Source organism: Streptomyces sp. BB1-1-1, assembly GCF_031597775.1.
Classification (GTDB): domain Bacteria; phylum Actinomycetota; class Actinomycetes; order Streptomycetales; family Streptomycetaceae; genus Streptomyces; species Streptomyces thinghirensis.
This window is the reverse complement of the sequence record NZ_CP134203.1, coordinates 4,476,733-4,532,906: the sequence shown is the minus strand read 5'-3', so window position 1 is coordinate 4,532,906 and position 56,174 is coordinate 4,476,733. Positions and strand designations below refer to the sequence as shown.

56 protein-coding genes and 1 tRNA gene (2 of these 57 only partly in view) are annotated in these 56,174 nt (G+C 70.4%); 24 read left to right on the top strand and 33 right to left on the bottom strand.

What is annotated here, in order from left to right; translation table 11 throughout:
* On the top strand, nt 1-790 hold the 3' portion of the coding sequence (locus RI578_RS20865; RefSeq protein ID WP_310872476.1) for a bifunctional DNA primase/polymerase. Its footprint begins 77 nt before the window's first position; the window shows 790 of its 867 coding nt (coding positions 78-867); its start codon lies beyond the left edge, outside the window; the stop codon is at nt 788-790.
* 31 nt (nt 791-821) lie between these two features.
* On the opposite strand, the gene RI578_RS20860 is transcribed toward RI578_RS20865, so the two are convergent.
* The 12 genes from RI578_RS20860 to RI578_RS20805 all read right to left on the bottom strand — a co-directional run bounded on the left by RI578_RS20860 (nt 822) and on the right by RI578_RS20805 (nt 9,787).
* Nucleotides 822-1,205: a hypothetical protein gene (locus tag RI578_RS20860; RefSeq protein WP_310872475.1), complete on the bottom strand. Its 384-nt coding sequence runs from the start codon at nt 1,203-1,205 to the stop codon at nt 822-824.
* A gap of 416 nt (nt 1,206-1,621) precedes the next feature.
* Nucleotides 1,622-2,011, bottom strand: a complete 390-nt coding sequence (locus RI578_RS20855) for a hypothetical protein (RefSeq protein ID WP_310872474.1) — start codon at nt 2,009-2,011, stop codon at nt 1,622-1,624.
* 827 nt (nt 2,012-2,838) lie between these two features.
* On the bottom strand, nt 2,839-3,981 hold the full coding sequence (locus RI578_RS20850) for a tyrosine-type recombinase/integrase (protein WP_310872473.1): 1,143 nt from the start codon (nt 3,979-3,981) through the stop codon (nt 2,839-2,841).
* A complete protein-coding gene (locus tag RI578_RS20845; RefSeq protein ID WP_234956343.1) occupies nt 3,981-4,199 on the bottom strand; it encodes a helix-turn-helix domain-containing protein in 219 nt (72 codons plus the stop codon). The genes RI578_RS20850 and RI578_RS20845 overlap by 1 nt, the downstream gene beginning before the upstream one ends.
* Entirely contained in the window at nt 4,193-5,590 is a 1,398-nt protein-coding gene (gene repSA, locus RI578_RS20840; RefSeq protein ID WP_310872472.1) for a replication initiator protein RepSA, read from the bottom strand. Before repSA ends, RI578_RS20845 begins: the two co-directional genes overlap by 7 nt.
* Before the next feature lie 89 nt (nt 5,591-5,679).
* Nucleotides 5,680-5,997, bottom strand: a complete 318-nt coding sequence (locus tag RI578_RS20835; protein ID WP_310872471.1) for a SpdD-like protein — start codon at nt 5,995-5,997, stop codon at nt 5,680-5,682.
* A 23-nt stretch (nt 5,998-6,020) separates the two neighbouring features.
* Nucleotides 6,021-6,176 (bottom strand): hypothetical protein, encoded by a 156-nt coding sequence (locus RI578_RS20830; protein WP_003950175.1) that lies wholly within the window; start codon nt 6,174-6,176, stop codon nt 6,021-6,023.
* Nucleotides 6,177-6,187: 11 nt separating this feature from the next.
* The gene (locus tag RI578_RS20825) at nt 6,188-6,379 is read right to left on the bottom strand and encodes a mobile element transfer protein (RefSeq protein ID WP_310872470.1); all 192 of its coding nucleotides are present in this window, start codon (nt 6,377-6,379) and stop codon (nt 6,188-6,190) included.
* Between the two features lie 32 nt (nt 6,380-6,411).
* Nucleotides 6,412-7,065 carry a DUF2637 domain-containing protein gene (locus RI578_RS20820; RefSeq protein WP_310872469.1) on the bottom strand — a complete coding sequence of 218 codons (654 nt, stop codon included), beginning with the start codon at nt 7,063-7,065 and terminating at the stop codon, nt 6,412-6,414.
* Nucleotides 7,066-7,149: 84 nt separating this feature from the next.
* Nucleotides 7,150-8,508, bottom strand: a complete 1,359-nt coding sequence (locus tag RI578_RS20815) for an FtsK/SpoIIIE domain-containing protein (protein WP_310872468.1) — start codon at nt 8,506-8,508, stop codon at nt 7,150-7,152.
* Nucleotides 8,509-8,511: 3 nt separating this feature from the next.
* Nucleotides 8,512-8,868 carry a hypothetical protein gene (locus RI578_RS20810; protein WP_121710537.1) on the bottom strand — a complete coding sequence of 119 codons (357 nt, stop codon included), beginning with the start codon at nt 8,866-8,868 and terminating at the stop codon, nt 8,512-8,514.
* Nucleotides 8,869-9,007: 139 nt separating this feature from the next.
* On the bottom strand, nt 9,008-9,787 hold the full coding sequence (locus RI578_RS20805; RefSeq protein ID WP_310872467.1) for a GntR family transcriptional regulator: 780 nt from the start codon (nt 9,785-9,787) through the stop codon (nt 9,008-9,010).
* Nucleotides 9,788-9,805: 18 nt separating this feature from the next.
* Here RI578_RS20805 and RI578_RS20800 point away from each other — a divergent pair, with 18 nt between their 5' ends.
* On the top strand, nt 9,806-10,270 hold the full coding sequence (locus RI578_RS20800; protein ID WP_310872466.1) for an NUDIX domain-containing protein: 465 nt from the start codon (nt 9,806-9,808) through the stop codon (nt 10,268-10,270).
* Nucleotides 10,271-11,025: 755 nt separating this feature from the next.
* Entirely contained in the window at nt 11,026-11,487 is a 462-nt protein-coding gene (locus RI578_RS20795) for a DUF4145 domain-containing protein (protein ID WP_310872465.1), read from the top strand.
* Between the two features lie 18 nt (nt 11,488-11,505).
* Here RI578_RS20795 and RI578_RS20790 read toward each other — a convergent pair whose 3' ends face one another.
* From RI578_RS20790 to RI578_RS20765, 6 genes are all read right to left on the bottom strand, one after another.
* Nucleotides 11,506-11,979, bottom strand: a complete 474-nt coding sequence (locus RI578_RS20790) for a type II toxin-antitoxin system VapC family toxin (RefSeq protein ID WP_310872464.1) — start codon at nt 11,977-11,979, stop codon at nt 11,506-11,508.
* A gap of 1,190 nt (nt 11,980-13,169) precedes the next feature.
* Nucleotides 13,170-13,523: a hypothetical protein gene (locus RI578_RS20785; protein ID WP_310872463.1), complete on the bottom strand. Its 354-nt coding sequence runs from the start codon at nt 13,521-13,523 to the stop codon at nt 13,170-13,172.
* A complete protein-coding gene (locus RI578_RS20780; protein ID WP_310872462.1) occupies nt 13,520-14,251 on the bottom strand; it encodes a GntR family transcriptional regulator in 732 nt (243 codons plus the stop codon). The genes RI578_RS20785 and RI578_RS20780 overlap by 4 nt, the downstream gene beginning before the upstream one ends.
* A gap of 5 nt (nt 14,252-14,256) precedes the next feature.
* Nucleotides 14,257-14,481, bottom strand: a complete 225-nt coding sequence (locus RI578_RS20775; RefSeq protein ID WP_310872461.1) for a hypothetical protein — start codon at nt 14,479-14,481, stop codon at nt 14,257-14,259.
* Between the two features lie 199 nt (nt 14,482-14,680).
* Complete coding sequence (locus tag RI578_RS20770; RefSeq protein ID WP_310872460.1) at nt 14,681-14,896, bottom strand: hypothetical protein; 216 nt, start codon at nt 14,894-14,896, stop codon at nt 14,681-14,683.
* Between the two features lie 108 nt (nt 14,897-15,004).
* Nucleotides 15,005-15,283, bottom strand: coding sequence for a hypothetical protein (locus RI578_RS20765; RefSeq protein ID WP_310872459.1), 279 nt, complete (start codon nt 15,281-15,283; stop codon nt 15,005-15,007).
* 79 nt (nt 15,284-15,362) lie between these two features.
* Here RI578_RS20765 and RI578_RS20760 point away from each other — a divergent pair, with 79 nt between their 5' ends.
* Together RI578_RS20760 and RI578_RS20755 are read left to right on the top strand one after the other, a co-directional pair.
* Complete coding sequence (locus tag RI578_RS20760; protein WP_310872458.1) at nt 15,363-16,118, top strand: GntR family transcriptional regulator; 756 nt, start codon at nt 15,363-15,365, stop codon at nt 16,116-16,118.
* A gap of 150 nt (nt 16,119-16,268) precedes the next feature.
* The gene (locus RI578_RS20755; RefSeq protein ID WP_310872457.1) at nt 16,269-16,844 is read left to right on the top strand and encodes a hypothetical protein; all 576 of its coding nucleotides are present in this window, start codon (nt 16,269-16,271) and stop codon (nt 16,842-16,844) included.
* A gap of 126 nt (nt 16,845-16,970) precedes the next feature.
* Here RI578_RS20755 and RI578_RS20750 read toward each other — a convergent pair.
* Both RI578_RS20750 and RI578_RS20745 read right to left on the bottom strand, forming a co-directional pair.
* A tRNA-Ser gene (locus tag RI578_RS20750) sits at nt 16,971-17,055 on the bottom strand.
* A 62-nt stretch (nt 17,056-17,117) separates the two neighbouring features.
* The gene (locus RI578_RS20745) at nt 17,118-18,623 is read right to left on the bottom strand and encodes a trypsin-like peptidase domain-containing protein (protein WP_310872456.1); all 1,506 of its coding nucleotides are present in this window, start codon (nt 18,621-18,623) and stop codon (nt 17,118-17,120) included.
* A gap of 270 nt (nt 18,624-18,893) precedes the next feature.
* On the opposite strand from RI578_RS20745, the gene RI578_RS20740 reads away from it, so the two are divergent.
* The 3 genes from RI578_RS20740 to RI578_RS20730 all read left to right on the top strand — a co-directional run bounded on the left by RI578_RS20740 (nt 18,894) and on the right by RI578_RS20730 (nt 21,759).
* Nucleotides 18,894-19,739: a glycerophosphodiester phosphodiesterase gene (locus tag RI578_RS20740; protein ID WP_310872455.1), complete on the top strand. Its 846-nt coding sequence runs from the start codon at nt 18,894-18,896 to the stop codon at nt 19,737-19,739.
* Between the two features lie 260 nt (nt 19,740-19,999).
* Nucleotides 20,000-20,551, top strand: a complete 552-nt coding sequence (locus RI578_RS20735; protein ID WP_310872454.1) for an ATP-binding protein — start codon at nt 20,000-20,002, stop codon at nt 20,549-20,551.
* Nucleotides 20,552-20,787: 236 nt separating this feature from the next.
* Nucleotides 20,788-21,759, top strand: coding sequence for a DUF5926 family protein (locus RI578_RS20730; protein ID WP_310872453.1), 972 nt, complete (start codon nt 20,788-20,790; stop codon nt 21,757-21,759).
* Between the two features lie 244 nt (nt 21,760-22,003).
* On the opposite strand, the gene RI578_RS20725 is transcribed toward RI578_RS20730, so the two are convergent.
* Nucleotides 22,004-22,792 carry a hypothetical protein gene (locus RI578_RS20725; RefSeq protein WP_399060864.1) on the bottom strand — a complete coding sequence of 263 codons (789 nt, stop codon included), beginning with the start codon at nt 22,790-22,792 and terminating at the stop codon, nt 22,004-22,006.
* Between the two features lie 56 nt (nt 22,793-22,848).
* Nucleotides 22,849-23,514, bottom strand: a complete 666-nt coding sequence (locus tag RI578_RS20720; protein ID WP_310872452.1) for a bifunctional DNA primase/polymerase — start codon at nt 23,512-23,514, stop codon at nt 22,849-22,851.
* Nucleotides 23,515-24,146: 632 nt separating this feature from the next.
* On the opposite strand from RI578_RS20720, the gene RI578_RS20715 reads away from it, so the two are divergent.
* Both RI578_RS20715 and RI578_RS20710 read left to right on the top strand, forming a co-directional pair.
* A complete protein-coding gene (locus RI578_RS20715; RefSeq protein WP_310872451.1) occupies nt 24,147-25,628 on the top strand; it encodes a PP2C family protein-serine/threonine phosphatase in 1,482 nt (493 codons plus the stop codon).
* A 134-nt stretch (nt 25,629-25,762) separates the two neighbouring features.
* Nucleotides 25,763-27,250, top strand: coding sequence for an aminopeptidase P family protein (locus RI578_RS20710; RefSeq protein WP_310872450.1), 1,488 nt, complete (start codon nt 25,763-25,765; stop codon nt 27,248-27,250).
* Between the two features lie 57 nt (nt 27,251-27,307).
* Here RI578_RS20710 and RI578_RS20705 read toward each other — a convergent pair whose 3' ends face one another.
* Nucleotides 27,308-27,772: an ATP-binding protein gene (locus RI578_RS20705; RefSeq protein ID WP_310872449.1), complete on the bottom strand. Its 465-nt coding sequence runs from the start codon at nt 27,770-27,772 to the stop codon at nt 27,308-27,310.
* A 233-nt stretch (nt 27,773-28,005) separates the two neighbouring features.
* Here RI578_RS20705 and RI578_RS20700 point away from each other — a divergent pair, with 233 nt between their 5' ends.
* The 9 genes from RI578_RS20700 to RI578_RS20660 all read left to right on the top strand — a co-directional run bounded on the left by RI578_RS20700 (nt 28,006) and on the right by RI578_RS20660 (nt 38,083).
* Entirely contained in the window at nt 28,006-28,854 is an 849-nt protein-coding gene (locus RI578_RS20700; RefSeq protein WP_310872448.1) for a hypothetical protein, read from the top strand.
* 147 nt (nt 28,855-29,001) lie between these two features.
* A complete protein-coding gene (locus RI578_RS20695; protein WP_310872447.1) occupies nt 29,002-29,754 on the top strand; it encodes a YcnI family protein in 753 nt (250 codons plus the stop codon).
* A 130-nt stretch (nt 29,755-29,884) separates the two neighbouring features.
* Complete coding sequence (locus RI578_RS20690; RefSeq protein WP_310872446.1) at nt 29,885-30,535, top strand: SCO family protein; 651 nt, start codon at nt 29,885-29,887, stop codon at nt 30,533-30,535.
* A 29-nt stretch (nt 30,536-30,564) separates the two neighbouring features.
* The gene (locus tag RI578_RS20685; RefSeq protein ID WP_310875820.1) at nt 30,565-31,011 is read left to right on the top strand and encodes a copper chaperone PCu(A)C; all 447 of its coding nucleotides are present in this window, start codon (nt 30,565-30,567) and stop codon (nt 31,009-31,011) included.
* 13 nt (nt 31,012-31,024) lie between these two features.
* On the top strand, nt 31,025-33,043 hold the full coding sequence (locus RI578_RS20680; RefSeq protein ID WP_310872445.1) for a copper resistance protein CopC: 2,019 nt from the start codon (nt 31,025-31,027) through the stop codon (nt 33,041-33,043).
* Between the two features lie 8 nt (nt 33,044-33,051).
* Nucleotides 33,052-34,371 (top strand): iron uptake transporter deferrochelatase/peroxidase subunit, encoded by a 1,320-nt coding sequence (gene efeB, locus RI578_RS20675; protein WP_310872444.1) that lies wholly within the window; start codon nt 33,052-33,054, stop codon nt 34,369-34,371.
* Nucleotides 34,372-34,451: 80 nt separating this feature from the next.
* The gene (gene pheA, locus RI578_RS20670; protein WP_121747937.1) at nt 34,452-35,384 is read left to right on the top strand and encodes a prephenate dehydratase; all 933 of its coding nucleotides are present in this window, start codon (nt 34,452-34,454) and stop codon (nt 35,382-35,384) included.
* Nucleotides 35,385-35,966: 582 nt separating this feature from the next.
* The gene (gene serS / locus RI578_RS20665; protein ID WP_121747938.1) at nt 35,967-37,244 is read left to right on the top strand and encodes a serine--tRNA ligase; all 1,278 of its coding nucleotides are present in this window, start codon (nt 35,967-35,969) and stop codon (nt 37,242-37,244) included.
* A complete protein-coding gene (locus tag RI578_RS20660; RefSeq protein WP_310872443.1) occupies nt 37,241-38,083 on the top strand; it encodes an HAD family hydrolase in 843 nt (280 codons plus the stop codon). The genes serS and RI578_RS20660 overlap by 4 nt, the downstream gene beginning before the upstream one ends.
* Before the next feature lie 250 nt (nt 38,084-38,333).
* On the opposite strand, the gene RI578_RS20655 is transcribed toward RI578_RS20660, so the two are convergent.
* The 5 genes from RI578_RS20655 to RI578_RS20635 all read right to left on the bottom strand — a co-directional run bounded on the left by RI578_RS20655 (nt 38,334) and on the right by RI578_RS20635 (nt 42,273).
* On the bottom strand, nt 38,334-38,549 hold the full coding sequence (locus tag RI578_RS20655) for a hypothetical protein (protein ID WP_310875819.1): 216 nt from the start codon (nt 38,547-38,549) through the stop codon (nt 38,334-38,336).
* Between the two features lie 224 nt (nt 38,550-38,773).
* Nucleotides 38,774-39,493, bottom strand: coding sequence for an ABC transporter permease (locus tag RI578_RS20650; RefSeq protein ID WP_310872442.1), 720 nt, complete (start codon nt 39,491-39,493; stop codon nt 38,774-38,776).
* A gap of 11 nt (nt 39,494-39,504) precedes the next feature.
* Nucleotides 39,505-40,416, bottom strand: coding sequence for an ABC transporter ATP-binding protein (locus RI578_RS20645; protein WP_121747942.1), 912 nt, complete (start codon nt 40,414-40,416; stop codon nt 39,505-39,507).
* Nucleotides 40,413-41,321 carry an ABC transporter permease gene (locus tag RI578_RS20640; protein ID WP_310872441.1) on the bottom strand — a complete coding sequence of 303 codons (909 nt, stop codon included), beginning with the start codon at nt 41,319-41,321 and terminating at the stop codon, nt 40,413-40,415. The genes RI578_RS20645 and RI578_RS20640 overlap by 4 nt, the downstream gene beginning before the upstream one ends.
* Nucleotides 41,311-42,273, bottom strand: a complete 963-nt coding sequence (locus tag RI578_RS20635; protein WP_310875818.1) for an ABC transporter ATP-binding protein — start codon at nt 42,271-42,273, stop codon at nt 41,311-41,313. Before RI578_RS20635 ends, RI578_RS20640 begins: the two co-directional genes overlap by 11 nt.
* 282 nt (nt 42,274-42,555) lie before the next feature.
* Here RI578_RS20635 and RI578_RS20630 point away from each other — a divergent pair, with 282 nt between their 5' ends.
* The 5 genes from RI578_RS20630 (at nt 42,556) to RI578_RS20610 (ending at nt 47,728) form a co-directional block, all read left to right on the top strand.
* The gene (locus tag RI578_RS20630; RefSeq protein ID WP_310872440.1) at nt 42,556-43,410 is read left to right on the top strand and encodes a M24 family metallopeptidase; all 855 of its coding nucleotides are present in this window, start codon (nt 42,556-42,558) and stop codon (nt 43,408-43,410) included.
* Nucleotides 43,407-45,164: an SDR family oxidoreductase gene (locus RI578_RS20625; RefSeq protein WP_310872439.1), complete on the top strand. Its 1,758-nt coding sequence runs from the start codon at nt 43,407-43,409 to the stop codon at nt 45,162-45,164. Before RI578_RS20630 ends, RI578_RS20625 begins: the two co-directional genes overlap by 4 nt.
* Nucleotides 45,165-45,274: 110 nt before the next feature.
* Nucleotides 45,275-45,856 (top strand): RNA 2'-phosphotransferase, encoded by a 582-nt coding sequence (locus RI578_RS20620; RefSeq protein ID WP_310872438.1) that lies wholly within the window; start codon nt 45,275-45,277, stop codon nt 45,854-45,856.
* A 30-nt stretch (nt 45,857-45,886) separates the two neighbouring features.
* A complete protein-coding gene (locus RI578_RS20615) occupies nt 45,887-46,792 on the top strand; it encodes an LLM class flavin-dependent oxidoreductase (protein ID WP_310872437.1) in 906 nt (301 codons plus the stop codon).
* 48 nt (nt 46,793-46,840) lie between these two features.
* Entirely contained in the window at nt 46,841-47,728 is an 888-nt protein-coding gene (locus RI578_RS20610; RefSeq protein ID WP_310872436.1) for an HAD family hydrolase, read from the top strand.
* Between the two features lie 12 nt (nt 47,729-47,740).
* Here RI578_RS20610 and RI578_RS20605 read toward each other — a convergent pair whose 3' ends face one another.
* The 5 genes from RI578_RS20605 to RI578_RS20585 all read right to left on the bottom strand — a co-directional run.
* Nucleotides 47,741-48,790 carry a peptidoglycan DD-metalloendopeptidase family protein gene (locus tag RI578_RS20605; RefSeq protein ID WP_310872435.1) on the bottom strand — a complete coding sequence of 350 codons (1,050 nt, stop codon included), beginning with the start codon at nt 48,788-48,790 and terminating at the stop codon, nt 47,741-47,743.
* A gap of 122 nt (nt 48,791-48,912) precedes the next feature.
* Nucleotides 48,913-50,595, bottom strand: coding sequence for a GAF domain-containing protein (locus tag RI578_RS20600; protein WP_310872434.1), 1,683 nt, complete (start codon nt 50,593-50,595; stop codon nt 48,913-48,915).
* Nucleotides 50,596-50,677: 82 nt separating this feature from the next.
* Nucleotides 50,678-54,181 (bottom strand): thiol reductant ABC exporter subunit CydD, encoded by a 3,504-nt coding sequence (gene cydD / locus RI578_RS20595; RefSeq protein WP_310875817.1) that lies wholly within the window; start codon nt 54,179-54,181, stop codon nt 50,678-50,680.
* A 72-nt stretch (nt 54,182-54,253) separates the two neighbouring features.
* Entirely contained in the window at nt 54,254-55,258 is a 1,005-nt protein-coding gene (gene cydB, locus RI578_RS20590; RefSeq protein WP_310872433.1) for a cytochrome d ubiquinol oxidase subunit II, read from the bottom strand.
* Nucleotides 55,259-55,278: 20 nt separating this feature from the next.
* A protein-coding gene (locus tag RI578_RS20585) for a cytochrome ubiquinol oxidase subunit I (protein ID WP_310872432.1) crosses the window boundary here: on the bottom strand, nt 55,279-56,174 show its 3' portion. It continues 610 nt past the right edge of the window; 896 of the gene's 1,506 nt are visible here — the last part of the coding sequence; the start codon falls outside the window, past its right edge; it ends in the stop codon at nt 55,279-55,281.

Here is a 56,174-nt window from a genome sequence, read left to right as displayed (position 1 = left end):
CATCCCCCTGTCCCGGACGAAGCTCCCGGCCCTGCGCTCCCCCCACCGCGACGACCCGGCACCGGCCCCCTGCCACGGCGAGTGCGGCCGCTTCGGCCACGGGGTCTACGACGCCTCCACCGACCCCGCCCGCATCCGCGAACTCTTCGCCGCCGCGCCCTGGGCGACGGGCTACGGCATCGCCTGCGGCCTGCCGCCGCACCACCTGATCGGCGTCGACCTGGACACGAAGTCGGAGACGGACTCCTCGGCCGCCCTGCGCGAACTCGCCCTGCGCCACCTGTTCACGATCCCGCCCACCGTCGTCGTACTGACCCCCAGCGGAGGACGCCACCTCTGGCTGAGCGGCCCGCCCGACCGCGTCGTCCCCAATTCGGCCGGCCGCCTCGCCCCCGGCATCGACATCCGCGGCGCCGGCGGCTACCTGGTCGGCCCCGGCTCACGCACCCGGCACGGCGCGTACGCCGCCGCCCCCGGCACGGCCCACCTCGCCCCCGCGGCCTGCCCGCCCGCGCTCCTGCGCCTCCTGCTCCCACCGCCACGCGCACACCAGCCGGCCCTCTCCGCGTCGGAAGCGCACGGTCAGGGACTCGTCCAGTTCGTCCTCGCCGCCCACGAGGGCCAGCGCAACACCCGCCTGTTCTGGGCCGCCTGCCGCGCCTACGAGGACGGCATCGGCCCCGCCCTCGTGGACCCCCTGATCGAGGCGGCCCTCGACACCGGCCTGGGCGAACGCGAGGCCCGAGCGACGATCGCGTCAGCGGCCCGCATGACGGGCCACCACCCCTGACCCACATGCACGGCCGCTCCAACCGACCCCGCTACGACTTCACGGAGGCGATCACGGCGGCGAGCGCGGCGGTCACCGCGAGGCTCCCCGCCATGACCATCCCCACACCCACCATGAAGAGACCACTGGAGTCGTCCGACCAGTCGTAGTAGGCGGAAGCGGTCAGCCCGACGGTGACCCCGACCACGGCGCCTGCGGCGTAGCGCCGGGACGCCGCCCAGTACACCGGCACCAGCAGAGTCAGCACGAGCCCGATCACCTGCCACGCCTCGTACGGACCGGTCGTCGAACCGTCGGCGTGCACATCACGCTGCTGGTCCCACCCGAGCCAGGCGGCCCACAACGCCGACGTCACACCGGCCAGTACGAGGCCCCACACCAGCTGGGGGACGGGCTTGGGCTGTCGTTGTTCCATGCCCCAAGCGTTCAGTCGCGCCCGTGGCGCCGACCAGAGCACTAGTACTCATCTCGACCCGAGTACGCGAGACCGCCCACGTCGGCCACCCGGGCGCCGCCCGCCCGATCGGCCCACCCGGAGGACGCGGCACCCCAGCGAACCGAGCCCGTAAGCGGCTGAGCCACGGCGGTGCTCTGCGGGCAGCGCACACGACGACGGCCCCCGACCGTAACGCCTGGTCAGGGGCCGTCAATCCGTGCGGTGGGTGTGGGATTTGAACCCACGGTGACTCGCGCCACGACGGTTTTCAAGACCTTCTGGGGGTCGGTTGCCTTACCCGCTCCCGTGCAGGTCAGGCGAGCGAAACCGCCCCGTCTCGGCCGCCGCCCTGCTGGCCGTGCCCGCTACGTGCCCCAAGCGACGACCGTGCCCGCTCAACCGCCAGTCACAACGGGAACGATCACTGCGGCAACAGCCGACAGCAGGCCGCCCACAGCGAGGGCCCCGTTGAACTTCTCCTTGGCCGTCGGGAACACGGACCGGCTGACGTTCCCAACCTTGCTGCGCAGAACGATCATCTTGATCTTTTGCCACCTGTGCTGACGCTTTGAGCAGCCCATCAGCACGCCGTACGCGTTGTTCCGGCAGTAGGTCCGGCCATCTCGGTTAACCGCTCCACACCAGACCGGCACCTGGAAGGCAGCGTAGGCCGAGACGCCGACTGATAGAGCCACGATCACCGGCAAGGCCCATTGCTGGCTCCAGGCAACGACCAAGGCAGCAGCCACCATGTATCCCCAGTACAGACGCACTACTTTCGCCATGAGCACTCAGCGTAGCGACACGGGCGCGCACCGCACAGGCGGGAACAGGACAGCCAGCGCACGGGAGGTGTCCTCGAAAAGCAACTGCGAAAGCTACCCGTCACCCTGCTGTGCAAGCTTTCAGGGGCCAGATTGTGCCGCGCGCCTGGTGCAGCAAAGCTAATGGATACTCGACAGTGTCTCGCGCGCCGTGGCAGTGAACACGTCCAACCGACGGTGGAACTCAGCCTCTGCCAGCTCGTACGCCGGCTGCGCGCCCTCATCTGATTGCTCAAGAGGGTGCAACGCTCTATTGGCTGTGATTACCGATTTTCTCAGCTCATCTGCGGCCTCAGCTACGGGTGTTGGTCCTTCCAGGACGACGAGTCTGATGCAGCGCATCAAAGGATCAAAGGCCGCCCGCAGTTCGCCACGGAGCCTTTCGACATGCTGTAGTAGGTGCTCATCGGACCCCTTGAGCATGCCCTTCACTTGGAAATGAAGTTCTGCCGTTTCATGGGCCCGCTCGATTACCTCGGCGTAGGCTGCGCGGCGCGATTCGCGAAGATGCGTTGCCTGTTGCGCTCGCGATGAGGCTTCAACCTGGATGCGCGCCGCGCGGGCCGTCCCTCGGCTTGTCACCCAACCTGCGAGAACAGCAGTTCCGCCAGTCAGGGCCGCGACCCATAGTGAAGAGTCCACCGCCTCAGTCTCGGGTCGGCGTTGGAACCACTCCAGATCGCGGATTGGCCACATGGCTCGTTCAGACCGGCAAGCTCACTACCGTAAGGCCCCAGCCGCAACGCTCCTGGCCATGCCTCCGGCCAGGAGCGAGTAACGCTGGCTTCTCAACGTGGCGTGGGTGCCTCGGGCGAACCCTCACCTTCTTGCCCTCCGAACCATGCGTCAGCCGCCTCCGCGACCTGGTCATCGCGACCGGCGACTGGCCGGGCGTAGTGGCGGGTGGTGACGCTGGCGTTCGAGTGGCCGAGCCGGTGAGCAGCGGTCATCACGCCGTACCGGTCAGCTACCCACGTGCCGTGCGAGGCTCGGAGATCATGCGGCGTGACATCTATCAGCCCGGCAGCGACCACTGCGGGGTCAAAGTAGGCCTTGCGCCACTGGTTGTAGCGCAGGGGCTTGCCGCCCGGGGTCGTGAAGAGGAGCGCGTCATCCCCGCCGGGCAGAGTCTCCAGGTGCCGGCCGAGCCGCTTGGCGAGGGACGGGCCCACTCGGAGCAGTCGCTTCTGATGCGACTTGGGAGTGTCGAAGACCAGCGTGCCGTTCGCCTCGGCCAGGTTCTCGTCGACCAGGACGAAGCCCCCAGACACGTCGATGTCCACGCGCCGCAGGGCGAACGCTTCGCCCACACGCAGACCTGCGTACGCGAGGAGCGCGATCAGCAGGTCATGCGGATTGGTCGCTCCCTTGACGATCCGCGACGCTTCCAGCGGCGTGAGGATGTGCGGCTCGGTCTGCGGCATCCGAGGCAGCCTCACGCCCCTGCACGGTGTCTGCGGGATCATGTCGTTGTCGACGGCAGAGCGCATGATCTGCGACAACACCCGGTACGCCTGCCGGATGCGCGAGGCGCTGAGCCCCTTGGTCCGCATCGCACCCACCCACTCGGTGACCGTAATGGGCCGAAGGCTGGAGAGTTCACGATCACCAAGTGCTGGATCTATCAGCGAGTTGATCAGAGACCGGTACGACGCCTGAGTCTTGTGCTTGAGCTGAGGCGACACCGCCGCGAGCCAGCGAGCCGCCCAGTCGCGAACGGTCGTCTGCCCCTCGGCCGGGTCGAGCCAGCGCCCCTCTTCGATCTCGATGCGTTTCCGCATGAGCCAGCGATCCGCGTCCGTGGTCGTGGCGAACGTCCGGTCCGCAGGGCGCAGCACACCGTCAGGCCCCGGATAGCGAGCTTGGAACCGGCCGGACGGCAGCTTGCGGATACGGCCGAAGCCCCGCCGGGACTTGCGCTTGCCAGCCATCAGGCAGCCCTCCTGAGTCCCGTGGACCGCAGGAGGATCGGTTGCACGGTGTTTGCACTCACGTACTCCTCTACGGCGGTCTCCGGGATGCGGACGTGCCGGCCGACCTTCACGAAGGTGATACGGCGCTCCTCGATGAGGCGCCGAGGAAAGCGGACCCCCGTACCAAGGCGTTCGGCGACCTGGTCCACGGTGAGAAGCCGGTCCACAGTCACCACTCCCCCTCGTCTGCGGCCAGTCCGGCCAAGGCGTCGCGGGCAGTTTCACGATTGGTCTGGAGCCGACGCGCGATCGTGTCGGCGAGGACGGATTCACCCGGGCTGTGGCCGTGTCCTGCGTACTGCCAGTCGGTGAGGACGAGGACGGTGTCCGGCTCGCGGTCGTCCAGGCCGAGGGCGGTGTGTTCCTGGGCGGCGCGGTAGTCGGCGCGTGTCTGGCGCAGGGCCCCGAGGGTGGTGGAGTAGCGGCGGGACTTGGAGGAGAAGTGGCCGCGGAAGCCGAGCATGTGAGCCCAGGCCCACAGGCGCCGGTCCGGGTAGAGGCGGTCCAGGTCGCGGCATGCGGTGATGAGTCGGCGGGTGTGGTCCGGGACCTGGTGGCGGTCGAGTTCGGAGAGTTCGCCGATGCGGCGGTCGAGGGTGCCGGTGTTCTCGGCGGCTTTGGTGGAGTACTTGGCGACGTAGGAGGCGACGGCCTGTTCGGTGATGTTGGAGCCGTCGCCGAACGCCTTAACTGGGCGCACGTCGAGCTGTGTGCCCCAGCAGAAGGACCGGGCCGGTTGTTCCCCGGCGGCCGGGACGGAGACGGACGTGTAGGAGTGCGCCGCAGCAGCGTGGATCGCGTCGGCGAGGAGGACGACCGTTGCCCAGGCAGGCGGAGGCGTTCCGGGTCCATCCGGTCCGTCGAGCCGGATCACCGCATGGAAGTGCAGGGCCCCGCGCTTTTGAAACTCGGCGACCTTGCCGTATGAGACACGAACGCGGTCGGCGAGTTCTCGGCGGGTGAGGCCGGCGCGGGCGGCGAGTTCTCGGCGCAGTCGTGTCGTGAAGCGCTGCCAGAGCTGTCCGGCGTGGTTGTTGAACAGGACGGCGCCCGCGTAGTCGTACGTCGCCGGGTCGAGGGCGGTGCCCAGTTCCGGGGCGTCCGGGGCGTGTTGGGTGCCGCAGCGGCAGGTGCCGTGATCGGGCCTGTTGTGGACCGGGCCGAAGGAGGGGGCGGTGAGGGTGGCGAACACGCGGGGGTGATCCCGGACCGTGGCGGGGACGTCTCGGCGGTCGTCTCCGGCCAGGCCCGCGCGGATGAGGTGGTAGGTGTCTCCGGCGTAGGTCCAGGCGCAGGAGGGGCAGCGGGAGGCGCGGCGGTTGCCGCAGGCGAGGCGGAGGCGTCCGCCGGGCTCTACGGCGGTCGTGTAGTGGTGCAGGGTCTCACCGGTGGTCTTGTCTTTGTGGAGGGTCCAGCCGGTGAGGTGGATGGGGTCGGAGCAACCGCCGGTGCGGCGGATCTGGTCTTCCCAGCGGGTGTAGTCGGGGGCCGAGGCGACACGGAGGAGGTCGCCGAGGGTGGTCGGGTCGAGCAGCGGGGCATGCGCGGTCGGGGCGCGGTGCGCCATGCTGGGTGCTTCCTTCCGGTTGTGAGATCGGTTGGGGACGGCGCCCGGGCGGCGGATGCTTGGCGGTATCGAGGCCGCCCGGGGGCCGGTCAGCGTCGCTTGGCGTCGGCGTGGACGAGAGAGCGGATCACCAGGGCGCAGACGGCGACCGAGGCACCGGTGATGGCGACGGCCAGGAGCAGCGAGACGAGAACTGCGCCGACGACCAGGACGACGGCCGTTCCGCCGCCGACGAGGGCGAGGGCGGTGCCGGGGGTGAGCTGCACCGTGGGCCGGGTCGGCGCGGGAGCGACCGGAGCAGGCGGCGGAACCTGCGTGCTCGGCATGACGGCGGTCGGCTCCACTACCGCGGGCGGCGTGAGGTGGCCGGCGGGCGTGGGGTTGGTCGGGATCTTCGGGCGGAGCATCGGGGTTCTCCCTTCGGGTCGTGCTACTTGACGAAGCCGTTGACGACGGGGGCCAGCACGCTGTCGGCGATGAGGAAGCCGCCGAGGAGGAGTACGGCGATGAGCCACCAGGGCGGGCGGATGAGCTTGACGCCGAGGTAGCCGACGGCGAGGAGCGCGAGCCAGAGCGGGACGTCCATCGGGTGGCCTCCTAGCTGACGCGGCAGCGGTGGGTGCGGGCGGCGAGCTGTGCGGCGGACTGGCTGGCGTAGTCGGCGGACCAGCCGCAGCGGTCGTTGGTGCACACGGCGGCGTGTTTGGTCTGGCCCCGGCGGTCGCGGTGGGTGCCGATCTGCACGGGGCCGATCCGCATGACGGAGTGGAAGAAGTCGCGGGCGGGCATGTCAGCCGGTCTCCTCTCGGGTGGCGGTCGGGTCAGGTGAGTTGGGCGGCGATGGCGTCGGCGAGGTGGGGCGGGACGCCGAGGCGGGCGCGGAGGGTGTCGGTGTCGATCGGGGCGCCGGTGCGGGCGTGGTGGTCGTCGGCGACCTTGCGGGCGTGGTCGACGAGCGCGGCCGGGACCGGCACAGCCGTGGGCAGGACGGGAGTTTCCTCGACCCGCGGGACGACGGGAGGTTCGGACGCCGGGCCCGGCTCAGCGGCAGCCGTCTCGGGCGCGGGATCCGGAGCCGGGACGGAGGGTGCCGGCGGGTCCGGGGCGGGGTCCGCGGGCGAGTGGGCGAGGAGGGTGCCGCCCATGAAGGCCAGGGCTGGCCAGGCCGCGACGAGGATGCGCAGCCAGGCCGGAACGTCGCCGAGGTCGAGGAGCCCGGCGGTGGCCACGTTGGCACCGAGCGACGCGACCAGGGCGATGACGAACCAGCACCAGGCCAGCCGGGACGGCCCATCGGCCCGCAGCCGACGCCAGGCGGCGACCAGGAGCAGGTCGACCGAGACGGGATAGGCCCAGGCCTTCCAGCCGCTCTGTCCGGCAGCGGCGGCGAGGTCATGCAGGTGGGCGAAGGACAACGCCCCGGCGATGACGGCCTGAACGAGTACGGCGTCGATACGGAGAGCGGCGCGGGCCATCACGGCTCCTTCCTGTGATCAGGCACGGCGGGGGTAGGGACCTGGCGCGAAGGACGGTCGCGCCGACCGATGGGAGGGGAGGTGTCAGGCGGCGGTGGCGGGGGCTGTCTTGGACAGCGGGACGCGGTCCGAGGGCAGCGGAGCGACCGCGGGCCGGAAGGGCGCGAGGGCGGGCAGCTCGGGGGTGCGGTCGGCGTGCTTGTTGCAGATGTTCACGGCCTGGCGCAGCGTGGTGTGCGGGGCGCGGATGCGGTGCCAGCCGCCGGTGGAGTCCCCGGCGATGGCGATTCCGCGTGTCTCGGCGGGAATCTGGATGGCGGCGAGGACGGCGTCCGGGGCGATGTCGCCGAAGGCCATGTTCGCGGATGTCTCGTCGTTGACGCGGTGGGCGGTGCGGCCGGTGAGCTGGGCGCGGAGCATGGTGATGCCCTTGCCGAGTTCGGAGCCGAAGCGCTGCCCGCAGATCTCCAGGTAGACGCCGGCCGCGCGGCCGAGCTGGGCGAGGCGGACCAGGGCGGTGATGATCCGGTCCCGGCGCTTCTCTTCCTCCTTGCTGGCGAAGAGCGCGAGTTCGGCGACCTCGTCGACCAGGACGACGACCGGCACCGGCCGCAGGTCCTCGGGCAGGTCCCAGATGTCGGCGGCGATTTCCGCATCCTGTACGGCAACGCTGATCCGCTGTTCGGCGCGGATGAGCTGGTAGACGTCCTGCATGTGGGACACCAGCGCTTCCAGCAGCTCCAGCGCGGTATCCGGGTTGTCGGCAAGCGCGGAGAACCGTCGGGCCAGCGGGAACAGCTCGACTCCTTGCTTGCAGTCGATGCCGACCAGCGCGACGTGGTGCGGGGCGAGCCCGGCGACGAGGTTGCGCTGATAGACGGACTTGCCGGACTCCGTGGCCCCGAGGGTCAGGCCGTGCGGGACGGCGCGGTAGTCGCGGTAGTGGACCGAGCCGTCCTCCCGCAGCGCGACCGGGACGCGCATCGGGCGGGTGTCGGTCTTGGCCGGCATCTGCACCCGCTTGAGCACGTTGTAGCCGGTCATCCGGATCTCGACCACGCCGGAGCGCAGCTCACGGGAGGTGACGCCGTACATCCCGAAGGAGTGGCGCAGCCGCTCCGAGGCGGCGGCTACGTCGAAGGCGTCCTGGCCCGGGCGGAGTTTGAGCCGGAGGACCAGGCCGGTGTGGGTGGGCCGCAGCCGCAGGATGCGCGGCGCGCGGGACTCCGGCGCCGGGCGGTTGGTCATCCGGGCCAGCATGAGGCGCCAGCGCGAGGGCGGGACCGTCAGCCCGCAGGCCTCCATAACGGAGGCGTAGCGGACCAGGACGCGCACGGCAGCGAAGGTGACCCCGAAGGTCATCCAGTACCAGGCGGGACGCCGCCACCGCAGGAGACCCGCAGCGGCGACGACCACCAGCAGTAAGACCGTCGGCCACGTCATGGCTCAGGCCGCCTTCGAGCCCGCGCCCGTGGTGGCCAGCGAGGTGACGGCGACCGCGCGGAAGGCGATGCCGTGCCGCTTCTGGCCGTTGAACTCGTTCTCCCACGGCCGGGCGACCAGCCCCGTGAGCGCGGCCGGGGTGCCCATGGTCAGGTCACCGGAGATGCCGGTCTCCGGGACGGTGACGGACAGGATCTCGACTTCGTCGTTGGCCGCGAACATCACGTCCACGGTCATCAGCTTCGCGCCGGTCTCGGCGTCGGTCGCGATCTCACCGGTACGGCGGTCCCGCACCTTGGGCTGCGGGGTCTTGGCGACCATCACGGTCGCGGCGGAGGTGTCGACGGGGATCTGACGCACAGCAGAACACTCCTCTATAGGTGATGGACTCCGTCACTCATGTACATGAGTAACATGAAGAAGAGTGCATCACTCCTGTACATGAGTCAACCCGCCGCGACATCGAAGTCACGACGGGTTGCAGGAAGTTGAGCGAGCGTCAGTCGGCGGCAGGGATGCGGTACTCGAAAACGAACTGGTCAGCAGCCATGAGCGTGTCGCAGACCTCCACCACGATCCCGGCCGTCGTACGGGCTTCCCGGATCAGGTGAACCACCGGCGCACCCGGACTCAGCGCCAGCTCGGAGGCTTCCGCCTTGGAGGCCGGCCGCGCTTGCAGCGTCTCGACGAACTCCGCGAACTCGTGCCCGTGGTCTTCGAGTCGGGCGTAGATGCCACCGCCTCCGGGGTTCTCGGCGAACAGCTCGGGGATGTCCTTGACGACGTCCCACGGGAGGTAGGAGGAGGCGGTCTCGACCGGGGTGCCGTTGCGGAAGTAGAGGCGCCGCCGGGCAAGCACCTGAGTGCCGGCGGGGACGCCGAGCCGCCGGGCGGCATCCGCGGGGGCCTCCATCGGCCCGATGTAGAGGACACTTACCTTGGCGGTGGCGCCGGACTGGGCGGACTCCGCGAGGTAGGCGGCCTTGCCGCTCTGTCGGAGCGAGCGCCGGAAGCGGTCGGAGGAACGGTGCCGCACCGGCGGCCGGTCCTTCACGATCGAGCCCTTGCCGTGCCGGGTCTCGACGAGCCCACTCGCCCGCACCTCGACCATGGCCTTGCGGATCGTGCCGCCGGACACGCCGTAGCGGTCCACCAGCTCCGACTCACTCGGCACCATGTCACCAGGCTTGAGCACACCCGCCCGGATCTGCTGCACGATCTCGTCCGCGATCTGCACATACCGAGGCCCGGACCTGCCCCCCTCTACCGCAGTTCCCATAGTCCTTCTCTGCCTCCTATGCTCCTGTACATGAGTCAACCACAGGAAGCAACGTCGACGCCCCTGCACTCCGTATCCGTAGCCGGAGTCGTCGTGCGCGAAGACGGCCGCCTCCTGGCGATCCGCCGAGCCGACAACGGCACCTGGGAACTCCCCGGCGGAGTACTCGAACTGAACGAGACCCCGGAGGCCGGCGTAGCCCGCGAGGTCTGGGAAGAGACAGGAGTCCACGTCGAGGTCGATGAACTCACCGGCGTCTACAAGAACACCACCCGAGGCATCGTCGCCCTGGTCTTCCGCTGCAAGCCCTCCGGCGGCACCGAACGCACCTCAAGCGAGTCAACGGCCGTCTCCTGGCTCACACCCGACGAGGTCAGCGACCGCATGTCCGAGGTCTACGCGATCAGACTCTTCGATGCCCTAGACGGCAACGGCCCCCACGTACGCAGCCACGACGGCAAGCACCTCATCCCAGCGGGATAAGACTTTCCCTACTTCATCAAGGCCCGCGCACGGCGCGGGCGCGCGCCGCCTCTACGGCGCGGCCCGCCTCCTGTCTTCGCCCCGGCTGGCCGCGCCCGGCGGCGCGCTCGGCTGCTGCGGGCATGAAGTGGGGAGACACCCTCTGTGGCTGGGGCGGTCGGCTCCACGGCTTTAGGCAGCCACTTTGGGGCGAGCCTCTAAGATCTTGGCCCCAACGTCGTGCTTTAACGGGCAGGTCCACAGACTGCCCGACTCGCCATCAGCTTACGGGGCCAAGATCACTCGCCCCAAAGCAGCTCCAGCCCAAAGCCGCTCCACCGACCTTCGGAAAATCGGCTCGCAAAGATCTCCACCTGAGCTAACATCTGAACAAACAGATCAGAGGGGGAAATGTGCAGCGATTCCACGGCGACCAAGACCTTCTTCGACTCGCCGATGCATTCCCCTCCGACGACTGGCCCCGTCTACTTTGCCCTCGGTGCGAGCGCGGCATTTTGCGCCGCATAGACGGAAAGAGCATTGCAACGGTCGAAGCCGCAGACTCGGCATCGGACAAGTGGCGCGACCATGACGCTTGGGATCCGGATTGGATCTATGGCTATTTCCACGGATCGCTGAGGTGTACGGAATCCTCATGCAATGAGCCGACCATCGTCTCAGGAGATTACCGAGTTGCATGCCGCCCAGGTCCAGAAGGATACGCCGACTACTTCAACTCGTACCTCCTTCGGTTTACAGTTCCCGCACTATGCTTGATGAAGCTACCCGACAGCTGTCCCGACCCGGTCAAAGATCGCGTACAGGATGCTGCTCGCGTCATTTGGGCTGACGCGGGATCAGCCGCCAACCGGTTGAGGTCCGCAATCGAGGAACTCCTGACAGCACAGAAGATTCCGAGAACTAAGCTGGTAACCAGGCGTGGGCCCGCGCAGGTCAAGCGGCGCCTGCGACTTTCGACTCAAGCACGCATTGAAATACTTCGCTCAAAAGAGTCGGAGGCGGCTGACCTACTTGAGGCCGTAAAGTGGATCGGAAACAGCGGAAGCCACGAGGGATCAGTAACAGTCGAAGACGTCCTGAACGGTGTCGTATTGTTGGAGCATGCATTGCATACCCTATACGACAGAAGAGCGAAGGATCTGGCGAAGATCGCAAAGCAGATCAACAACAGGAAAGGTCCGGTGCGCGACCCGAAAGAAAAGACGGGAAAGAGGTAGAGCGCTGCATTTCCCTCTTTACGAACCAACTTCCGCAGCAGCTGCGACGTCAATTTCAGCATCGTCAGTGGTGGGGTTCCAGAGCTCACGCGGTGCCGTAACGTGCGTTATACCAATGGTGTCCCCGTAAGGGAATGCCTTATCCCGAGAAACAAAATAGTCGGCCTTCATCCGGACGGCAGTAGCGAGATGTGTCGCGTCCGGCCCTCGAAGCTTGTATTGGTCGGCCAGGTGGCGCACTTCTCGCGCAACCAAAAGATCCACCTCAACCCACTGTATCTCCAGGCGTTCCAGATACTCAGCGACCACGCGATCACGTTCGCTCGCGTCCACATCTCCCTTGCGGCCGTTCAACTCCACCAAGAGAAGCGTGGAAGCTACTATCTGAATGTCACCCCTGTGAGCCGCCCGAAGAATTTTATAGGAGTTAGGCCACAAGCCCCTTTCCTTCTTTATGACGTTGAAGAAAATATCCGCGTCAACATAGACCAAGGGCTCAGGCACTTCTCACCTGCTTCAGATACTCTGCAGTACTCAGGTTGCCCGTTATCCGAGGATTAACCCCCAGGATTTCACTCGGGTCCATAGGGCCACGACGTTCAGGCATTACTTCAAGATCTGTCATTTGCAACGAGACCGCCTGACCCTCGGAGTTTCGCTGCAAGAAACCCGATGCGATAACCCGCCGCCCCCAGGCGTTTCGCAGCACTTCACTATGGTCACTATGGGCAACCACTCGCACAGCATGTCGCGTTCGCGGGTCTCGAATCAAAGCCCTGGGTGCACTTCCCCGACTGTGACTCAAAACGTCCAGCGTCCCTGTAACACTGGAGAACGCACTTCTAGCAGGCTGAACCGCCTCCGTGGCGTTATTGACGGTCCCTTCATCGACAGTAGCCGTATGTTGCTCGCCATTCAGTGCGGTAACAGCTACTCTTTCAATCCCACCAGGCCCAATATGCTTCCCGATGTGCCCAACACGAGCAACTGTTCGCTCGCTGAAAAAGGGGGGGATCTTGGGGGACTCTGTGAGAAGGTCGACGCCGTCCACGAACCCATGCAGCGGAGCGCTGATGGACTGAAGTGAGCGCTTGGCCGGCACTATGGCAGGAACCAGGACGATCCGAACATCGCTTCCCATAGTCATGTCGGCGATGGCCCACCGCAGACGCGGACTTCGTACGGGGAGCGCCGTTCGATCAACTTCCTCAAGCGAAAGACGGACCTCGCCGAGAATCTGTGTATAGGTCTTGAGGTCCAGGCGTGAAGTCATCGGGGCGATGCGCACTTCAAGAGCACTATCGTCGCGGACAGTAGTAGTGGTCACGGCTACACCCCTTCCCGCTCGTAGTCCCATCGTCGCACCCATCACTGACACAGGTACGCCCACGTGACAGATGACGACGGTACGGACGATCCTGTCGAAATGCTCCCCCTTTGATCACCGCGTTGACCCAATCGTTACACTGATAGTGATCGCCAACGCAGGTACTCCCCACCGCCCAGCAAGCTATCCGGACGGGCGTTCAGCCCGTTGGGTCGCTCGTGGAGCGAATGCCTTGGCTCAGATGGCTGGCTGGGCCGCCTCTGGGCCGCCCGAGGTCAGCCGACACCAACCGACAACGGCAGAAGCCCACAGCATCTGAATTGGTCAGAGCCGTGGGCTTCGTCAGTCCCCCTGGTCAGCGGAGCCAGTGATCAGTAGACGGTCTTCCGAGTTCCGACGGTCCTGTTTCCGGAGGCGCTTGTTCTCTCGCAGTCAGGAGGTGACCGCGGCTGGTCGCGACGCGGAGCACGTCTCGCAGGGCCCTGGTCAGTTCGGTCAGCATGAGACGCAGGTGCTCCGAGCCAACATCCCGGTCACCTAGTACTGGCGAAACCTCCTCCACAAGTTCAGCCGCCACCCCGAGTTGTACCGCCTCGATGTTGTCCGCCAGGCGGGACATGTAGCTGCCGCTGTCATCGGTGCTCAAGTAGCAGGGCTTGCCGTCCGGGCCCGACCACGGGAGGAGTCGCAGTTCGTTCTGCGGCGTCATTTGTGCGCCTGCCCTTCTTCGGTCACGTGGTGGGTGCTGAAGACGGCGTCGACACGATCCCCAGGGAACACCAGTAGTGCCGCCTCAATGACTCGTCCTGCGTTGTCTGCCGCTACGCGAGTGATCGCGAGGACGGCCAAGGCTGTGTTGATCCGCAGGGTTGACGCCTCATCCGGCGTTGGGAGTCGGGCGGACACCGTCTCGTGCACCTCGGCCGGCGGCGGGTCCGGCACAGAGAAGCTGGCTTCCGCCCACGCCCTTGAGGACCGGTCGCCGAGCGCCGTGGTCGGTGTCAGGTCTCGCGGTACGTAGACACGGGCCAGGCTGTGTGGGGACTCTCCCTCGTAGCTGAGGCGCATGAATTCGGTCAGTGGGCTTCCGTCATCCACTTTCAGGAGCGCTGTCAGGTACCCCCGCGCAGGCAGCGCGGTAGCGCGGACCGTCACGCGCAGGTCCACGTCTGCGGCAGTCCGAGGATCCAGCGCGCCCCACCCACCGACGTAAGTGATCTTGCGCAGGGGGCGGCGTACGAAGTTGCCCTTGCCGTGGATCTTCTCGACGAGGCCTTCGCCCTGGAGAACGGCGAGGGCACTTCGCAGTGTCGCCGTGCTGACCTTGTACCGGTCGGCCAAGGCGGACTCAGACGGGAGCCGGTCACCAGGTCCGATGCAACCGGTCGTGATCTGGCGTCTCAGGTCGTCAGCGACGACAAGGCGGCGAGACGTCATGGGCGTCACCGCCTCCTCGTCATCCGCACGGCGACGAGCCGCGTCCGTCCGTTTATGGTCAGCAGCTCTCCCGACTCGAACAGGAGTTGCTTCGAGCCCTGGGGCAGTTGGAAGAGGTCGCTCACCCGGCATGCCCGACCGCCGACTTGAATGATGTCGCCTCGCAGAACAGTCGCGGCCGTGATCTCGACGTTGGATGCCAGCGCACCCCCAGGGGCCCAGTTGCTCACCGCTTCACCGCCGGGCGCGTGCAGTGGTCCGGCGCAGAGTGGCAAGGGCGGACGCACGTCTCGTAAATCACCGGCAGGTCGACCGGCACCACGGATGGCGACGCTTCCGCGCAGGCTGTGTGAGTACCGACCCGGCATGCGGTCGACCGGTAGGTAGCAGCCCCGGTTTCCGATACATGGAGGCGTTGACGAGGAGGCATCAGCGAACACCTGCCAGGGCCGAGAAGGCCTCCGCCGGCAGTCGCGGCGCCACGATCACCGAGCGCTGGCGTGCACGCTGCCGCTCCCATGCCATCACGTACGGGCGGACGAGCGCGTTGTCCTCGCCCAGGAGCCCTTGAAGGCGGTCAGCGGTGTCCGGCATCCAGTCCGGGACGGCCGGGGGCTCCACGGCGGGCGCGGGAGGCGTCGCCACAGCCGTCCGGGACGGCGTTAAGACTCGGCGGTGCCTGCCCTTGGGGAAGTACCGCGCTCTGGCGAGCGAGACGGCACGGCGGATACGGTTGAGCACGCTGCTCAGCTCCTATCGCTGATAGCTCGGTCCCCCGACATCGCCCGTCGTGGGGGCCGCTTTGCGTACGACCGCCCAAAGGGTGCGGCCGTTCAAGCTGGTGGCGTGAAGCCCGAATCGATCGGCCTCCGCCAGCACTTCCAAGACCTCCCGCCACGACTCGGCGGAGAGCGATTCCGGCACCTCCGCCTCGACCGACATGCACCGGTCGCGCTCTTCCACGCGTGTGGTGAGCCCGACCGCCGATAACCGGGCAGCGATGGCCTCCACGCTCACTCGCGAAGCGGGCACAGGGAAGCCTCCGTCACTCGGCGATCACTTTGAGTGAAGCTAGTTAACTAGATTAGAGCTAGTGGACTAGATTTTCCATATGCCTGAGCAGCCGCCCTATCTCCGCATCGCCGACGAGCTACGGCAGCGGATCGCGGAGCACGTGTGGGAACCGGGGGACCGGCTTCCCTCCCGTGCCCAGATCGGCCAGGAGTGCGGCGTAGGCGAGAACGTCGTCCGCAGGGCTCAGGAGCTGCTGATCTCCCAAGGCGTGTTGGAGGGCCGAGCCGGTTCGGGCACCTACGTCGCCGAGCCCCGGCAACGCGTACGCGTGGTGCGGTCGTCCGCGCGCGAGCAGCCCGAAGAGTCGCCGTTCCGGGCGGACATGAAGGCCGTCGGCAGGCAGGGTGACTGGGAGAGCAGGACGGACGCCAAGGTGCCGGCCCCGGCGGAGGTTGCCGCCCGACTCGGGATCGCCGAGGGCGAGCTGTGTGTCAGGACCGCGTACGAGTTCCTGGCCGACGGCAGGCCCGTGCAGCTCTCGACCAGTTGGGAGCCGTACGACCTCACCGCCGGGACTCTCGTCGTCCTCCCCGAGGGAGGACCGCACGCCGGGGCGGGTGTCGTGAATCGGATGGCCGCCATCGGGATCACCGTCAGCCATGCCGTGGAGCAGCCCGAGCCCAGGCAGGCGACCGCCGAGGAGGCGTCGCTGCTCGGGATTCAGAAGGCCGCACTCGTCACGCACATCCGGCGGACGTACTACAGCGACCAGGGGCGGCCCGTCGAGACAGCGGACATCGTGGTGCCCGCGGCTCACTGCGAGATCGTCTACGAGATTCCGATCAGCCACTGACAAGCTGGCTCTACCACGCCAAGGCTTCAGCTTGTCGGAGGCGTGTGCAAGCGTGCCGCCGTGACTACATCCACTCCTCATCTGCCCAGGCCGTTTCTAACGTGCTGGCTCCATTGGATTGCGGTACCAACCGAGGATCAGCACGGAGTCATGTCCCTACTAGGGCTGACGGCCCCGGTACCCGTCTCTTTCAGCGGCGCTGAAGAGGCCGTCGACGAGGACAGCCATTCCGGAGCCGAGAGGCTTGGTCGGGTGTACGTGAGCCCGGCACTCGATGGGTGGACCCTGGTCATCGGCCGTTGGTGCGATCCCTGCGACCCCGAACGCTCGGATGATGTGCTGCGCCTGTGCGAGGCGCTGAGTGCCCGCTACGGACAGGCGCAGGCTTACTACTACGGCGCGCAGGGTGACGGGTCGGCCTGGTTGATCGCGGAGCAAGGGACGGTCGTGCGCCGTTACTGCGAGACCGACGAGGGCGAGGACCACTACCTGACACTGGGCGAACCGCTGCCCTTCGAGCGCTCTCGGCGGGATGCCCTGGGGCTGACCACGACTTGGGACGCGGCATCCGAGACAGAAGAGGACGAGGATGACTGGGCCATGGAGACCATGCACATGGCACCGGAGATCGCCGCCGAGCTCAGTCTCAGTCCACTTGCCCTGACGGCAGACACCCCGATGGCTGGCATCGGCGTCTTGGCGCGCACTCCACCCAGCTCGTCTTGAGACCGCCAGCGTGCCCCTTCCGTGCCCGATCGGCCGGTGAATCGCGGGGAATGGCGGTGTTCGGCGGGCAGCGCACACGACGACGGCCCCCGACCGTAACGCCTGGTCAGGGGCCGTTCATCACTGCGGTGGGTGTGGGATTTGAACCCACGGTGACTTGCGCCACGACGGTTTTCAAGACCGTTCCCTTAGGCCGCTCGGGCAACCCACCCCGCGCCGTTCGTGATCGACGGCGCGGGACCAGGGTAGCGGGTCGGCGCGAGGGTGCGTGGGTCAGTCGTCGCCGATCTTGGAGCCCAGGGTGAGCTCGGTCGTGCGCTCCTTGCCGCCGCGCTCGTAGGTGACCGTGACCTTGTCGCCGGGCTTGTGGGTCCAGATCTCGCCGATCAGGGTCGGGCCGCTGTCGATCACGCGGTCGTCGAGCTTGGTGATGACGTCGCCGGGCTTGAGGCCCGCGTCGGCGGCCGGGCCGCCCGGCTCGACCGGCTCGGAACCGCCCACGCCCTGCTCGGTGAGCTTGGCGCCGTTCGTCGTCTCCTCCAGGGAGACGGAGGCGCCGATCTTCGCGTACACCGGCTTGCCGGTCTTGATCAGCTGCTTGGCGACGAACTCGGCCTGGTTGATGGGGATGGCGAAGCCCAGTCCGATCGAACCGGCCTGGCCGGTGCCGAAGCCGCCGTTGCTCGTGGACTGGATCGCGGAGTTGATCCCGATGACGTTGCCCTGCGCGTCCAGCAGCGGGCCGCCGGAGTTGCCCGGGTTGATCGACGCGTCGGTCTGCAGGGCGCTCATGTAGGACGCCTTGCTGCTGGCGCTACCGTCGCTGGAGGCCACGGGGCGGTTCTTGGCGCTGATGATGCCCGTGGTCACCGTGTCGGACAGCCCGAAGGGGGCGCCGATGGCGATCGTGGAGTCGCCGACGGCGACCTTGTCGGAGTCGCCGAGGGGCAGCGGCTTCAGGTCCGAGGGGGCGTTCTCCAGCTTGATGACCGCCACGTCGTAGCCCTGGGCGTGGCCGACCACCTCGGCTGCGTACTTCTTGCCGCTGGGGAAGGTCGCGCTGAGCTTGCCGCCGTCGACCGCCTCCGCCACCACGTGGTTGTTGGTGACGATGTGGCCCTGCTTGTCGAAGACGAACCCGGTGCCGGTGCCGCCCTCGCCGTTGCTGCCCTCCGCCTGGATGGTGACCGTGCTGGGCAGCGCCTTGGCGGCCACGCCGGCGACCGTGCCCGCCTCGCGCTTGACGGAGCCGCCGGTGTCGGAGGCGGAGACCGTCGTGGAGCCGGACTCGTCGTTGTTCTTGGCCAGGGTGTAGCCGAGGCCGCCGCCCAGACCGCCCGCGACCAGCGCGGCGACCAGGAGCGCGGCGACCACGCCGCCACGGCCACGGCCCGACTTCGGCGCGGGCGGCTGGTACGAGGCGCCCCAGCCGCCGCCGGAGCCGTCACCGCCTCCGCCGCCGTACGACGGGGTGCCCGGCGGCGGGGGCGGCGGCCAGGAGGCGTCGGGCGCGGAGTACCCCTGGGACGCGGCCGGGCCGTGGGCGGCATGCGAACCGTGGGAGGCGCCCGGGTCCTGTGGGGCGGCCTGGTGCGGGGCGTCGGCGGGAGCGGCGGCCTGCCCGAAGCCGTCGTGCGGTTGCGGTCCCGCGGGCGCGTGGGAGGGCGGCTGTTCCGGGCGCGGCACGGCCGGCTGGGCGGAGGCTGCGGGAGATTCCACCGGCACGGGAGGCGCGGACGGGGCCGGGGGTACCGCGGTGCCCTCGTTCTCGGTGCTCACAGCTTCTCTCCTCGTTCCACGGCTGTTTGTCGGTCGCACTGGTCACACTGGTCGCGCTCAGCGACGCTCACGCGGCGCTCCACGGTCCGGCGCGACGCAGATGTGCAGTGTTTTCGTATGCCATCAGCTTTTCCCACGGGCCGTCAGAGCACCATAAGCGGTTGCTGTGGGTTCCCGATCGACCTTTATATGGGTCATCCAAGACTAAACGGACGTGCGGTCGATGACTCCGGTGGCACGTCTACCCGCCCGCGGTGGCACCATGACGCGGTGACCCACGCACGACAGCACCGGATCCAGGTCGTCGCCCACCGAGGAGCCTCCGAGGAGGCACCCGAGCACACCCTGGCCGCGTACCGGAAGGCGATCGAGGACGGGGCGGACGCCCTCGAGTGCGATGTGCGCCTGACCGCCGACGGTCATCTCGTCTGCGTTCACGACTGGCGCGTCAACCGTACGTCCAACGGTCGCGGCGCGGTGTCGGCGCTGGAGTTGGCCGATCTGGCCGCGCTGGACTTCGGCGCCCGCAGGACCCGGGAGTTCTGGCGGACGCGCGACGAGCAGCCCGACTGGGAGCACCGGCCCGAGGACCGCGAGGAGACCTCCGTCCTGACCCTGGAGCGACTGCTCCAGCTGGTGTCCGACGCGGGGCGGCGGGTGGAGCTGGCCATCGAGACCAAGCACCCCACGCGCTGGGCGGGGCAGGTGGAGGAGCGGCTGCTGGTGCTCCTGAAGCGGTTCGGACTCGACGCCCCGGCCTCGGCCAACGAGTCCCCGGTGCGTGTGATGAGTTTCTCGGCCCGCTCGCTGCACCGGGTGCGGGCCGCGTCGCCGACCCTGCCGACCGTCTATCTGATGCAGTTCGTCTCGCCCCGGCTGCGGGACGGGCGGCTGCCCGCGGGTGTCCGGATCGCGGGCCCCTCGATCCGGATCGTGCGGAACCATCCCTCCTACATCGAACGCCTGAAGCGGGCCGGCCACCAGGTGCACGTGTGGACCGTGAACGAGACCGCGGACGTGGATCTCTGCGCCGACCTGGGCGTCGACGCCATCATCACCAACCGGCCACGCGCGGTCCTGGACCACCTGGACCACTTGGACCACCTGGACCGCTGATTCGCCCGCGCTTCGTCCCGCCGTCGTCCCGCGATTCGTCCCGTGATTCGTCCGGAAGTCTTGACCCGGCGGCCTGTCTCCCGCATTCTCCGGTCTCGGCCACACCGACGAAATCCAGCCACGCGGTTACGGGGAGTGCTCCGGCGCGTTCGGTACGTGTTCGACCGTGTCGAATGCGTCACTGGGCGGGGACCGGCCGGTTTCCGGTTCAGGCCAGAGGGGCATCCACACCGTGGCGTGGGGCGAAGGAGGTCTCGGGGGTGGCGTTGGTGGTGGCACAGGAGGTGCCCACGTCGTCGAGCATGGCCGTTCCCCATGGCCCTGCGGGCGTGGGGAAAGCAAGGCACCGGATGCGGGAGCAGTTGCGCAGCGGCGGTGTCGCGGAATCGGTCATCGACGACGCCGTACTGGTCCTTTCCGAACTCTTGAGCAACGCGTGCAAACACGGCCGTCCGCTGGGCGACGCCCTGGCCGGTGACGGCGACGTGCGCGCCGCGTGGCAGGTGGACGCGGGCGGCCGGCTCGTCGTGGAGGTCACGGACGGCGGCGGACCGACCCGCCCGGCCCCGGCGACCCCTTCGGTCACCGCACACGGCGGCCGCGGGCTGAACATCATCACCGCGCTCGCCGACGACTGGGGCGTACGGGACGACGCGCGCGGTGAGGTCACGGTGTGGGTCGTCGTCCACGACGACGTGCACGACCCGGACGCCGGGCACCGGCGCGACGACTTCGCCACCCGGATCACGGCACCGGCGGTGTCGGAGATCCCCGGCCTGGACTTCGCGGAGGCCTTCGAGGACCTGGGCTGACCGGGCCGGCGGGTGGGCGCGCCGGCCCGGCGAGTGGCCGCGCCGACCCGCGAGTGGGCGCGCCGGCCCGGCGAGTGGGCGCGCGGGGAAGCCGAAGGGCGGCGGAGGGAAGCCGTAGCGAGCCCCCGGGACTAGTTGTCCACGGGAAGCCCGTTGTCCACAGGGGCACGTCGGCCAGGTTGTGAACGGCTAGGCTCGCGCCGTACGAGATGAGCCGCAACCGGGAGACACCCACGATGGCCAAGAAGCGACCCCAGACGAAGGCCAAGCGCCCGCAGCCCACCGGCGCTGACGGGAACTTCCCGGTCGTCGGCGCCCGCGAGCCCTGCCCCTGCGGCAGCGGCCGCCGCTACAAGGCCTGCCACGGCCGGGCCGCCGCACAGGCCACGACCGAGCTCGTACAGCGCCCGTTCGAGGGGCTGCCCGGCGAGTGCGACTGGGTGGCCCTGCGCGAGCTGGTGCCGGCGGCCACGGTCGGGCTGACCCTGAAGGACGGCCTGCCCGACGGAGTCCCCTCCGTCACGCTGGCCACGGTGCTGCCGATGGCCTGGCCGGCCCTGCGCCGCGACGACGGCTCGGTCCTGCTCGGCCTGCAGAACGACACGGCGTCGGGCGACATCAGCCGCGACCTCGCCGACACCCTCCAGCGGGCGCTGACCGCCGCACCGGGTACTCCGGTGCAGGGCCGCCGCGCGCCGGCCGACGGCCCCCGGCTGCAGGACCTGCTCGCGCCCGAGGGCGCGTTCGAGCCGGACGTGCACGAGGGCTTCGAGTTCTGGGTCCCGGACCCGGAGAACGCCACGCCGGAGGTGTCCGCCTCCCTGGAGCGGGCCAACGCCGCCGCCATCCCGACCGTCCGGCTCCAGGGCGTGGACGCCGCCTACTGGTGCGAGACGCCGGAGAAGAACCACCTGCGCTGGGTCATGCCGCACGAGGAGGAGCGGCTTCTGGACGCTCTTGCCCGGCTGCACGCCGCAGGCCGGTCGTCTCTCGGCGAGGGCACCCGCCTGGTCGGCTCCTTCCGCGCTCACGGGCTCACCGTCCCGGTGTGGGACCTGCCGAGCGAGACCGGCGCGCAGGACATGGAGAAGCCGGCGGCCGAGTTCGCCGAGCGCCTCGCCGAGGCCCTGGCCACCGACGCCCCGCTCACCCCCGACGAGCGCCGGGCCCGCGGCGGCCTGACCAACCGACAGGTGACGCTCAGCTGACGCACAGCCGTGGAGGCCGGCCCGGCTGACCGACCGGTCAGCCGGGGCTCCGGTCCGGGAAGGCGTGACTCCGGTCACAACTCCCGGTGAAGACAGGCCAGTCGGTGACCGGAAAACAAGAGATCGAATTTGCTAACCGCCGATCTCTTGTTACCGTTCGAGTAGCCCGGTTGCTGGTGCATCCCCCGTCGCCAGCAACCGGGTCTTTCCATGCGCCCGGTCGCACACGTACCGCAGTCGTCCGTCAACTCCCCGTTCCCGCAGGTGAGTTGCTCGTCCCGTCACCGCTGTGCCCAGCGCCTCCACCGCCCCCGGCGCCTCCGTTGCCGTCGCGGCTCCCGCCACTGCCGCCGCTCTCGTCGCCCCCGTCGCCACGGTTGCTGCCGGTACGAAGCAGCAGCGGCCCGTACCCGGCCCGTGCCGCGAACTCCGCGACCGCGGTGTACGCCGTCGGCCCGCCCCGGATACGTTCCCTGGGCGTCTCGCAGGTGCCCGGAGCGTCCTCGGCACCCACCGCGCAGCGCGTCCGCACGCTGCGTCCGTCGGGCCCCATGAGGCTCAGCACGGATTCGAGCGGGTCACCGGTCGCGTTGCGGTAGTAGGTGCGTGCCCAGGTCTCCGTCCCCTGCGTCACGACACAGGTCTGCGCCTCGACACCCTCGGGCGAGGTGAGTTCGGGGCCACAGCGCACGGCGGTGGCCGGGCCGGGGGGCAACGGGGACCGGGCGGCCGCGGCCGGGGCACGGTCGGCTCCTTCGGGCGCCTTTCCGTCCCCGTCCCCGTTCCCACCCTGCGAGAGGAGACGTACGGCCGGAGGGTTCTCCTGCTCCGCGCCGCCCGGGGGCCCCGCGGACGCCACGGCGAACGGCAGCACGACCGCGCACACCACGACACCGGCGAGCCCGTACAGACGGACCCGCCGGCGGTCCGGCCCCCCGCGGCGTGGCCCTGCACGGTCCGGCCCGGCGGCGCGGTGCGTCCTGGCGGCACGGTGCGACCCGGCGGCGCGGTGCTCCCCAGCATGAAGCGGCATGGGGCGGACGATAACGACCACAGGCGTGCGCGGACTTCCGCGCACGCCGGACACCCCTACAACTCGGGCGCGCTCACACCCGTACGAGTGAGGGCGTCGACCACGGCGTCCACCACGGCCTCCACGTCGGGCACCCAGGGTGAGGCGGACCCGGGCAGCGGCGCCCGCTCCCAGCGGACGGTGCCGCCACCGGTCTCCGACGGGGGCAGCGCGAGATAGCCGCCCTCGCCGTGGAAGCGCAGTGAGCCGGGGACGAAGTCCTTGGCGTAGAGCAGCTCGCCCAGCTGCTCCATCGAGTACGGCTTGACCAGCAGCGACCAGCGGGTGGGCGAGGCCACGACCGGGCCGAGCCGCAGGCCCGCGCGGTCGAGCGCGGCAAGGGCGTGGGCGGCCGGCAGGGCGGGCAGGGAGACGGCGCACGGGGCGACGCCCCCGGTGGCCAGGACGATCGGCGCGGTGGGGCGGTTGGTCCACCACCAGCGCACCATGCGCCCGTCGGTGGTGGCGGCGAGGAGGCCGGGGTCGAAGGGGTGCGCGCCGGGCACCGTGCACTCCGGGTCCGGGCAGCCGCAGCGCGACCGCGCCCGCGGGTCCGCCGCCACGCCCGGGAGTACGGGCCACTGCCATTGCGTCGCGTAGGTCAGGGCCGCGCCGATCAGCTCAGGCTGTCCGTCGTCGTGCTGGGACAAGAGCCTGCGTCGCCTTCCGAGGATCTCGCGCATGAGCGCTCGTTCCTTTCCGTTGCACGCCTGGCAACACTGTGGTCACATCACACCATGTGTCGATCTCTTCGCTGTGCGTAGCTGGTGGTGCATCACACCCCTGCCAAGAAGGACATCGCAGGGCAAGGGAAACCCCTGTGGGTCGAGCACTGACTGCGTCCGCGGCGGTTCCGTCCACACTGCGTCTATCAAAAGCATGGGCCTGGCGCGGGGGTGGCGAAGTCTGGCGTTTACCGTCCCGCGTATTTCTCTCCGCCTCCGCCACGGGAGGATGGGGCACGGTCGTCGGTGGATAGGACGCCCGGGTCCGCCGCCAGGTTCCAGGTGGCCCCCAACCACCCCTGGCCTTCTCCGAGTACGTACCCATCACGACCGCTGTGACGCTCCGTAAAGCACCCCCAGTCGACCGCAACAAGGCGTCCCCTGGGGCAGTTTCAAGCCAATTTCGTATTTCCGCAAGAGGTCGGGGAGGAGGTCACTCGCACCTCACGGACACCAGGAATACCGGCAGGACAATGCTGGACATCTCCTTACGAGTGCGTGTACATGTGGAGACACTGCTAGCGGCGCAGAATGACATGGGGGTTTGCGATGCTTTTGAGCAGTAAGCGCCGGTCGGAAGGCCGGACGCCATGAACGCCCCGCACCCCGCGAAAGTGGCCGGAATCGATTCAACGGTTCCGTCCCCCGCACACACTGTCGCGCCCGCAACCCCGGGCGCCTCCCCGGCCACCGCGCCGAACGCCACGGACGCCGCAGAGGCCACGGCCGCGCCGGGAGCCCCCTGCGCCCCCGGCGCCCTGCTCCAGGACCGGCTGGCCGGCTGGGTGTCGGACCTGACGACCCTGCACGAGCTGACCGAGCGCCTGGCCCGTAGGGACTCCCTCTCCGAAGGCCTCCAGGAAGTACTGCGCGCCGGAGCCGCCCTGGTGGGCGCCCGGCGTGGTCTCGTCGTCCTGGAACCGGCCGACGGACTCGGCCCGGACACCACCGTCGGCCTCGGACTGGCCCGCGCCGATCTCGGCCATATCGAGACCGTCCCCCGAAGTGCCCTGTCCTACGGGCGGATTCTGGACGGGCTGCCGGTCGGCGCGGACGGGATCACCGAGCCCGACCTGTTCGCCGGGAAGAACCTCGACCCCCGCCACCGCGAGATCGCCGCCCGCCTCGGCTACGCCGCCAGCTACGCGCTTCCCCTGTCCGCCGAGGACACCGGGACAATCGGGACCACGGGGGCCACCGAGACGACCACAGGGACCACCGGCCGCCTCGGCGCCGCCGTATGGCTGTACGACGAGCCCGCCGAACCCGGTGAGCGGCAACGCCATCTCGCCGGCCTCTACGCCCGGTACGCCGCCCAGCACCTGGCCCGCCTGCTGGAAGTCGAACGCACGCGCGCGTGCATGGCGACGATGGCCGAGGAACTGCTGCCCTCCCGCCTGCCGCGGGTGCCCGGCGTGCAGCTCGCCGCCCGGCACCGCACCGGTCCGCGTGGGGGCGGCGACTGGTACGACGCCCTGCCGCTGCCGGACGCCGCGCTCGGTCTCGCCGTCGGGTCCGTCACCGGGTCCGGCCCCAGCGCGGTCGCCGCGATGGGCCGGCTGCGCGCCTCCCTGCGGGCGTACGCCGTGATGGAGGGCGAGGACCCCGTCGCCGTACTGTCCGACCTGGAGCTGCTGCTGCGCCTCACCGAGCCCGCCCGCTCGGCCACCGCACTGTTCGGCTACTGCGAGCCCGCGCTGCGCAGGATCACGCTGGCCGGCGCCGGGCACAGCCCGCCGCTGCTGATCGGGGAGCGGCGCACGGAGTTCGTCGAGACCTCCGTCTCCGCGCCGCTCGGCATGCTCGCCTGCTGGGAGGCGCCGAGCGTGGAGTTCCAGGCCGAACCCGGAGAGACGGTTCTGCTGTACACCGACGGACTGCTGCACCGCACCGGCGACCCGGCCGACCGAGCCTTCGCCCGGCTGCACGCGGCGGCGGCCGCCGTCCCCCGGGCCGAGCGCCACGACCCGGACGCCGTCGCCGAGCACGTCCTGCGCACGGTGCTGCCGGACGGGAAGGCCGACGCGGACTCGGAGGAGGACGTCGTCCTGCTCGCCGTCCGGTTCGAATAACGGGGCACCGTCCCCCCGCACGTCACACATAACGGACGGTAGTGCCTCCATGTAACAGGCCCTACGGCCCTGAGCCCCCTTCCGTACGACCGTACGATGGGGGGTGGTCCAGTGCCGTATCAAGGAGGATGACCGTGTCGGAGGAGCTCACCCCGGAGAACCCGGAGAACCCGGAGACCCCGGAGAACCCGGAGAACGAGACCGAGGAGCCGATCAAGCAGCGCAAGAACGGCCTGTACCCGGGCGTGTCCGACGAGCTGGCCGAGAACATGAAGTCCGGCTGGGCCGACACGGAGCTGCGCGACCTGGAGCCCATCGCCCAGGCCGCCGAGACCGCCGCCCGCCGCGCCGCGCTGTCCGCCCGCTTCCCCGGCGAGCGCCTGGTGATCCCCGCGGGCAACCTGAAGACCCGCTCGAACGACACGGAGTACTCCTTCCGCGCCTCGGTCGAGTACGCCTACCTCACCGGCAACCAGACTGAGGACGGCGTCCTGGTCATGGAGCCCAAGGGTGACGGCCACACCGCGACGATCTACCTCCTGCCGCGCTCCGACCGCGAGAACGGCGAGTTCTGGCTCGACGGCCAGGGCGAGCTGTGGGTCGGCCGCCGCCACTCCCTCACCGAGGCGGAGAAGCGCTACGGCATCCCCGCCTCCGACGTGCGCGAGCTGGCCGACAGCCTGCGCGAGGCCACCGGCCCGGTGCGCGTCGTGCGCGGCTTCGACGCCGGCGTCGAGGCGGCCCTGACCGACAAGGTCACCGCCGAGCGCGACGAGGAACTGCGCGTCTTCCTCTCCGAGGCCCGCCTGGTCAAGGACGAGTTCGAGATCGGCGAGCTGCAGAAGGCCGTCGACTCCACCGTGCGCGGCTTCGAGGACGTCGTGAAGGTACTCGACAAGGCCGAGGCGACCAGCGAGCGCTACATCGAGGGCACCTTCTTCCTCCGCGCCCGCGTGGAGGGCAACGACGTCGGCTACGGCTCGATCTGCGCCGCGGGACCGCACGCCTGCACCCTGCACTGGGTGCGCAACGACGGCCCGGTCCGCTCCGGCGACCTGCTGCTGCTCGACGCGGGCGTGGAGACGCACACCTACTACACCGCGGACGTCACGCGCACGCTGCCGATCAACGGCCGCTACAGCGAGCTGCAGAAGAAGATCTACGACGCCGTGTACGACGCCCAGGAGGCCGGCATCGCGGCGGTGAAGCCGGGCGCCAAGTACCGCGACTTCCACGACGCGTCCCAGCGTGTGCTGGCCGAGCGGCTCGTCGAGTGGGGCCTGGTCGAGGGCCCCGTCGAGCGGGTGCTGGAGCTGGGCCTGCAGCGCCGCTGGACGCTGCACGGCACCGGCCACATGCTCGGCATGGACGTCCACGACTGCGCCGCCGCGCGCGTCGAGTCCTACGTCGACGGCACGCTGGAATCCGGCATGGTGCTCACCGTCGAGCCGGGCCTGTACTTCCAGGCCGACGACCTGACCGTGCCCGAGGAGTACCGGGGCATCGGCGTCCGCATCGAGGACGACATCCTCGTCACCGCGGACGGCAACCGGAACCTGTCCGCCGGGCTGCCGCGCCGGTCGGACGAGGTCGAGGAGTGGATGGCGGCGCTGAAGGGCTGATCCACGGTTCGATGGCCGGGTACCGCACGAGGTACCCGGCCATCGACGTGCCTGCCGTCAGACCGCCACCAGCGGAGTGCCCTCACGCCACTTGAGGATCTTGTCGAAGCTCACCACGGCCCCGGACCGGCCCGGCGTGCTGCCGATGTGGACGTGGTCGGCGAGTTCCCGGATGAGACACAGGCCGCGGCCGTCCTCGGCGTCGTCGGACACCGGGCGGGCCGCTGCCCCCGGTCGGCCCGGAGCGGACGCGGGGAATCCCGGGCCCGTGTCGGCGACCTCGATGCGGCACAGTTCGCCGTCGAGGTAGGCCGTGACGCGGTACGCCTCCGAGGAGCCGTCGGGTGCGTCGTCCCCACCGTGCTCCACGGCGTTCGCGCAGGCCTCGCTCAGCGCGACGGAGAGGTCGAAGGAGATGTCGGGGTCGACGCCCGCGGTCTCCATGGTGCCGATCAGCAGGCGGCGGGCCAGGGGCACGCTCGCAGCCTCGCGCCGCAAATGGAGTGACCACCAGATGCTCATGCTCCAGCCTCCCGGCCGCGGCTCGACATACCGTTACGTATTGCCCCCCGTGGCCGGGCGTAAGCGCGGTGTCCGCGTGAGACCGCCCATATGGCGGATGTGTGCATGCCGCCGATCGGTGTATGTGGGGCGGCTCGCACCAGAGAGTGATCTTCCGGCGCTCTTCCGGTCGTACGGCATCTTGTGGACCTGCCGTACGGCCCGGGGGGTCCCAGTGCGATGATGAGGCCGCCATGACTGCCCCCCATCCGCCAACGGCGCGCTCCGGAAACGATCTGCGGATCCTGCGGGCCGCGGTGTTCGCCGCGGTCTGCGTCGTGCTGGCCGCGGCGGGGCACACCCTCGCCTCCTGCGCCAGTGTTCCGCTGTGGTCGCTGGGCGCGGGATTCCTCGGGGCGGTCGTGGTCGCCGCGCCCCTCGCCGGACGCGAACGCTCGCTGCCCGGCATCGCGGTGCTGCTCACCGTCGGACAGACCGCGCTGCACACCTTGTTCGGTCTCGGCCAGCACGGTGCCACCGCGGTCACGGCCTCCGGTACGACCGCCGCGTCCACCGGCGGGCCGGGCGCGCTGTCCGACGCGTCACTGGTCCAGCAGGCCGCACGGCTGGTGTGCGGGACCACCGCGGCGGCGCTCAGCCCGGCCCAGGCCCAGCGCATCCTCACCGACGCGCGGATCGCCCCGGACGTCCGCGCCGGCTCGGGGCACCACCCCGCCGACGCCCTGTCCACCGCCGGCTCCTCGGCCTCGCTGCTGCCGTCCCTGCCGATGCTGCTCGGTCACGTCCTCGCGGCCCTGGCCGCCGGCTGGCTGCTGCGGCGCGGCGACCTGGCCCTGGCCCGGCTCGTCGAACTGTCGGCACACTCGGCCCACTCGGTGGCCGAGGCCGCGCTCGTACGCGCCCTGCGCGCGGCGCTCTCCCTGGTCCACGCCCTGCACGCCGGGCTCGCCGGCGTCCCCGGAACGGGTCCGCGCCTGCCGCACACCGCCCGGTTGGCGCCGTCCCGGCCCCGCACCACCGCACTCCAACACACGGTGATCAGGCGCGGCCCGCCGAGCGACGCGTTGGCCCTCGCCGCCTGACACGACGCGACCACCACCCCGCTTCGGCCTCATCGGCCGCCGTGCGGAGGGGCCGCCGTCGTGCGGCACGCGCGCGTGCGCGCATCCCTCCCGTCACCCGTCACCGGACCAGTACCGGTGGCCCACTCGAAGCGGAGTGATCCGTCCATGAAGGTCTCTCGTATCGCCGCCGTCGGCGCCGTCTCCGGCATCGCCGTCCTCGCCCTGTCCGCGCCCGCCTTCGCGCACGTCAGCGTGCAGCCGGAGGGCACGGCCGCCAAGGGCGGCTACGCGGTCGTCGGCTTCAAGGTCCCCAACGAACGCGACAACGCCTCCACCACCAAGCTGGAGGTCAACTTCCCCACCGACCACCCGCTGGCGTCCGTGATGCCGCAGCCGGTCCCCGGCTGGAAGGCAGTGGTCACCAAGACCAAGCCGGCCAAGCCGCTGGAGTCGCACGGGAAGCAGATCACCGAAGTCGTCAGCAAGGTCACCTGGACCGCCGACGGCAAGGGGATCGAGCCCGGCTACTTCCAGAAGTTCCCGGTCTCCGTCGGCGCTCTGCCCGAGGACGCCGACGAGCTGGTGTTCAAGGCGATCCAGACCTACGACAACAAGGAGGTCGTGCGCTGGATCGAGGTGCCGCAGGAGGGCCAGGAGGAGCCCGACTACCCGGCGCCCGTGCTGGAGCTGGCCGCCGCCGAGGACGACGCCCACGGATCGTCGGGCGCGAAGGCCGAGGACGACACCGAGGCGGCCGCGAAGAACACCGCCGCCGACACCGCCGCCTCCTCCGACTCCGGTGACGGCAGCGACACCACCGCCCGAGTCCTCGGCATCGTCGGCATCGTCGTCGGCGCCGCGGGCGTCGCGTACGGCGTGCTGGCCGGACGCCGGCGCGACTCCGGCGCGTCGGCGTAGCAACGCCCGTGCCGGTGCGGCGGCGTAGCGACGCCGCCGCATCCTCTCGTCCGGTGTGCGCCGGGTTCCCTCCGTCGGTCCGACGGACCCCGGCGCGCTCCGGAGCACCTCACATCTGGGACATTTTTCTATGCGCAAGAAGACGTTCGCCGCGGCCGCACTGCTCGCCGCCGCCTCCCTGACCCTGACCGCCTGCGGCAGCGGCGCCGACAGCGACGCGCCCGTCACCGTGGTATCCGAGGACACCGGCCAGCAGGCCGCCACCGTCCTCGACAAGCCGTTCGAGAAGCCCGACCTGGTCCTCACCGACACGAAGGGCAAGGAGTACGACCTCCGCGAGCGGACCGCCGGCAAGCCCACCCTGATCTACTTCGGCTACACCCACTGCCCCGACGTCTGCCCCCTGACCATGAACAACGTCGCCGTGGCCAAGAAGCAGCTGTCCCAGGCCGAGCAGGACAAGCTTCAGATCGTGTTCGTCACCACCGACCCGGAGCGCGACACCCCGGCCGCGCTCGGCAAGTGGCTCAAGGGCATCGACCCGCAGATCGTCGGTCTGACCGGCGAGTTCGACACCATCCAGGCCGGCGCCCGCACCCTGGGCATCTCCATCGACCCGCCGACCAAGGACAAGGACGGCAAGGTCGTCTCGACGCACGGCACCCAGGTGGTCGCCTTCTCCCCGAAGTCCGACGCCGGCTACGTCCTCTACGGCGAGGACGCCACCGTCGAGGACTACACCAAGGACCTCCCCAAGCTCGTCAAGGGGGAGAACCCGTGACAGGCCGTCCCACCCTCGCCGCCGTGACGATGATCGGCGCCCTGGTCCTCGCGGGCTGCGGCGACTCGGACCCCGGCTCCGGCTCCTCGGCCGCCGGTGCCGACCTCTCGGTCGGCGCCGCCTACATACCGCAGCCGGTGTCCGACTCGATGGCGGCGGGCTTCCTCACCATCACCAACAAGGGCGACGCCGAGGACGAGCTGACCTCCGTCACCAGCGAGGCCGGAGACGTCACCGTCCACGAGACCGTCGACGGGACGATGAAGGAGGTCGACCGCCTCCCCATCCCCGCCCACGGCCGACTCGTGTTCAAGAGCGGCGGCAACCACCTGATGTTCGAGAAGCTGAAGCAGCAGCTCAAGCAGGGACAGACGGTCTCCGTCGAACTGCGCTTCGCCCACTCCGGCCCCGTCACGGTCAAGCTGCCCGTGAAGGCGGCCACTTACCAGCCCACCACCGGACACTCCGGACACTGAGGGAGGGACCACCTTGACGCAGACCATCGCCCCGCGCGTTCGGACCCTGGTGCTGCTGCTCCTGGCCGCGGCCTGCGCGCTGCTCGCCGGCGCCGGGCCGGCCTCCGCGCACGCCGCGCTGACCGGCAGCGACCCCGGACAGGGGACGGTGGTCGACAAGGCTCCGGCCCAGGTGTCGCTCACCTTCTCCGAGTCGGTCTCCATGGACGACGACTCGCTGCGCGTCCTCGACCCCAAGGGCGAGCGCGTCGACGACGGCAGGCCGTCCGGCACGGGCGGCACGAAGTACACCGTGAAACTGCACGCGGGGCTGCCCGACGGCACGTACACGGTGACCTACCAGGTCGTCTCCGCCGACAGCCATCCCGTCGCCGGCGCCTACACCTTCTCCATCGGCGCCCCGTCCGAGACCTCCGTCTCCGTCTACGGCACGGAGGCGGGCGGCGGGGCCGTCGGCTGGCTGTACGGCCTCGGACGGTACGTGTCGTACGCCGGATTCACCGTGCTGGTGGGCGGCGCCGCCTTCGTCCTCGCCTGCTGGCCGCGCGGCTCCGGCGTCCGGGCCGTGCAGCGGCTCGTGGTCTCCGGATGGCTCGCGCTGACCTCCGCCACCCTCGTACTGCTCCTGCTGCGCGGCTCCTACACCGGTTCCGGGAAGCTCGGCGACGTCTTCGACCTGAACCTGCTCGGCGAGGCGCTGCAGACCAAGACCGGCGCCGCGCTGGTCTCCCGGCTGCTGCTGCTCGCGGCGGCCGCGCTCTTCGTCGCCGTGCTCTTCGGCGCCTACGACAAGCGGGAGGACGAGGAGAAACGGGACCTGACCTTCGGGCTCGCGGTCGGCGGCGCCGTGGTGGCGGCCGGGCTCGCGGCGACCTGGGCGATGTCCGAGCACGCCTCGGTCGGCCTCCAGGCCGGTATCGCCATGCCCGTCGACATCGTCCACCTGCTCGCCGTCGCCACCTGGCTCGGCGGGCTCACCGCCCTGCTCGTCGCCCTGTACCGGGCGCCCGCGGACACGCCCGTCGCGGCCTCCGCCGTAAGGCGGTTCTCCCGCCTCGCCTTCGGCAGCGTGATCGCGCTGGTGGTGACCGGCACCTACCAGTCCTGGCGCCAGCTCGGCTCCTGGACGGCCTTCACCGACACCCGGTACGGGCAGCTGCTCCTCGTCAAGATCGGGCTCGTGGCGGTGCTGGTCGGCATCGCCTACCTCTCGCGCCGGTGGACGGCACAGCTGGCACAGGCGGTGCCGGCCATCGCCCGTCAGCGGGAGAAGGAGCAGGTCGGGGCGTCCGACGGCCGTAAGACCGCGGAGGCGAGGTCCGCGGAGAAGGCGAGATCCACCGAGAAGGCGAAGGCCGCCGAGAAGGTGCCCGGGGCAGCGAAGGCTTCCGGACAGGGCTCCGGGGCCTGGGCCGCGAAGGGCTCCGAGGCCGCGAAGGGCTCGGGTACCTCCCAGCGCGACGCCCAGCTCGCCCGGCAGCGCGCGGCCGTGGACGCCGCCCGGCAGAAACGGCAACGAGACGCCGACCCACACCGCTTCGGACTGCGCCGCTCCGTGCTCGCCGAGGCGGGCATCGCCGTCGTCCTGCTCGCCGTCACCACCGTCCTGACCCAGACCGAGCCCGGCCGGACCGAGGAGGAGGCCAAGGCCGCCAACCCGTCGTCCGCCGCCACGACCGGACCCTCCTCCGGTGCGGTCACCCTGGACATGCCCTTCGACACCGGCGGCCAGAACGGCAAGGGAGTCGTACGGGTCGAGCTCGACCCCGCCCGGGTGGGCGCCAACGACATGCACCTCTACGTCGAACGCCCGGACGGCAAGGCCTTCGGCATCCCCGAGGTGAAGGTCGCCTTCACCCAGGAGGCCAAGGACATCGGGCCGCTCCCCGTCGTCCCCGACCACATCACGACCGGACACTGGTCGGCGAGCGGGGTGCAGATCCCGATCGCCGGGGACTGGGAGGTCGCCGTGACCGTCCGGACCTCCGACATCGACCAGGTGACCGTCTCGAAGAACGCGCAGATCGGCTGAACCGCACCATGGCTGACCAGTCCATCCCGGAGGCCCGTACCCCCGAGGCGACCCGCGGGGCGCCCGGCGGACCCGGGCCGCTCGACTCCGAGAACCCCACCCCGCGCCAGGGCGTCTCGCGGCGGCGGCTGCTCGGCACCGCAGGCGCCACCGGGCTCGTACTCGGCGCGGCCGGCGGCGCCGCGGGTTACGCCGCCGCGCCCTCCGCGGCCACGCCGCTCACCTCGCTGGGCGACGAGGAGGTGATGTTTCACGGGAAACATCAGCCCGGCATCACCACCCCGATGCAGGCCTGCGGGCATCTCGTCGCGTTCGACCTGGCGGCGGGCGCCGGCCGCAGGGAGGCCGCCGCGCTGCTGCGCCGCTGGTCCGAGACCGCCCGGCGGCTGATGGCGGGGGAGCCCGCCGGTAGCCGTGACACGGGCGTGGCTCGGGACGCGGGGCCCTCCTCGCTCACCGTCACCTTCGGATTCGGGCACAGCTTCTTCGGCCGGACCGGCCTGGACGAGCACCGCCCGGTAGCTCTCGACCCGCTGCCCGACTTCTCCTCCGACCACCTCGACAAGAACCGCAGCAACGGCGACCTGTGGGTGCAGATCGGCTCCGACGACGCCCTGGTCGCCTTCCACGCCCTGCGCGCGATCCAGCAGGACGCCGGGTCGGCCGCCCGTGTCCGCTGGCAGATGAACGGCTTCAACCGCTCACCGGGCGCCACCGCCCACCCCATGACGGCCCGCAACCTCATGGGCCAGGTCGACGGCACCCGCAACCCGAAGCCCGCCGACGCCGACTTCGACCAGCGGATCTTCGTCCCCGAGAAGAACGAGAAGAACGAGCAGGCATGGATGGCGAACGGCTCCTACGCCGTCGTACGCCGCATCCGCATGCTCCTCGACGACTGGGAGAAGCTTTCGGTCAAGGCCCAGGAGGACGTCATCGGGCGCCGCAAGTCCGACGGGGCCCCGCTGTCCGGGGGCAGCGAGACGACCGAGATGGACCTGGAGAAGACGGACCAGGCCGGGAACCTGATCGTCCCGATCAACGCCCACGCCCGCATCACCCGCCCCGACCAGAACGGCGGCGCGGCCATGGTCCGCCGACCCTTCTCGTACCACGACGGCTTCGACGCGGACGGGGTCCCCGACGCGGGACTGCTCTTCATCTGCTGGCAGGCCGATCCGCTGCGCGGCTTCGTGCCTGTGCAGCGCAAGCTGGACCGGGGTGACGCCCTTTCGCGGTTCATCCGGCACGAGGCGAGCGGTCTGTTCGCGGTGCCGGGCGGGGCGGCGGAGGGAGAGTACGTGGGACAGCGGCTGCTGGAAGGGTGAAACCGGCCGGGAGCCACCCCGAAGAGCGGGTTGCGCGAGACGCGTGAGCCCGGTCTCCCGGGGCCTATTAGGGTGAGGTCATGCCAGCCAGTTACGCGTATCTCGGCCCCGAAGGCACCTTCACCGAAGTCGCTCTGCGCACACTTCCGGAGACGGCGACCCGGGAGCTGGTCCCCTACGTCTCCGTCCAGTCCGCGCTCGACGCGGTCCGCACCGGCGAGGCCGAGGCCGCGTTCGTGCCGATCGAGAACTCCGTGGAAGGCGGCATCACCACCACCCTCGACGAGCTGGTCGCCGGCCAGCCGCTGATGATCTACCGCGAGGTGCTGCTGTCCATCACCTTCGCGCTGCTGGTCCGCCCCGGCACCAAGCTGTCGGACATCAAGACGGTCACCGCCCACCCGGCGGCCCAGCCCCAGGTACGCAACTGGATCAAGGCGCACCTCCCGGAGGTCGCCTGGGAGTCGGCCGCCTCCAACGCCGACGGCGCCCGCCTGGTGCAGGAGGGACGTTACGACGCGGCGTTCGCCGGCGAGTTCGCCGCGGCCCGCTACGGCCTGGAGGTCCTGGAGGCCGACATCCACGACGCGGAGAACGCCCAGACGCGCTTCGTGCTGGTCGGCCGGCCCGCCAGGCCCGCGGCACCGACCGGCGCGGACAAGACGTCGGTCGTGCTCTGGCAGCGCGACGACCACCCCGGCGGCCTGCGCGACCTGCTGAGCGAGTTCGCCACCCGGGGCGTCAACCTGATGCTGCTGCAGTCCCGGCCCACCGGTGCCGGCATCGGCAACTACTGCTTCTGCATCGACGCCGAGGGCCACATCTCCGACCGCCGGGTGGCCGATGCCCTCATGGGCCTGAAGCGGACCTGTCTCCAGGTGCGCTACCTCGGGTCGTACCCGCGGGCGGAGGTCGAGCCGGCGGACGTGGACGCGCTGCGGCGGGGCACCTCCGACGAGGACTTCGTGGCGGCGGCGGACTGGGTGGCGCGCTGCCAGGACGGCCGTTTCTGACGGCCGGAACCGGCCAGTCCTACCTGCTGATTTTCGTTGTCCACAGGAGCACTCCGAGTTATCCACAGGTCCGCTTCTCGACCTGGGGACAAGTCGACAACGAAGTGGTACTCAGTCGACAAATCCCCCTACAGCCCCCCACTTCGTCCACAGGCGCCCAGGCCACCCTTCGTCCACCTGTTTCTCGCCCGGCATCCTCCGGAGTGACACCGGGTGTCCCATTTCCACTCGAAAGTGGGGGCGCGAAGGGTTTGGGTGGCCCATCTCAGGAATTGGGAATGATCACCTCCGCGAGTCCACAGATCTTTCGCACAGCCTGTGGATAACTTTTCCGGGCTGGGGATTCCTGTGGACAGACGAGCGCACGGGAGGCCTCAAGTCCCGCTCTCCACAAGGAAATCCGGTCAACCAGCCGCTCGTCGACCGCTTCGTTCCGGGGAATGGGGCGCCTTTCATTGACCCGCGCGAACCACACGCTTACAAGGACCACATACGACGCAATTCCCGCATAGCGGAGCGTGCGGCCCGCGTTCGGCAATAGTGAGTCGAGACCCGTCACCGCACACCGGTAGCCTTGACCGCGTGATTGACCTTCGCTTGCTCCGTGAGGACCCCGACCGTGTGCGCGCGTCGCAGCGCGCCCGTGGAGAGGATGTCGCGCTCGTCGACTCCCTCCTGTCCGCCGACGAACGGCGCAGGTCGTCCGGCGTCCGCTTCGACGAGCTGCGCGCCGAGCAGAAGGGCCTCGGCAAGCTCATCGGCAAGGCCTCCGGAGACGAGAAGGCCGAACTGCTGAAGCGGGCGAGCGGACTCGCCGCCGACGTCAAGGCTGCCGACGCCGAGCGCGACGCCGCCGACGCCGAGACCCAGGAGCTGCTCCAGCGGCTCAGCAACCTCGTCCACCCCGACGTGCCCGTCGGCGGCGAGGAGGACTTCGTCACGCTGGAGACGCACGGCACGCACCGCGACTTCGCGGCCGAGGGCTTCGAGCCCCGGGACCACCTGGAGCTGGGCCAGCTGCTCGGCGCAATCGACGTCGAGCGCGGCGCCAAGGTCTCCGGCTCGCGTTTCTACTTCCTGACCGGCGTCGGCGCGCTCCTGGAGCTGGCCCTGGTCAACGCGGCGATCGCCCAGGCCACGGCGGCCGGCTTCACGCCGATGCTGACCCCGGCGCTGGTGCGCCCGCAGTCCATGGCCGGCACCGGCTTCCTGGGCCAGGCCGCCCAGGACGTCTACCACCTCGACAAGGATGACCTGTACCTGGTCGGCACGTCCGAGGTGCCGCTCGCCGCGTACCACATGGACGAGATCCTCGACGCCGACCGCCTGCCGCTGCGCTACGCCGGCTTCTCGCCCTGCTTCCGCCGCGAGGCGGGCTCGCACGGCAAGGACACCCGGGGCATCTTCCGGGTGCACCAGTTCGACAAGGTCGAGATGTTCTCCTACGTCCTCCCCGAGGACTCGCAGGCCGAGCACGAGCGCCTGCTGGAGTGGGAGAAGCAGTGGCTGACGTCGCTGGAGCTGCCGTTCCGGGTCATCGACGTCGCCTCGGCGGACCTGGGTTCCTCGGCCGCGCGCAAGTACGACTGCGAGGCGTGGATCCCGACCCAGGGCAAGTACCGCGAGCTGACCTCGACCTCGGACTGCACCGAGTTCCAGTCGCGCCGGCTGTCGATCCGGGTCCGTGAGGACAAGAAGGTGCGCCCGCTGGCGACGCTCAACGGCACGCTGTGCGCCGTACCGCGCACGATCGTGGCGATCCTGGAGAACCACCAGCAGGCCGACGGTTCGGTGCACGTGCCCGAGGTGCTGCGCCCGTACCTGGGCGGCCGGGAGGTCCTGGAGCCGGTGGCCAAGTGACTGACACCGGCTCCGCCACGGGTCCCGGCACCGGTTCGGCCGGGGGTTTCCCGTACCGGCTGATCGCGACCGATCTCGACGGCACGCTGCTGCGCGGCGACGACACGATCTCGCCGCGTACCCGCGAGGCGCTCACCGCGGCCACCGCGGCGGGCGCGGCCCACATCGTGGTCACCGGCCGCGCGGTCCCGTGGACCCGGCACATCCTCGACGACCTCGGGTACGACGGACTGGCCGTCTGCGGTCAGGGCGGTCAGGTCTACCACGCCGGGGAGCACCGGCTGCTGACCTCGGTCACACTGGACCGTCAGCTGGCCGGGGTGGCACTGGCCAAGATCGAGGCGGAGACCGGCCCGCTGTACCTGGCCGCGAGCCGTGACGGCCTGGACGGCGACGTCCTGGTCGGCCCGGGCTACGCGGTCGGGGGCGACCTGCCCGCCGTGCCGTTCACCGACGCCTCGGACCTGTGGTCGGCGCCGCTGAACAAGATCTACATCCAGCATCCGACCCTGTCGGACGACGAGCTGGCCGAGGCTGCCCGGCGCACCGCGGGCGGCTTCGTCACGGTGACCATGGCGGGCGCGGGCGTCGTCGAACTGCTCCCCCTCGGCCTGTCCAAGGCCACCGGGCTGTCGCTGGCGGCGCGCCGGCTGGGGCTGAAGGCCGCGGACACGATCGCGTTCGGCGACATGCCCAACGACGTCCCGATGTTCGGCTGGGCCGCCCGGGGTGTGGCGATGGCCAACGCCCACGAGGAGCTGAAGGCGGTGGCCGACGAGGTGACGTCCTCGAACGACGAGGACGGTATCGCGGTGGTGCTGGAGCGGCTCGGGGCCTGATCCCGGCCCCGAGAACCCGAGGCCTCAGACCAGGTCTCACCCCCAGCTCTCTCAGATCGGGTCTCTGAGACCAGGGGCTCCAGCCGCACGGTCCGGACGGCGCCGGCGTCCCCGTCGGTCGGCCCACGCGAGGCGTCTCGCGTGCTCGAAGCGGCCGCCCGATTCGCCGACGCCGTCCGGCCTCGTGCATGCACCACAGTGCCGGTACGGAAAGCCGGGCGCCACCGATTAAAAGCGGACGTACGCCGCCTTATCGTCGGCGCCACCTGCGACGGCGGCTCTTGCTGAAGAACCATCCGGCGGGCGGCTCGTCGGAGCGCCACGGCTGCGGCTCCGGCTTCTCACGGCGCCAGCGGGCGGCGAGCATCCGGGCTCGGGCCGACGGCTCGGAGGTACCGGCGTCGCGTACGAACTCCTCGTCCAGGACGAGCCCGTCCCAGGCGTCGTCACCGGCGCCGTCCGTGATGCCGTGCCCGGCGGCGCTACCGGCGCCGTCCGTGGCCCCGTGCTCGGCCCCGTGCCCGGCGGCGCTACCGGCGCCGTCCTCCGGCTGTCCGCGGCCGTCCTGCTGAGGTGTGTGACCCGCCATCCCGGTTCCTCCCAGCCCTGCGTCCCCGGTGTCTCCCCCGTACGTTCCTCGGCCCAGTGTGACCGGGCCGGGGTGAAGGTCCCGTCAGGACCGGGACCCGGTCACTCCTCCCCGGCGAGCTTCAGCGTCCGCAGCTTCTGGCCCGCGTACCAGGTCGCGAGCACGGTGACCCCGGCCAGCAGAACCGTCGCGGTCGGCAGGCCGACGTCGGAGGTCACCAGGTTCCCGTCGGCGACCTTCTGGGCCACCGCCAGCGACCACTGCTGGACGCTCAGGGTCCGGGCGCCGGGCACCAGGGAGCCGAACAGGGCCTCCCAGACGAGGGCGTAGACGAGCCCGAAGACCACCGCGTGCCGGGACACCGTGCCCAGCAGCAGGAACAGCGCGGCGTAGGCGATGGAGGCGACCAGCGCGGCGATGGTGTAGGCGACGGCGACCTGCTGGCCGTTGCCGTTGAGGATCAGGCCGGCGAGCAGGGTGGGCACGGCGGAGAAGACCATCGTCACGGCGATGGCGACGATCAGCTTGGTGAAGATGATCGTCGGCCGCTTGATCGGCTTGGACAGCAGGTACACCACCGAGCCGTCGTCGATCTCCGGGCCGATGGCTCCGGTGCCGGCGATGACACCGATGATCGGCACCATGGTGGCGAGGGCGAATCCGCCCAGCACGTCGGCTGCGGTCTGGTCGTCGGCGCCGGCGAGTGCGCGCACCGCCACGGCGATGACGAGCAGCAGCAGGGGCAGTACGCCCAGGATGAGGGCCCGGCGGCGGCCGAGCAGGGCTCGGTAGGTGAGTCTGGCGACTGTGGGGTCGTACATTCTTCGGCCTCCTACGCCGCGACGAGATACGAGAAGACGGACTCGAGGGACTCGTCGGACGGCGAGACCGTGAGCAGCCGGATGCCGTGGTCGCGGGCGACCTTCGGCAGCAGGGCCGTGAACCGGCCGAAGTCGACGGCCTGGACGCGCAGCGCGCCCTCGGCGAGGTCGACCTCGATGCCGGACGTCGACGGGTCGGCGATCAGCGCCGCCGCGAGAGCCCGGTCGTCGCTGGAACGCACCAGGTAGCGGTGCGGCCGGTCGGTCATCAGGCGGCGGATCTTGCGGAAGTCACCGCTGGCCGCGTGCCGTCCGGCGACGATGACCTCGATGTGCCAGGCGAGTTGCTCGACCTCTTCGAGGATGTGCGAGGAGAACAGCACCGTGCGGCCCTCGTCGCCCATGCGGCGCAGCAGGTCCATCAGCTGCATGCGCTGGCGCGGGTCCATGCCGTTGAAGGGCTCGTCCAGCAGGAGCAGCGAGGGATTGTGGACGAGGGCGCTCGCCATCTTGACGCGCTGCCGCATGCCCTTGGAGTACGTGGCGATCTTCCGGTCCTGCGCGTACTCCATCTGGACCGTGGCGAGCGCTTCGTGGGCCGCCTTGGCGCCGAGGCCGTGCAGTTCGGCGTTGGCCAGGACGAACTCGCGGCCGGTGAGGAAGTCGTACATCGCCTCCCGCTCGGGGACGATGCCGATGTGCTTGTAGATGGCCTCGTTGCGCCAGGTCGGCTGCCCGTCGAGGGTGACGCTGCCGGTGGAGGGGGCGAGGAAGCCGCCCATCATGTTGATGAGGGTGGACTTTCCCGCGCCGTTGGGGCCGAGCAGGCCGGTGACGCCGGGGCCGATCGTCATGGTGATGTCGTTGACGGCGACCACGTTGCCGAACCAGCGGGAGACGTGGTCGATGTTCAGCGTGGTCACAGTCCCACCTTCTGGTAGCGGCGCATCAGCAGGCCGTAGGCGCCGGCGATCAGGCCCAGGGTGACGAGGACGTAGACCGCGCCCTCGCCGTTGCTCGGGCCGACCCCGCCGGGGAAGGCCGAGGTGGCGCCCAGGAAGGCGGACTGCACGCCGTCGATGAGGGTGATCGGCGAGAACAGGCCGATCCAGGCGACGGACCCGGAGCTGCCCTGGACGTCCGCGATGGCCTGGAGCGTGGAGACCGCGCCGTAGGTGATGGTCAGGACGGCGATGACGGCCGCGATACCGAAGCCGCGGCGCGGGGTGACCGACGCGACCACCAGGCCGAGGCCGGCGAAGAGCAGCGAGAGCAGTGCCACGGAGACGAGTCCCTGTGCGAACCCCTTGGTCTGGTCCGCGAAGTCGAGTTTGGCGAGCAGCGCGCCCACATAGAGCACCAGCAGGGGGGCGGCGGTGAGGATGAACAGGGCCGAGGCCAGCGACGCGTACTTGGCCCGGACGTAGTCGGCGGTCTCGATCGGCCGCGAGAAGTACAGCGGCACGGTCTTGAAGCGCAGGTCGCGCGAGACGGACTGGGGTGCCTGCGAGGCGACGTAGAGGCTGATGACGGCCTGGAGGACGATCGCGTAGCGCGTGTAGTCCAGGGGCAGGTCGTTCGCCTTGGTGGCGACGGCGACGGCGACCATGATGGCCGCGGGCAGGCACATCACCACGAAGAGCAGCATCGGCAGCACCTTGGACTTCGCCGAGCGGCCGAGGCCGTAGGCGCCGCGCAGGGACTGCGAGTACAGCGAGCGGCGGGCGTAGGCGCGGCCGAGGCGAGGGCCGTCGTAGCTGCGGTAGCCGATGTTGTGGATGCGGGTCTGGTCACCCGGCACCGTGGCTGTGGGCTGTTCAGCTGCCATGGCCGACCGCCTCCTTCCGTTCTGCGTCGCTGTCCTGGAAGACCTCCGAGATGTGGTGCCGGCGCTGCTCCATGCGCACCAGGCCGAGGCCGAGGTCGGCGATGACGTCCCTGACCAGGTCGTAGGTCTCCTCGCCCGCCGCGGTGAGCAGCAGGACGTGGCCGGCGCCGGGCAGGCCGCTGCCGTCCTGGACGGTCACCCCGCGCGCGTCGAGCGCGTCGCGCACCGCGCGGGTGCCGTCGGGGTGCTCGTCGGTGTCGGTGACCTCGATCGCGAGGGTCGTCGTGGTCTGGGTGAAGTCCGTGGTGGAGCTGGAGCGCAGCAGCTTGCCGCCGTCCACGACGACGACGTGGTCGCAGGTGCGTTCCAGTTCACCCAGCAGGTGCGAGGTGACCAGGACGGAGATGCCGAAGTCGGTGTGGATCCGGCGGATGAGGCCGAGCATCTCGTCGCGGCCGACCGGGTCGAGACCGTTGGTGGGCTCGTCGAGGAAGACCAGCTGGGGGTCGTGGACGAGGGCCTGCGCGAGCTTCACGCGCTGCTTCATGCCGGTCGAGTAGCCGCCTATGGGCCGGTAGCGCTCCTCGTACAGGCCGACGTGGCGCAGGGTGTCGGCCGTGCGTTCGCGGGCGGCGGTGGGTGGCAGGCCGGACATGCGTGCCATGTGGACGACGAACTCGGTGGCCGAGACGTCGGGCGGCAGGCAGTCGTGTTCCGGCATGTAGCCGACTCGCTCGCGGATGTCGGCGCCCTTGGTCGCGACATCGAGTCCGAGCACTTCGGCCCGGCCCTCGGTGGCGGGAGACAGACCCAGCAGGATCTTGATCAGGGTGGACTTGCCGGCGCCGTTGGCACCGACGAGTCCGGTCACACCGGGTCCGACGTCCACGGAGAGCCGGTCGAGCGCGGTCACCCGTGGGTACCGCTTGCTCAGGCTTTCGGTCGCGATCACAGTCACATCCACGACAGTAGTGACGCGCGCCACTGAGGTCGTCAGACCGGAGAGCCGTCTTGGAGTCAGACTCGAGTAGTACGGGCCCGTAGGGGATGCCGTGCCTGAGAGCTACGGAGCGGTCTTCCGGGGCCGTGTGCCCTGCCCTCCGCCCGCACTATTGACGCGAGGTCTAACAGCTGGGAGATTCGGCGACGTCACGTTACGCGCGAGTAGCTCGGTCGCACGGACCGCGCCCGGCTCGTGGGCGTGTGGACGGACCGACGGGTGGGACGGGGTGGCATGACGACGGCAGTGACATCGGAACCGGGCGCGGAATTCCGCACGGAGCTGCGCGGATTCCGGCAGGTGCAGCGTCTCGCCTACGAGTGCGCCGAGGCCGTGGCGGCCCGGCTGGAACCGGGGGTGACCGAGCGGGAAGCGGCCCGCATGCAGCGCGAGTGGCTGCGGGAGCGGGGCGTGCGGGACTGGTTCCACCTGCCCTTCGCCTGGTTCGGCGACCGCACGGCCTTCACGGACTTCCGCGTTCCGCTGCAGTTCTTCCCCACTGGGCGCCGGCTGGAGGCGGGCATGCCGTTCATCCTGGACATGGCCCCGGTGTACGGAGGTTTCACCGCCGACATCGGCTACTCCGGCTCGCTCGGCCCCAATCCCGTGCAGCGGCGGCTGATGGCCGACCTGGAGGCGCACCGCGAGCTGATCCTGCGCGAGGTGCGCGATCGCCGCCCGCTGCGGCAGATCTACGAGGACGTGGACCGGCTCATGGTCCGCCAGGGCTACGCCAACCGGCACCGCGCCTACCCCTTCGGCGTGATCGCCCACAAGGTCGACCGGGTGCGGGAACGACGCCTGTCGCCACGCCTGTTCGGCTTCGGCACGCAGGCGCTCAAGGGACTGGCGAGCGACGCGCTGCACGGCCACCGCGAGGGCTGGTCCCCGCTGTGGTCGCCGTACCGCTTCTCCGACCACCCGCCCCGGCCGGGGCTGTGGGCGGTCGAACCCCACCTCGGTTTCCGGGGCACCGGCGCGAAGTTCGAGGAGATCCTCGTCGTCACCGACTCCGCGGACCCCGAGCAGAGCGCCTTCTGGCTGGACGACGATCTGCCGCACGTGCGGCGCTGGGCGGAGGAGAAATGACGGTGCTGGACGGTGCGCGGGAGCGCTGGGTGCACACGGGCGGGGTCGAGCTGTGCGTGGCCGAACTGGGCGACCCGCACCAGCCCACGGTCGTCCTGGTGCACGGCTACCCGGACAGCAAGGAGGTCTGGTCCGAGGTCGCCAACCGCCTCGCCGACCGCTTCCACGTGGTCCTCTACGACGTCCGGGGCCACGGCCGGTCCACCGCGCCGAGCCCGCTGCGCGGCGGGTTCACGCTGGAGAAGCTGACGGACGACTTCCTGGCCGTGGCGGAAGCCGTCAGTCCCGGCCGGCCCGTGCACCTGGTGGGCCACGACTGGGGCTCGGTGCAGTCCTGGGAGTTCGTCACGGTCAAGCGCACCGAGGGCCGCATCGCCTCCTTCACCTCGATGTCCGGTCCGTCCCTCGACCACTTCGGCCACTGGATCAACAGGCGTCTGAGGCGCCCCACCCCGCGCCGGGTCGGCCAGCTCCTCGGCCAGGGCGCCAAGTCCTGGTACGTCTACCTGCTGCACACGCCCGTACTGCCCGAACTGGCCTGGCGCGGCCCCCTGGGGAAGCGCTGGCCGGGCATCCTGCGACGCGTCGAGAAGGTGCCCGGCGGCGACTACCCGACCCCGTCCCTGCCGTCGGACGCGGCGCACGGGGCGTGGCTGTACCGGGACAACGTCCGGCCCCGGCTGCGCCGCCCGCGCGACGACGCCTACGCGCACGCGCCCGTGCAGCTCATCACGCCCCTCGGCGACGCGTTCCTGTCGGAGCGGCTCTACGACGACCTGGAGCTGTGGGCACCGCGGCTGACCCGCCGCACGCTGCCTGCCAAGCACTGGGTGCCGCGCACCCGTCCGGACCGGCTCGCGGAGTGGATCACGGAGTTCGTCACCGCCGTCGACGGCGGCCGGCCCGAGGCCGCGGCGAGCGGGAAGTACGCCGACCGCTTCGGCGGGCAGCTGGTGCTGGTCACCGGCGCGGGCAACGGCATCGGGCGGGCCACGGCGTTCGCTTTCGCCGAGGCCGGCGCACGCGTGGTGGCCGTCGACCGGGACGCCGAGGCCGCCGCCCGTACCGCGGAGCTGTGCCGGCTGGTCGGTGCGCCCGCGGCCTGGGCGGAGACCGTCGACGTCTCCGACGAGCAGGCGATGGAGAAGCTGGCGGACAAGGTCGCCGCCGAGTACGGCGTGGTGGACGTCCTGGTGAACAACGCCGGGATCGGCATGTCGGGCTCCTTCTTCGACACCACGCCGGAGGACTGGAAGAAGGTCCTCGACGTCAATCTCTGGGGCGTGATCCACGGCTGCCGCCTCTTCGGCAGGCAGATGGCCGAGCGCGGGCAGGGCGGCCACATCGTCAACACCGCGTCTGCGGCGGCCTTCCAGCCCTCCAGGGCGCTGCCCGCCTACAGCACCTCCAAGGCGGCGGTGCTGATGCTGAGCGAGTGCCTGCGCGCCGAGCTGGCCGGGCAGGAAATCGGCGTCACGGCGGTGTGCCCCGGCCTCGTCAACACCAACATCACCTCCACGGCGCACTTCGCGGGCGTCGACGCCGACGAGGAGAAGCGACGGCAGCGGCGCACGGCGCGGTTGTACGGGCTGCGCAACTACCCGCCGGAGAAGGTGGCCGACGCCGTCCTGGAGGCGGTCGTGCGGAACAGGGCCGTGGTCCCGGTGACGCCGGAGGCGCGTGGCGCCCATCTCTTGTCCCGGTTCGTTCCAGGAGCGTTGAGGCGTCTCGCGCGTGTGAAGCCGCCACTGTAGTTTCCACAGACTGTGCCAACCAGCCTGTGGATAACCGCACTTGGCTGTGGATCAAACCTCGGCTGCAAAATCGATCGCGTGACGCGCGCCTCTCTCGGCACGCTGATTCCATGCAACAGGAACACGTGGACGACAGGCGCACCGTGAAGGTGTCCAAGTATCTGTCGAAGCATCTGCGCCACCAGCCGGAGAGAATCGGGCTCGCGCTCGACGAGGCCGGCTGGGTGGAGATCGACACGCTGATCGCCGCAGCCGCGGCGCACGGCTTCCGCTTCACCCGCGAGGAACTCGACCACGTGGTCGCCACCAACGACAAGCGGCGCTTCGCGATCGAGGGCACCCGTATCCGTGCCAGCCAGGGCCACACCATCGACGTGGACCTCGCCCTGCCCGCGGCGACCCCGCCGCCGTTCCTCTACCACGGGACCGTGGCCCGGCACCTGGACGCGATCCGCGCCGAGGGGCTGAGGCCGATGAACCGGCACGACGTGCACCTCTCGCCGGACCGAGAGACCGCGACCCGGGTCGGTGCCCGCCGTGGCCGACCGATCGTGCTGTCGGTGGACGCCGCCGCCATGCACCGCGACGGCCATGTCTTCCACGTCAGCGCCAACGGGGTCTGGCTGACGAAGAGCGTGCCACCGCGGTATGTGCGCGTCGCGTACGGTGACGCCGGTGGTTGTTTCACGTGAAACGGGGGCCGGCCGCATAGGCTCGGAAGCATGAGTCTGCGTCTGAGCACCGTCATCCTCCCGTACCGCCGCTGGCACGAAGGCGGCCGTGCGACCTGGACGCGTGCCGAGCAGCTCGGTTTCCACACCGCGTACACCTACGACCATCTGTCCTGGCGGAGCTTCCGGGACGGCCCGTGGTTCGGTGCCGTGCCGACGCTCACCGCTGCCGCGGCCGTCACCGAGCGGCTTCGCCTGGGCACCCTGGTGACCTCGCCGAACTTCCGGCACCCGGTGACGCTCGCCAAGGAGCTGATCTCCCTCGACGACATCTCCGGCGGCCGGGTCACGCTCGGCATAGGAGCGGGCGGCACGGGCTTCGACGCCACCGCGCTCGGCCAGGAGCCGTGGACTCCCCGAGAGCGGGCCGACCGGCTCGCCGAGTTCCTCCCGCTGCTCGACCGGCTGCTGACCGAGGACGCCGTGTCGTACGAGGGCGACTACTACTCGGCGCACGAGGCGCGCAACATCCCGGGATGCGTGCAGCGACCCCGGCTGCCGTTCGCGGTGGCCGCGACCGGCCCGCGCGGGCTGCGGCTCGCCGCGCGGTACGGACAGGCATGGGTGACCACCGGGGACCCGAAGCTGTACGAGAACGGCACTCCCGAGCAGTCGGACCGCGCGCTGCGGGAGCAGGGCGACAAGCTGGCCGACGCCTGCGCCGCGATCGGCCGCGAGGTGAGTGAGCTGGACAGGGTCCTGCTCACCGGCTTCACACCCGACCGCAGCCGGCCGCTGGAGTCCGTGAACGCGTTCGTGGACTTCGCGGGCAGGCACCGCGATCTGGGCTTCACCGAGCTCGTCGTCCACTGGCCGATCCCCGACTCGGACTTCACGGCGGACGAGAAGATCTTCGAGCGGATCGCCATGGAGGCGCCGGCGCAGCTGAAGGAATGAGAGCCGTAGCTCACAGATGTGCGGACTCGCGCACGGTCGTGCAGGCATATGCGTGACAATGACCCGGTGACCTCAGCGACCCGACAGCCCGAGCCCCCGGCCGCCGCCACCCGCCCGCGGCTCATCGCCACCGACCTCGACGGCACCCTGCTGCGCGACGACAAGTCGGTCTCACCGCGCACGGTCGCCGCGCTGGCCGCCGCCGAGAAGGCGGGCATCGAGGTCTTCTTCGTCACCGGCCGCCCCGCCCGCTGGATGGACGTCGTCAGTGCCCACGTCCACGGTCACGGCCTCGCCATCTGCGGCAACGGCGCCGCTGTGGTCGACCTGCACGGCGGCCCCGGCGCCCACCGGTTCGTGAAGGTCCGGGAGCTGGCCCGGGACAACGCGCTGGACGCCGTACGACTGCTGCGCGAGGCGGCGCCCGGCACGGTGTACGCGGTCGAGCAGACGTACGGCTTCCATCAGGAGCCTGCGTATCCGAAGCTGCACATGGAGGTCCCCGACGACCTCCTGCCCGCCGAGGAGATCCTGGCGCCGGGCGGTCGCGCCGCCGCCGAGCCGGTCCTCAAGATCCTCGCCTTCCATCCCGAGCTGGACCCCGACGGCTTCCTCACGCTGGCCCGCCTCGCCATCGGCGACCGTGCCAACGTCACCCGGTCCAGCCCCAGCGCCCTGCTGGAGATCAGCGGGCCGGAGGTCTCCAAGGCCAGCACGCTCGCCCTGTGCTGCGCCGAGCGCGGCATCTCGCACGAGGAGGTCGTCGCCTTCGGTGACATGCCGAACGACGTTGAGATGCTCACCTGGGCGGGGCGGTCGTACGCCATGGGCAACGCGCACCCGGACGTGATCGCCGCCGCGTCGGGGCGGACGGTGGCCAACAACGACGACGGGGTGGCGGTCGTGATCGAGCGGATGCTGACGGACCTGTCCTAGCGGCCGGCGCCGTCAGAGCGGCACACCACGTTGTGACAGCCACGGCACCGGGTCCAGCCCCGAGCCCATCTCCGGGGTGACCCGTACCTCGAAGTGCAGGTGCGGTCCGGTGGAGTTGCCGGTGCTGCCCGACTGCCCGACCCACTGGCCGGGACGGACCCGGTCGCCCTGGTCGACGGCGACAGCGGCGAGGTGGGCGTACTGCGTGTAATAGCCGCCCGCGTGCTGGACCACGACCTGGATGCCGAAGGCGCCACCGCACGACACCTTCACCACCCGGCCCGTGCCGACCGACCGCACCGGTGTGCCGACCGGCACCGCGAAGTCCTGGCCGGTGTGCCGGGTCGCCCACCGGCTCCCGCCGCTGCCGAAGGACGCCGACAGCTCGTACGTCTCCACCGGGGCCACCCAGGACCGGCTGGAGCGCCCGCCCGGCTGGTCGAGGCGGACCGCGCCGGGACACGAACCGGCCGCGACGGAGGCGTCCGCCTGCCCCTCCAGCCGTGACCGCGCCGCCTCCAGCTTGCCCTCGATCTTCTTCTTCAGTTCCGCCAGACCGGCGTTGCGCGCCTCCAACGCCTGCCAGGCCGCCTGCGCCTTGGCCTCGTCGGCGGCGAGGCGGGCCTCGGCCCGCAGGCTCTTGCCGATGGCGTTGTTGACAGCCAGATCCGCGCGGGAGAGCGCTCGCTGACCTCGCATCAGTTCGTCGTGATCCTCCGCGAGGATCATCTGCGCGGTGAGCGGGAGCCCGCCACCGCTGCGGTACTGGGCGCGGGCGATGCGGCCCAGGTCTTCGTGCATGGCGTCGATCTTCTGCCGCTGCCGGTCGAGCCGTTTCTCGTACTCGAGGGCCTTCGACCGCTGCGCCTCGGCCTCGCGCCGCCCCTCCTCGTACTGCTGGGTGGCCCTGCCCGCTTCTTCGTACAGCCGCGCCACCTGAGCGCCGAGAGCGGGGCCGGAGCCGCCGTCCTCGTCCATGGCGTCGGTGGGGCGGGCCGCGAGCACGGCGAGCGCGCACAGCAACACCGGCACGAGCAGCGGATGGCGGCGAGGTGAGCGCATGTCAGCGATCGTGGACCGAACGGGGGCGCACGGTCTTGTTCAGGTCGTACGAGCGGGGGACCGATTGCTGCACTCGGCTCAGTGCGGCTGCTGCACATGGGGCAACACCGCGTCGGCAGCCCTCAGTACGGTGCTTCCCACAGCACCGTCGTGCCGGCGCCGTCCGCACCGATGCCCGGCCCGAGCCGACTGGCGCCGCCGACGGTCTCGGCTCGGCGCTCGAGGTTGTGCAGGCCGCTGCGCCGACCGCCCTCGGGGATGCCGACGCCGTCGTCCGCGACGGTCAGCCGCACGCCCCACCGGCCGTCCGCCAGAGTCGCCGTCGCGTCGACGACCACTTCGATCCGGGTGGCGTGGGCGTGCCGGAAGGCGTTGGACAGGGTCTCGCGCAGCGCCGCGATCAGGTTCTTGCCGGTCAGCTCGCCGACGGCGGCGTCCACGGGGCCGACGAAGTGGTGCGAGGGCGTGAACCCGAGCGGGACCGCGGCCATGGTGATCTCGCGCAGCACACGGGTGCGCAGCCCCACGGGCGCCTCGGCCGGCTGCCGCAGCGCGAAGATCGCCGAGCGGATCTCCTGGATGGTGACGTCGAGTTCGTCGACGGCCCCGCCCACCCCGTCGCGCACCTCGGGGACGACCGACCTGCGCTGGGCGCTCTCCAGCATCATCCCCGTGGCGAACAGCCGCTGGATGACGAGGTCGTGCAGGTCCCGGGCGATGCGGTCGCGGTCCTCGTACACCGCGAGCCGCTCCCGGTCGCGCTGGGCGTCGGCCATCATCAGCGCCAGCGCGGCCTGCGAGGCGAACCGGTCGCCGAGTGCGCGTTCCGCCCGGGTGAACGGGCGATCCCCCCGGGCGCGGGGCATGACGAGGCTCCCGAGGACCCGCCCGTCCCGGCACAGGGGCAGCAGCATGACCGGACCGTAGGCGCGCACCGGCCCGGCCTCCAGGCGCGGGTCGGTGGCGGCGTCGTCCACGAACAGGGCTCGCCCCGCGAGTAGTTCGGCGACGATGCCGTTGTCCGGCGGGATGACTCTGCCCAGGTCATTCGTGGGATGCTCCGCTGCCACGGCCGCGATCTCCAGCCCGCCCCCGTCGGCCGGCAGCAGCACGATTCCGGCGGCCGCTCCGGAGAGCCGGCGCGCCTGTTCGGCGACGACCTGGAGGGCGTCGTCGATGTCGCCGCCGGACAGCAGCGCGGTGGTCACGGCGACCGACCCGTCGATCCAGCGCTCCCGCTGCCGGGCGGCCTCGTACAGACGCGCGTTGCCGATGGCGATGCCGGCCTCCGTGGCCAGGACGCGGACCATGGCGAGGTCGTAGTCGTTGAACGGCTCACCCGCGTGCTTGTCCGTCAGGTAGAGGTTGCCGAAGATCTCCCCCTGCACACGGATGGGGACGCCGAGGAAGGCGTGCATCGGCGGGTGGTGCTCGGGGAAACCGCACGAGCGCGGGTCCTCGCTCAGGTCCGTGAGCCGGACCGGCTCCGGGTCGCGGATGAGGGCGCCCAGCAGGCCCTTGCGGCCGTCGGGCAGGTGGCCGATGCGTCGGGCGGTCGCCTCGTCGACGCCGTGGTGCACGAAGTCGGCGAGGCCGTCACCGTCCTCGGCCACGACGCCGATGGCCGCGTACCGGGCGTTCGCCAGGTCGGCCGCAGTCTCGCAGATCCGGTTCAGCGTGGAGTGCAGCTCCAGTCCGCTGCCGACGGACCGCATCGCGTCCAGCAGTCTCGGTACCCGTGCCAGGAGCTCGGCCGATACCTCCTCGCGGTGCGGCGGGGGGCCGGGAGGCGGTGCTGGGGGCATGACCCGAGCCTAATGAGCCCCTTTTGTTCAGGAAAGTCGGATTCACTGAGAATTTCGTCGGGCCTCGGTCCGGGGCTGCCGGTCAGTGGGCTCCCACCAGCAGCTCCGCCGCGGCCTCCCGCTCCCCCATCGCCCGCAGCGGCCCCGGCACCGCGGCCAGCTCCGCGTACGTCCCCCGCTGCGCGACCCGGCCCTCACCCAGGACGATCACCTCGTCCACGGCCTCCAGACCCGCCAGCCTGTGCGTGATCAGCAGGGTGGTACGGCCCTCGGTGGCGGCCAGCAGATCGCCGGTGAGCGCGTCGGCGGTCGGCAGGTCGAGGTGCTCCGCGGGCTCGTCGAGTACGAGGACGGGGAAGTCGGCGAGCAGCGCCCGGGCGAGGGCCAGCCGCTGCCGCTGCCCGCCGGACAACCGGGCCCCGTGCTCACCGACCAGCGTGTCCAGGCCGTCGGGCAGGCTGTCCGCCCACTCCAGCAGCCGGGCCCGGCCCAGCACGTCGCGCAGCTCGTCCTCGGTGGCGTCCTTCCTGGCCAGGAGCAGGTTTTCGCGCACCGAGCTGTCGAAGAGGTGCGCATCCTGGGCGCACAGCCCGACCAGGCGCCGTACGTCGTCGCCGGCCAAGGCGTAGGCGTCCACGCCGGCCAGCGTGTAGGAACCCGCGTCCGCGTCGAGGAACCGCAGCAGCACCTGGGCCAGCGTCGTCTTGCCGGACCCGGAGGGACCGACCACGGCGATACGCCGACCCTCCGCCAGAGTCAGGTCCAGCCCCACCAGGGCATCCCGGTCCTGCCCGGCGTGGCGCGCGGCCAGCCCCTTGAGGACGACGGGGAACGGCGACGCGGGCGCCTGCCGGGGCGTCTCCGGCTCCCGTACGGGCTCGGGGGCGTCGAGCACCTCGTACACCCGCTCCCCGCTCCTGTGCACGCGCTGCCGGTACTGCACGGCCAGCGGCAGCCCGAGTACGGCCTCGAAGGCGGCCAGCGGCGTGAGTACGACGACGGCCATGGCCACGCCGGCGAGCCGGCCGTCGGCGACCGCCTGGATCCCGACGAGGGCGGCCCCGGCGACGGTCAGGCCGGAGATCAGCGCGGTGAGGCCGTCACCCAGCGCGGTGGCGGTGGCGGCACGCGAGGCGATCCCGGTGAGCGTGCCGTCGGCCCGGCGCGCCTCGGCGGCCCGCGCGGGCAGAGCACCGGCGACGGTCAGCTCGGCGGTACCGGTGAGCAGATCGGTCACCCTGGTGGCGAGCACGCCTCGGGCGGGGGCGAGCCTGCGCTCGGCCCGCCGTGCCACCGCGCCGGTGACGAGCGGGACCCCGACTCCGGCCGCCAGCAGACCGACCGCGAGCACGACGCCGGCCTCCGGCAGCAGCCAGGCCGTGAAACCGACCGACGCGGCGGAGACGACGACTGCGGACGCGGCGGGCAGCAGCCACCGCAGCCAGTAGTCCTGCAGGGCGTCGACGTCGGCGACGAGCCGGGACAGCAGGTCGCCCCGGCGGCTGCGGCGAAGCCCCGCAGGCGCCAGCCGCTCGAGGCGCCGGTACACGGCGACCCGGGTGTCGGCCAGCATCCGCAGCACGGCGTCGTGCGACACGAGCCGCTCGGCGTAGCGGAACACGGCCCGCCCGATCCCGAAAGCGCGCGTCGCCGTCACGGCCATCATCAGATACAGCACCGGCGGCTGCTCGGAGGCCCGCGAGATGAGGTACCCGGAAGTGGCCATCAGACCGACGGCGCTGCCGAGCGCCAGGCTGCTGAGCAGCAGCGCGAGGACGAGCCGTCCGCGCCGGGCGCCGGACATCGCCCGCACCCGGGCGAGGACGCCTCCTCCGGCGGGCGTCGAGGGAGCCGCGTCCTGCGGGGGAGTCGGAGCAGTGGCTCCAGCTATCTCGTCGAGGGGGCGGGCAGCGGGCGCCACGGAAATGCCGTCGACCGCGGCGACGGGCGTCGGCTCCTCCAGTCGCACCACCCGGTCGGCCACCTCCAGCAGCGCCGGGCGGTGCACCACCAGCAGTACCGTCCGCCCCTCCGCCAGCCTTCGCACGGCGGCCACGACCTCGGCCTCGGTCGCCCCGTCCAGGGCGGCCGTCGGCTCGTCGAGCAGCAGTACCGGCCGGTCCGCGAGGAACGCCCGGGCCAGCGCCAGCCGTTGCCGCTGCCCGGCGGACAGCCCGGCGCCGTCCTCCCCGAGCACGGTCCCCGTCCCCTCGGGCAGCGCGTCCACGAACTCCAGCGCGCCCGCGTCCCGCAGCGCCCGCTGTACGGCGGTGTCGTCGGCGTCGGGCCGGGCCAGGCGTACGTTCTCGGCGATGGTGCCGGCGTAAAGGTGCGGGTGCTGAGGCACCCAGGCGACGCGGGCGTGCCACTGCGCCAGGTCGAGGGAGGTGAGATCGGCTCCCCCGATGCGGACTCGCCCACCGGCCGGTTGCACGAAACCGAGGAGGGCGTTGAGGAGCGTCGACTTGCCCGCCCCGCTCGGACCGACGAGCGCGACCGTCTCCCCGGGCTGGACGGTGAAGCTCACGTCCGTCACGGCGGCCGCGGCGCGTCCGGGATAGCGGATGGTCACGCCCTCGACGGACAGCGCGTCGCCCGCCGGCGGAGGACCGGCGGTCCCCGAGGCCGGCACGGGCCGCTCCAGCACCTCGAAGATCTCCTCGGCGGCGGCAAGCCCCTCCGCCGCCGCGTGGTACTGCGCCCCCACCTGCCGCAGCGGCAGATAGGCCTCGGGCGCCAGCACGAGTACCACCAGGCCGTCGTACAGGGCCATGTCGCCGTGGACGAGCCGCATGCCGATGGTGACGGCGACGAGTGCTACGGAGAGCGTGGCGAGCAGTTCAAGCGCGAAGGACGACAGGAAGGCGATCCGCAGCGTCCGCATGGTCGCCTGCCGGTATTCACCGGTGATGCGTTTGATCGATTCGGCCTGCGCCTTGGCCCGCCCGAAGACCTTCAGCGTCGGCAGCCCGGCGACCACGTCCAGGAAGTGCCCGGAGAGCCGGGACAGGAGCCGCCACTGGCGGTCCATCCGGGACTGCGTGGCCCAGCCGATCAGCACCATGAAGATCGGGATGAGGGGCAGGGTGCCGACGATGATGGCCGCCGAGACCCAGTCCTCGGTGACGATGCGGGCCAGCACCGCCACGGGTACGACCACCGCGAGACCCAACTGGGGCAGATAGCGCGAGAAATAGTCGTCGAGGGCGTCGACTCCACGGGTGGCCAACGCCACCAGCGACCCGGTCCGCTGCCCGCTCAGCCAACCGGGACCGAGCGTGGTGGCCCGCTCCAGCAGCCGGCTCCGCAGCTCGGACTTGACTGCCGCGCTCGCCCGGTGCGCGGCCAGCTCGGTGAGCCAGCCGACCAGCGCACGGCCGCAGGCGACAGCCACCAAAAGCAGCAGGGGAGAACGGAGTTCGCTGGCTGCCATGCCGTGCTGGAAGGCGCCCACCACCACCTCGGCGATGAGCATCGCCTGTGCGACGAGCAACCCGGCCCCGACGGCGCCCAGGACGACGACCGCCGTCAGAAAGAACCGGGTGGCGCGGGCGTACCGCAGAAGACGTGGATCGATGGGTTTCACGTGAAACATGCCCTCCCGTCCAGAGAGTGTGTTTCACGTGAAACGAGCCGCGTGAGACACACCCTGCCGGACTCAGTGCGCGGGTTCGGCGAGGTGCTGGGTGCCGATCCGCTTGCGGAACACCCAGTACGTCCAGCCCTGGTAGAGCAGGACGACCGGCGTGGCGACCGCGGCCAGCCAAGTCATGATCTTCAGGGTGTAAGGGCTGGACGAAGCGTTGGTGACAGTGAGGCTCCAGTCCGCGTTGAGCGTGGACGGCATGACGTTCGGGAAGAGCGTCAGGAAGAGCATCGCCACGGCGGCCACGATGGTGACGCCGGACAGCGCGAATGCCCAGCCCTCGCGGCCGGCCTGGTTGGCCACCAGGGCGACGACCAGGGCGGCGACGGCCACCACGAGGGCGACCAAGCTCTTGCCGTCCCCGCTGTCGACCTGCGTCCAGACCAGGAAAGCCAGAGCCAGCACGGCCGTGACAAGGCCGACGCGCAGCGCGAGGGTCCGTGCCCTTTCGCGGATCTCACCGACGGTCTTGAGCGCCGTGAACACCGTCCCGTGGAATGTGAACAGCGTCAGCGTGACCAGGCCGCCCAGGAGGGCGTACGGATTGAGCAGGTCCCAGACGGATCCGACGTACTCCAGGTCCCGGTCGATCTTCACGCCGTGCACGATGTTGCCGAAGGCCACGCCCCACAGGAACGCCGGGAGCAGCGAGGTCCAGAAGATCGCGGTCTCCCAGTTGCGCTGCCAGCGTTCCTCCGGCCGCTTCACGCGGTACTCGAAGGCGACACCCCGGACGATCAGGCAGACCAGGATGACGAGCAGAGGCAGGTAGAAGCCGGAGAAGAGAGTGGCGTACCACTCGGGGAAGGCGGCGAAGGTCGCACCGCCGGCCGTGAGCAGCCATACCTCGTTGCCGTCCCACACGGGCCCGATGGTGTTGATCAGGACCCGCTTCTCGGCCCGGTTCCGGGCGAGCAGCTTGGTGAGCACGCCGACCCCGAAGTCGAAGCCCTCCAGGAAGAAGTAGCCCGTCCACAGGACGGCGATCAGAACGAACCAGACGTCGTGCAGTTCCATGACTGTGCAGCTCCCTCGGCCTAGTACGAGAAGGCCATCGGCTTGTCGGCGTCACGGAGGTCGCCGCCGATCTTCGTGGGCGGGTTGAGGTCGGCCTCGGTGAGCTCGGGCGGGCCCGCCTTGACGTACTTGGCGAGCAGCCTGACCTCAATGACGGCGAGGATGGCGTAGAGCGTGGTGAAGACGACCATCGAGATGATGACCTCCGCCTGGGAGACACCGGGGGAGACCGCGTCGCGGGTCTGCATCACGCCGTAGACGACCCAGGGCTGCCGGCCCATCTCGGTGAAGATCCAGCCCCAGGAGTTGGCGATCAGCGGGAAGGCCATCGTCCAGAGGGCCAGGAGCCAGTACAGGCGGGTGAGTCTGGCGCCGAGCGGCTTGCGCAGCAGCACCAGGTGCGGCACCTCGTCCTCCCCGGTCCGCAGCGCGGCCGGCAGCAGGAACCTCTTCCGCGTCAGCCACAGGCCCAGCAGGCCGAGGGAGAAGGACGCCATGCCGAAGCCGATCATCCACCGGAAGCCCCAGTAGGCGACGGGGACGATGGGCTTGTAGTCACCGGGGCCGAACTTCTCCTGCAGCGCCTTGTTGGTGTCGTTGATGCCGGGCACGTACGAGTCGAAGTCGCTGTGGGCGAGGAAGGACAGCAGTCCGGGGATCTCCAGGGCGACCTTGTTGTGGCCCTTGTCGACGTCTCCGTAGGCGAAGACGGAGAACGGCGCCGGCTCCTCGCCGTCCCACAGGGCCTCGGCGGCGGCCATCTTCATCGGCTGCTGCTCGTACATGACCTTGCCGAGGGTGTCGCCGCTGATCGCGGTGAGCATGCCGCCGACCGCCAGAGTGACCAGGCCGAGCCGGAGCGACGTCCGCATCACCGGGATGTGCTTCTTGCGCATCAGGTGGAGGGCGGCGATGC

Excerpts from the sequence above, each read along its gene's own strand:
- RI578_RS20860 (WP_310872475.1), bottom strand. The coding sequence starts at position 1,205 with ATGGAACAACGACAGCCCAAGCCCGTCCCCCAGCTGGTGTGGGGCCTC.
- RI578_RS20855 (WP_310872474.1), bottom strand. The coding sequence starts at position 2,011 with ATGGCGAAAGTAGTGCGTCTGTACTGGGGATACATGGTGGCTGCTGCC.
- RI578_RS20850 (WP_310872473.1), bottom strand. The coding sequence starts at position 3,981 with ATGGCTGGCAAGCGCAAGTCCCGGCGGGGCTTCGGCCGTATCCGCAAG.
- repSA (WP_310872472.1), bottom strand. The coding sequence starts at position 5,590 with ATGGCGCACCGCGCCCCGACCGCGCATGCCCCGCTGCTCGACCCGACC.
- RI578_RS20835 (WP_310872471.1), bottom strand. The coding sequence starts at position 5,997 with ATGCTCCGCCCGAAGATCCCGACCAACCCCACGCCCGCCGGCCACCTC.
- RI578_RS20830 (WP_003950175.1), bottom strand. The coding sequence starts at position 6,176 with ATGGACGTCCCGCTCTGGCTCGCGCTCCTCGCCGTCGGCTACCTCGGC.
- RI578_RS20825 (WP_310872470.1), bottom strand. The coding sequence starts at position 6,379 with ATGCCCGCCCGCGACTTCTTCCACTCCGTCATGCGGATCGGCCCCGTG.
- RI578_RS20820 (WP_310872469.1), bottom strand. The coding sequence starts at position 7,065 with ATGGCCCGCGCCGCTCTCCGTATCGACGCCGTACTCGTTCAGGCCGTC.
- RI578_RS20815 (WP_310872468.1), bottom strand. The coding sequence starts at position 8,508 with ATGACGTGGCCGACGGTCTTACTGCTGGTGGTCGTCGCCGCTGCGGGT.
- RI578_RS20805 (WP_310872467.1), bottom strand. The coding sequence starts at position 9,787 with ATGGGAACTGCGGTAGAGGGGGGCAGGTCCGGGCCTCGGTATGTGCAG.
- RI578_RS20800 (WP_310872466.1), top strand. The coding sequence starts at position 9,806 with ATGCTCCTGTACATGAGTCAACCACAGGAAGCAACGTCGACGCCCCTG.
- RI578_RS20795 (WP_310872465.1), top strand. The coding sequence starts at position 11,026 with ATGAAGCTACCCGACAGCTGTCCCGACCCGGTCAAAGATCGCGTACAG.
- RI578_RS20785 (WP_310872463.1), bottom strand. The coding sequence starts at position 13,523 with ATGACGCCGCAGAACGAACTGCGACTCCTCCCGTGGTCGGGCCCGGAC.
- RI578_RS20780 (WP_310872462.1), bottom strand. The coding sequence starts at position 14,251 with ATGACGTCTCGCCGCCTTGTCGTCGCTGACGACCTGAGACGCCAGATC.
- RI578_RS20760 (WP_310872458.1), top strand. The coding sequence starts at position 15,363 with ATGCCTGAGCAGCCGCCCTATCTCCGCATCGCCGACGAGCTACGGCAG.
- RI578_RS20755 (WP_310872457.1), top strand. The coding sequence starts at position 16,269 with ATGTCCCTACTAGGGCTGACGGCCCCGGTACCCGTCTCTTTCAGCGGC.
- RI578_RS20730 (WP_310872453.1), top strand. The coding sequence starts at position 20,788 with ATGGCCAAGAAGCGACCCCAGACGAAGGCCAAGCGCCCGCAGCCCACC.
- RI578_RS20725 (WP_399060864.1), bottom strand. The coding sequence starts at position 22,792 with ATGCCGCTTCATGCTGGGGAGCACCGCGCCGCCGGGTCGCACCGTGCC.
- RI578_RS20720 (WP_310872452.1), bottom strand. The coding sequence starts at position 23,514 with ATGCGCGAGATCCTCGGAAGGCGACGCAGGCTCTTGTCCCAGCACGAC.
- RI578_RS20715 (WP_310872451.1), top strand. The coding sequence starts at position 24,147 with ATGAACGCCCCGCACCCCGCGAAAGTGGCCGGAATCGATTCAACGGTT.
- RI578_RS20705 (WP_310872449.1), bottom strand. The coding sequence starts at position 27,772 with ATGAGCATCTGGTGGTCACTCCATTTGCGGCGCGAGGCTGCGAGCGTG.
- RI578_RS20700 (WP_310872448.1), top strand. The coding sequence starts at position 28,006 with ATGACTGCCCCCCATCCGCCAACGGCGCGCTCCGGAAACGATCTGCGG.
- RI578_RS20695 (WP_310872447.1), top strand. The coding sequence starts at position 29,002 with ATGAAGGTCTCTCGTATCGCCGCCGTCGGCGCCGTCTCCGGCATCGCC.
- RI578_RS20690 (WP_310872446.1), top strand. The coding sequence starts at position 29,885 with ATGCGCAAGAAGACGTTCGCCGCGGCCGCACTGCTCGCCGCCGCCTCC.
- RI578_RS20685 (WP_310875820.1), top strand. The coding sequence starts at position 30,565 with ATGATCGGCGCCCTGGTCCTCGCGGGCTGCGGCGACTCGGACCCCGGC.
- efeB (WP_310872444.1), top strand. The coding sequence starts at position 33,052 with ATGGCTGACCAGTCCATCCCGGAGGCCCGTACCCCCGAGGCGACCCGC.
- pheA (WP_121747937.1), top strand. The coding sequence starts at position 34,452 with ATGCCAGCCAGTTACGCGTATCTCGGCCCCGAAGGCACCTTCACCGAA.
- RI578_RS20650 (WP_310872442.1), bottom strand. The coding sequence starts at position 39,493 with ATGTACGACCCCACAGTCGCCAGACTCACCTACCGAGCCCTGCTCGGC.
- RI578_RS20640 (WP_310872441.1), bottom strand. The coding sequence starts at position 41,321 with ATGGCAGCTGAACAGCCCACAGCCACGGTGCCGGGTGACCAGACCCGC.
- RI578_RS20630 (WP_310872440.1), top strand. The coding sequence starts at position 42,556 with ATGACGACGGCAGTGACATCGGAACCGGGCGCGGAATTCCGCACGGAG.
- RI578_RS20625 (WP_310872439.1), top strand. The coding sequence starts at position 43,407 with ATGACGGTGCTGGACGGTGCGCGGGAGCGCTGGGTGCACACGGGCGGG.
- RI578_RS20620 (WP_310872438.1), top strand. The coding sequence starts at position 45,275 with ATGCAACAGGAACACGTGGACGACAGGCGCACCGTGAAGGTGTCCAAG.
- RI578_RS20615 (WP_310872437.1), top strand. The coding sequence starts at position 45,887 with ATGAGTCTGCGTCTGAGCACCGTCATCCTCCCGTACCGCCGCTGGCAC.
- RI578_RS20610 (WP_310872436.1), top strand. The coding sequence starts at position 46,841 with ATGCGTGACAATGACCCGGTGACCTCAGCGACCCGACAGCCCGAGCCC.
- RI578_RS20605 (WP_310872435.1), bottom strand. The coding sequence starts at position 48,790 with ATGCGCTCACCTCGCCGCCATCCGCTGCTCGTGCCGGTGTTGCTGTGC.
- RI578_RS20600 (WP_310872434.1), bottom strand. The coding sequence starts at position 50,595 with ATGCCCCCAGCACCGCCTCCCGGCCCCCCGCCGCACCGCGAGGAGGTA.
- cydB (WP_310872433.1), bottom strand. The coding sequence starts at position 55,258 with ATGGAACTGCACGACGTCTGGTTCGTTCTGATCGCCGTCCTGTGGACG.